Origin of the sequence: Acinetobacter sp. 826659, assembly GCF_000588515.1 — a bacterium.
GTDB classification, from domain to species: domain Bacteria; phylum Pseudomonadota; class Gammaproteobacteria; order Pseudomonadales; family Moraxellaceae; genus Acinetobacter; species Acinetobacter pittii.
On record NZ_JFYD01000002.1, the window covers coordinates 461,373 to 511,232 of the forward strand.

Sequence of the window (49,860 nt, forward strand, 5' to 3'; positions counted from 1 at the left end):
ACAAGCTTTAACCTATGCGTATGACTTTGAATGGCAAAATAAAGCTTTGTTTTATGGACAATATCAGCGCCTACAAAGTTATTTTGAAAATAGTGAATTAGCAGCAACGGGTCGACCTTCAAAAACTGAATTAGAGTTGTTAAAACCGTTATTGCCTAAGTTATCTCCACTCATGCAACAAGGTGTTTTAGCAGACTGGAAATATCCTGTGTCAGATGCAAGTGGGTTCAACCGTCAGCACTTGTTAACTGCGCGGCAATTACTGATACAGGCTGGCTATAAAGTTAAAGAAGGGCAGCTATTTACACCAGAAGGAAAAAAAGTTCAGCTTGAGTTCTTAATTCAGCAAGATGGTAAACAACGAACACTTTTACCTTTTATTCGTAACCTAAAAAAGTTAGGCATTGCAGTTAATTTGCGTCAGGTCGATGCTCCGCAATATTTAGAAAGGACTCGTCGTTACGATTTTGATATGACCACAATGAATCTGCCGCAATCTCTCAACCCGGGCAATGAACAAACTCAGTTTTGGGGAAGTATCGCCGCAGCGCAGGATGGGAATTATAATTATGCAGGTATTCGCAACCCAGTAATTGATCAAGTGATTTCAAAACTCGTTGCAAGTAAAAGCCGTGAACAACAGATTATTTATACTCGCATTCTCGATCGATTGCTTAGAGCTGGTTATTATCAAATTCCGACCTATGGTAAAGGTGAAAACTGGTATGCTTATTGGAATATGTATCAACAACCTAAAGTTAAACCAGCACTTTCTTCTGGAATAGAATATTGGTGGAGTGATGCAAACAAAGCCAAAACAGTTGCCAAATATTTACATCAACAATAAAAAGCCCCTGCCATAAAGGAAATCCTGTTATATGGGTTCATATATTCTCAAGCGACTTCTTTTAATGATTCCCACATTGTTTGTCATTTTATTGATTAACTTTGTGGTTGTGCAAATTGCACCGGGTGGGCCAGTTGAACAAGCAATACATCAGGCACAAAGTGATTTGGGAATTGGTCGTGCATTGAGTGCAGAAACTTATTATCAAGGTGCTCAAGGTTTAAGCCCTGAAATGGTTGAGCAAATTAAGGCTCAGTACGGCTTTGATCGTTCTGCCCCTGAAAGATTTTTTCTAATGTTAAAAGGCTATTTAACTTTAGATTTTGGGCAAAGTTTCTTTAAAGATAAACCAGTCGTGCAATTGTTGTGGGAAAAAATACCTGTTTCGATTTCACTTGGACTGGTGAGCACTTTTCTGATTTATTTAATTTCTATTCCGCTGGGAATTAAGAAAGCAAAACAGCAAGGCTCATGGTTTGATCGGTCCACCTCGTTAGTTCTTGTAGTGGGATATGCTGTACCAAGTTTTGTATTTGCCATTTTGTTAGTTGTTTTTTTTGCAGGTGGCTCTTATTTTCAATGGTTTCCCTTACAAAATTTAGTATCAGATAACTTTCATCAACTTAGTCTTTGGGGCAAAGTTACCGATTATTTATGGCATATGACTTTGCCACTGATTACGATGGTATTAGGCGGTTTTGCCAGTTTAACCTATTTAACTAAATACTCATTTTTAGAAGAACTCAATAAACCTTACGTTTTGGCAGCCTATGCAAAAGGTTTGAACAGCCAACAGGTCTTATATAAGCATGTTTTTCGTAATGCCATTTTAGTTGTGCTCGCAGGCTTGCCAGAAGTGTTAGCGGGCATTTTCTTTGTGGGTAATCTGTTTGTAGAAATTATTTTCCATTTAGATGGGGTGGGTTTGTTGGGCTTTGAAGCAATTGTCCAGCGTGACTATCCTGTTATTTTTGGGGTTTTATTTTTCTTTACTTTATTTAGCCTAATTTTACGTCTCATATGTGATGTGTTGTACCAATGGATTGATCCACGAATTCATTTTAATGCGCAAGGAGGCAAATAATGTCCTTGATTGTGCGGACACGATTACAGCGTTTTAGACAGCATAAATTGGGCTGGGCCAGCTTCATTTTATTTAGTCTGATTTTGATTTTGTCATTAGCGGCGGAGTTGATTGCTAACGATAAACCGCTGTTAGTGAAGTATGAAGATTCTTACTATTTACCCGTGTTAAAAACTTATCCTGAAACTGCGTTTGGTGGGGTGTTTGAAACAGAAGCTGATTATAAAGCCCCCGCCGTACAAGCGCTTATTGAGGCTAAAGGATGGGCAGTTTGGCCCCTCATTCAATTTTCATATCAAACGCCCAATTTAGATTTGACAGTTCCTGTGCCATCACCACCTTCCAAGCAAAACTGGTTGGGAACAGATGATCAAGGAAGGGATGTTCTTGCCCGTATTCTTTATGGCTTAAGAGTATCGTTGCTTTTTGGCTTAGCCTTAACCTTTTGTTCTGCTTTATTTGGAATTACGGTAGGCGCTATTCAAGGCTATTATGGCGGCTGGGGCGATTTTTTGGGGCAACGTTTAGTTGAAGTCTGGAATGGCTTACCCATGCTTTTTATGGTCATGATTTTAGTCAGTATGTTTGTTCCAAATGTATATTGGCTATTTTTCATTATGTTGTTTTTCGGCTGGACTGTTTTGGTGGGCATCGTTAGAGCAGAATTTTTGAAAGCTCGCCAGCTTGATTATGTTCGTGCAGCCCAAATTTTGGGAGTGACTGATCGCGCGATTATTTTTAGGCATATTTTGCCAAATGCGATCAGTTCGAGTTTGTCTCAGTTACCTTTTATTTTAACAACTAATATTAGCGCTTTAACTGCTCTTGATTTTTTAGGATATGGACTGCCACCTGATGCTGCCTCTTTAGGTGAATTATTGCTTCAAGGTAAAAATAATTTAGATGCGCCATGGCTAGCAATTTCAGGCTTTTTTAGTCTAGCGATTGTTCTTTCACTTTTAATCTATATTGGGGAGGCGGCTCGCGATGCTTTTGACCCAAGAAAATAATTTAAATCCCACTTCAACATTATTAAAAGTAGAGCATCTTTCGGTTCAAACCAAAAATCAAAGAGTTTTATTAGATGACCTGAATTTTTACTTAAGTGAAGGGGAAACACTGGCTGTTGTGGGCGAAAGTGGTTCAGGTAAATCGATGAGCTGCTTAGCAATAATGGGGTTGCTACAAGATAAATTAGAAATAACGGGACAGGTCTGGATTGGTCCACAAAATATGCTTGAGCTAGATGAAAGAGCTCAATCAAATTTACGTAGTCGACAAATCGCTATGATTTTTCAAGAGCCTGCTGCTGTATTAAATCCGCTCCATCGGGTTGAAAAAATTATAGGGGAAAATCTTCTTTTATCTGGTTTTTCAAAACTTGAAGTTCGACAGCAAATAGTTGAATTACTAAAAGATGTTGGAATTGTTGAACCAGAACAAATATTAAAACGTTATCCTCATGAGCTTTCTGGTGGGCAAAGACAACGTGTCATGATCGCGATGACATTGGTGCTTCGGCCTAAAATTTTGATTGCTGATGAACCTACTACTGCGTTGGATGTGGTTTTACAGATACAGATTTTAGAGCTATTAAAATCTTTGCAAGCAAAATATGGAATGGCACTTATTTTAATTAGCCATGACCTCAATTTAGTGCACCGCTATGCTGAGAAACTTATTGTATTGCAAAGAGGGCGTGTAGTAGAGCAAGGTGAACTGAGCCAAATCTTTGCAAATCCTAAAACAAGTTATACAGCAGAATTATTAGATCATGATTTTGGAAAAGTAGAATCTAGACCGGCTCAACAGAATGTTTTATCAGTTCGACAGCTCAGCGTGCAGTTTCCTATAAGAAAAGGAATTTTAAATCGCATTCAAGGGTATTTCACCGCAATAGAAGATTTGAGTTTTGATCTTGCTCAAGGTGAATCGCTTGGGGTAGTTGGTGAAAGTGGTGCTGGTAAGTCATCTTTAGCCCTTGCTTTGGTCCGACTTATTAAAAGTGAAGGGCAGATTGTTTTTTTAGGGCAAGATTTGAATCAGCTACAGCTCAAAGCCCTACGTTTGATGAGATCAGATTTTCAACTTGTATTCCAAGACCCAGTTGGAAGTTTAAACTCGCGTATGACAGTAGGGCAGATTATTGCTGAAGGATTGAAAGTGAAAGCAGTAGCTGATAACGAGATCAAAAAGCAAGTAGAATCTGTATTGGTAAAAGTTGAATTGGCTGAAGATTTTCAACATCGTTACCCTCATGAACTTTCAGGCGGACAACGTCAACGTGTCGCCTTAGCCAGAGCTTTAGTGGTTCGGCCTAAACTTTTAATTCTGGATGAACCTACGTCGGCCCTAGATAGGACCACGCAAAAAGCCATGATCAAGCTGTTGAGACAATTACAGCAAACTGAGCAGTTAAGTTATATTTTCATTAGTCATGATCTCAATATAGTAAAAGCACTATGCCATAAAGTGATGGTATTACGTCATGCAAAAGTTGTTGAATATCAGGAAACTGAACTCTTATTTTCTAAGCCTAACAGTGAATATACGAAACAGTTAATTAAAGCATCCTTTTAAAAATATTTATTAATTGATTGTTTTATATAAATAAATTTTGGTTAAACTTCTAATGCAAAAAGTTGCATATTTTTATTTTTTTTAAAATTGACATGTGCTATTGTCAATTATCGATTATGACTTGACATGCCCAATAACTCATTTAAATTAGAGTAATTGCTCTAAAATTCAAAGAACAGAGGTTAACCATGAACCAGATTGCTCAACCCATCACAATTCGCAATACCACCTTTAAAAACCGAATTATTAAAGGTGCAATGAGTGAAGCACTTGCAAATTATGAAGGCCAACCAAATGACTTGCATTTGGGTTTATATGGTGCATGGGCAAAAGGTGAGCTTGGCTGTGCAATTACTGGTAATGTCATGGTAAATGCCAGCGCAAAAAATGAACCGGGTGTTGTTGTTATTGAAACTGAACGCGACCTAGAGCGCTTAAAAGAGTGGGCGGAATTAGGTAAAAAATATGGCATGGTGCAGTTAATTCAATTGTCACACCCAGGTCGTCAGTGTCCAAAAGGCTTAAATAAAGAAACTGTAGCGCCTTCAGCCGTACCTTTTAGCACAGCTTTAGCAACCATGTTTGGAACGCCACGTGAACTTACTCATGACGAAATTCTAGATATTATTAAACGTTTTGCGACAGCAGCTCACATTTGTGAAAAAGCAGGTTTTGAAGGGGTGCAATTACATGGTGCACATGGCTATTTAATTAGTCAGTTTTTATCGCCATTAACCAATAAACGTACAGATCAGTGGGGCGGTTCAGTTGAAAATCGTACTCGTTTTTTACTAGAGGTTTATAAAGCGGTACGTGAAGCGACTTCAGATAATTTTATCATTTCAGTGAAGCTTAACTCGGCTGACTTCCAGCGTGGCGGTATTAGCGAAGAAGATGTAATTTCAGTATTTAAAGCAGTGGATGAAGCTGGTATCGATTTAATTGAAATTTCAGGCGGTACTTACGAAGCACCAGCAATGGCTGGAGCTAAGGCCGACAAACGTAAAGCAAGTACGATTGCACGCGAAGCATACTTTTTAGATTTTGCAGAGAAAATCCGCCAGCATGTTAAGTGTAAACTCATGGTGACAGGCGGTTTCCGTACTGTAGAAGGCATGAATGCCGCACTTGAAAGTGGTGCATGTGACTTTATTGGTATTGCTCGTCCATTTGCAGTAGAAACTGATTTAACTGAGCGTTTAATTGCAGGGCAAGATGTTCGCTATGCAGTAAAACCAATTAAAACAGGCTTACCATTTGTTGATAAGATGGCAATTATGGAAATTATTTGGTATGCAGCTCAATTTAAAACGATTGGCAAAGGTAAAAAGCCAAATCCAAAACTTTCACCACTGGTAGTGTTTTTAAATTACGCCAAAGGCAATATTAAAGCGGTGATTCAAGGACAAGTTAATTCACGTAAGTCTGCATAAATTTGATGCGCCATTTCAATAACTGAAATGGCGTATTTGTTTTAGAACGTATAGCTCATACCTAATTGAACAGTACGTGATTCACCCGGATATGCATATAGATTGAAAGCACTTTCATCATAAACTTTGTCAAAAAGATTTTTCAGATCTAAGTTAATACGAAGTTTTGGTGTTGCCTGATAATAAGAAACTAAATCTGTAACAGCATAACCTTTCATTGTGTAAGTACTATTGGCTGTTTGACCTGCACGCTTATCAATATATTTTTGATTAATGCCCAGACCTAGGCCTTGTAAAGGGCCATCTTGAAATTCATAGATATTTAAGAGATTAAAACTATTCTTTGGAATATTGGCTAAAGCGATTCCTTTTTGCAAAGTATTGTCTTTAGTTACTTCCGCATCTGTATAGGCATATCCACCAATAATTTTCCAAGCTGGAGTAATTTGTCCTGCAACGTTTAGCTCAATGCCTTGGCTACGAACTTTACCTGCAGCAACTTTATAAGCTGAATCTACAGGATCTAGTGTTAAGACATTTTCTTTTTTTGCATAGAAAATCGCAGAGTCAACCGATAGCATATTGTCGAGTGCTTGCCATTTAAAGCCTAACTCGTAAGCCATACCTTCTTCTGGGTCAAAACCTTCTCCATTACGGCTAGCACCAGTGTTAGGTTTAAAAGATTTTGCAGCATTGCTATAGATTGAAAGGTCATCACGCGCTTTAAAAACTAAACCTAAACGCGGAATAAATGCATCATGACTGGTATTCCAGTTTGCCGTATTCGGTAATAGGTTTTTGTAATCATGTTCGTAGTGCTCAAAACGCAAACCCAGCAGTGCACTTAAACGCTCATTTAAATCGATTTGGTCCTGTACAAAAAGGGCTGTTGTTTTTAAATTTTCGCGGTCATGGGTCGTAACATTTTTAAGCTCAGGGAGAGGTTGGCCTAAAACTGGATCATAAATATTAATCGGGTAGTTATTTGACTTAGCATCTGAACGAATAATATATGACTTATAATCATAATTTTCATATTCAAGCCCTGTCACTAAAGTATGAGCTAGACCTAAAAGTTGGAAATTACCTGTTAGATTAATTTGGGCATCGGTATCTTGCCATTTTAATTCGCGATAGTTGTAATTTCGGTTTAAAGTTTCTCCCTCATCTTGAATGCCATTTGCCTCTACTGCATAGCCATGCAATTTACCATTTAAATATTGCACACCAGCATTCAGCTTCCAGTCATTACCAAGGTCGTGTTCGACTCGTAATTGAGTCATGTTGTTATCATTGTAGAGTCGGTTGTTGTATTTACCTGTTTCCCATAAATAGGTTTCGGGTGAACTATTAAAAGACTTCTGGCCTGTATAACGTGTTTGGCCACGATCAAGTGGATGTTGATTTCGTAAAATATCCGCTTCAAAAGTAACTTTTGTTGCGTCAGAAGCTTGCCATTGAATGACTGGTGCAATTCCATATCGTTTGGACTCGACATGATCGCGATAACTATCACCGCCTTCTGCAATCACATTTAGGCGATAACCAATATTTTCTGTATTAGGGATAGTACCTGTGGTATCTACCGTAGTGCGATATAAACCTTCACTACTGAGCTGAGCACCTAAAGTGGTTTGTTGCTCAGACTTCGGTGTTTTAGAAATTAAGTTAAACGTACCACCTGGGTCACCACGGCCATATAAGCTAGAAGAGGGGCCACGTAAAACGTCTACACGTTCAATAGTGTTACTATCTGGAGCATTTGGATAACCACGGTTAATTGGGAATCCATTACGATAAAATTCACCGCTAGTGAAACCACGAAGATTAAAGCCTGTTAGACCTTGACCACCAAAGTTATTAGCACGAGTAACACCGCCAGCTAAATCAAGCGCTTCAATCAAACGTGTTGCGCCAATATCTTCAATTACTTTTTGAGTCACTACACTGACAGATTGTGGCGTATCTTTTAATGCGATTTCACTACGTGTTGCGCTATTTGAACTATCGACTTTATAAGCTTGGTCGGCAGCTTGTTGGGCTTTAATCTTAATGGTAGCGAGCGTTGTTGATGAACTATTGGTTTCTGCAAAAGTAGTTGATATACAGCAGAGTTGAGCGATGGTCAGGGAGAGGAGTCGAAGCTTAAGATCCATTTAAAACCTTATTGATAATAAATATCAGTATAAAAATAAGAATTATTATATTGTAAATCTATGTAAAGGAAATACTGGATCGGTGATATATATGTACAAGTGTATTTTATTTGGAAATACAGAAAATTAGAAATATAAAAATAAAATAGAAAGGAATTTTATAAGAAGAGAATATGGCGTCCCTACGGGGATTCGAACCCCGGTTACCGCCGTGAAAGGGCGATGTCCTAGGCCTCTAGACGATAGGGACGTTGAGGATGGCGGTATCTTAAGAAGCCGCCACCAAACTGTCAAGGAGGTAAGGTGACAGTTTGTTCAAAATATAGCAAAACAATTCAGCAGTCTTCTGAGTATCGTACAAAGCAGAGTGTGCTTCTTTGCCATCGAACTCAATTCCAGCTTGAATACACGCTTTCGCAAGCACGGTTTGTCCAAACATAACAGCACTCAAAGTAACCGTATCCATCACAGAAAAGCTATGAAATGGGTTTTGGTTTTTTGTACTTGTACGCGCAATTGCTGCTTGTACAAAACCAAGGTCAAAATGCGCATTGTGGCCCACTAAGACTGCATGTGTACAGTGTTGCTGTTTACGGACTTCATTCACCGATTTAAAAATACGGCGTAATGCAGTGCGCTCATCTTCAGCCATTGCAATACGCATTGGATTGAATGGATCAATACCAATAAAGTCCAGCGAACGACGATCGAGATTAGCCCCTTCAAACGGGTTAATATGTGCATGAAATGCTGGACCAGGGACAAATTGTCCCTGAGCATCATACACAATTGGAATGCACGCAATTTCTAGCAATGCATCTGTCTGGGCATTAAACCCTGCCGTTTCAACGTCAACAACAACAGGTAAGAAGCCACGAAAACGTTGGCCAATGACCGGGACAGAGGTTTCTTGTGTCACACTTTTCTCCATTGCAGCGTTTTCCCGGCATGCAGCGGGATAATTTTTTGATCATCTAAATAATCAAAAGATTCTGGAACGAGGTTATCTTCTTTTACCAAAGTAATGGTAGAAGTATTACGTGGTAGGCCGTAGAAGTCTGCACCAAAGTGGCTAGCAAAACCTTCTAAACGTTCTAGTTTACCTACTTGATCAAATGCTTGAGCATAAAGTTCAATTGCATTAGGCGCACTATAACAGCCCGCACAGCCACACGCATTTTCTTTTGCATTTTGCGAGTGAGGAGCACTATCTGTACCCAAGAAAAATTTAGGGTTACCGCTCGTTGCAACTTCAAGCAAAGTAGTCTGGTGAGTTTGTCGTTTTAAAATTGGTAAGCAATAGAAATGCGGTTTAATACCACCAACCAACATATCATTACGGTTAAATAATAAATGCTGAGGTGTAATCGTTGCAGCCACATTGCGATCTTGTTCTAAAACAAAGTGTGCAGCATCGCTTGTTGTGATGTGTTCAAGTACCACTTTAAGTTTTGGAAACTGTTTTAATAACGGTGATAAAACTTCGTCTAAGAAGCGTTTTTCACGGTCAAAAATATCAACGTGGTTATGAGTCACTTCACCATGAAGTAATAACGGAACTTGATGCTCTTCTAGTTGCTCAATGACTGCATAAACTTTACGAATGTCACTTACACCGTTATCAGAGTTGGTGGTCGCACCTGCTGGGTAAAGTTTAATGGCATTTACATGTCCAGATTCTTTAATTTTACGAACTTCATCTGGTGAGGTGAAATCAGTAAAATAAAGCACCATACGTGGGTCAAAGTTAAGACCCTCTGGAACATGAGCAAGAATACGTTCACGGTAAGCCAATGCTTCTTCCACAGTTTTTACAGGTGGAACAAGGTTTGGCATACAGATCGCACGAGCAAATTGTTTGGCCAAATCAGGTACAGTACGTTTTAATGCTAAACCATCACGTAAATGTGCATGCCAGTCATCTGGCTGGAGCAGGGTAATAGAGTCCAAGGCAGTTCAAACTTCGAAATAAAACAAATGATAATCGATAAAGTGTGAAAATGGTAACGAGAATTACGGACAAATGGCAAAATAAAGCGCCAGAGGCCTTAAAAAATAATGTTATATTTTGTTAATGTGTGAGAGGCAGGAATCAAGTAGTGGCAAATAGGGGAAATGTACATGAATTACTCAAAGCAAAAGAAGAAATAGAATATTTAGTAACTCTACATACCCATCGTTATGCCAATATACCTCTGCCACATCAATTAGAAAAAAAATTCTGGTGTCTAAATCTTGAGCGAACTAAACAGAATATCTCAAAGTTTTTAGCAAGTGGCGTTTTAACCTATCTCATTTTTATATTGCTGGCTCTACCTACAGACTATTTGGTCATAGGGGTGCCTTATATTACTTGGGACTTCATCTATTGCTTACTGAGTGCAATTAATATTGCTTGTGCGCTACTGTTATTTTGGGTTTTTGCAAAGTTTAAAAAACTCACTGAATATTTTTATATCGCTGCATGTGGCATTGTATTTTTGACCATCATTATCAATGCAATGTTGCTCCTTAGCGTAGGAAATGTCGCTCTTAAAAACCAGTCGATGTTACTACTTTCCTTCTTATATATGCTGGGGTTTATTTTAAGCGGAATAAAGCCTCTACATATGCTTTATGTAGGTTTAACAGCAGCCTTTTGTGTTTTTTCCCTACTGATTTTATGGCAAGCGAATTGTGATTTTATTGCTTTGGGAAGAGCGCTGTTTGGAAGTTGTATTTTAGGTTTTTCAATTAGTACGATGCTTACCTCAAGAGAAAGAAGCCTTTTTTTAAATAATCAGCTTGCTGAGCTTAACGAACAGATTTTACGTATTGAGGCATCTGAATTGCTTCATTTAAGCCAGCAAGATGCACTGACGAATATCTCAAATCGACGTACTTTTGATGAGATGTTCGACTTTTTTTACTATCGTGCAAAGCAAGAAAAACGCCCATTGGCTGTTTTGTTTATTGATATCGATTTTTTTAAAAATTATAACGATTTTTATGGACACCAAATGGGGGATAAAGTCATCTCATCTATTGCCGCTGCAATTAAAAATTCGATTCGGCATGTTGATTTTGTTGCCCGTTATGGTGGAGAAGAGTTCGTTGTACTTTTACCGAAAACACCTGCTCAAGGCGCCTATGCCGTCGCTGCAAATATTTATAAAGCGATTGAGCGACAAGCGATTCCTCATGCAGCATCTTTAGTCTCTAAGCATGTCACGATTAGTTTAGGTTTTACTGTTTATACAGAAGGTTTTAAAGTAAATCAGGAAAAATTAATTCATGCTGCGGATCAAGCTTTGTATCGGGCTAAGCAGCTTGGACGTAACCAGATTTATTATCAACCCTTGGAAGCGGCAGAACTTGCTTAAACTCTAGTTGCTTGAAATAAAAAAGCCACCTGTGTCGGTGGCTTTTTTATTAATTAAGAAAATTATTTTTTCTTGCTATCGAGCTGTGGCACAGCAGAACCTTGGCCGATTGAAAGCAAACCAGCATCTGTATAGATACCAAGTTTTGCACGTGTATCGGTAATGTCGAGGTTACGCATAGTCAACTGACCAATACGGTCCATTGGCGTAAACATTGAATCGCCTTTTTCCATTGTTAAACGTTCAGCTTCGTACGTTAAGTTTGGAGATTCAGTGTTCATGATGGTGTAGTCATTACCACGACGAAGTTCAAGAGTCACTTCGCCAGTAATCGCTTTAGCAACCCAACGCTGTGCAGTTTCACGCAACATAAGTGCTTGAGAGTCAAACCAGCGGCCTTGGTAAAGTAAACGACCTAAACGTAAACCGTTAATGCGGTATTGTTCGATCGTATCTTCGTTATGAATACCAGTAACCAAACGCTCATAAGCAATATGAAGAAGGGCCATACCCGGTGCTTCATAAATACCACGAGATTTTGCTTCGATAATACGGTTTTCGATTTGGTCAGACATACCTAAACCATGACGGCCACCAATACGGTTTGCTTCAAGAATAAGCTCAACCGGATTGTCAAAAGTTTGACCGTTTAAGGCAACAGGTACACCTTCTTCAAAACGTACAGTCACTTCTTCTGGAGTAATTTCAACTTCATCTTTCCAGAAAGCAACGCCCATAATTGGGTCAACGATTTTGATACCAGCATTTAAGTATTCAAGATCTTTTGCTTCGTGAGTTGCACCCAACATATTTGAGTCAGTCGAGTACGCTTTTTCTTTTGACATTTTATAGTCAAAGCCATTGTCGATCAGGAACTGTGACATTTCAGCACGGCCACCGAGCTCGTCGATGAAGTTTTGATCTAACCAAGGCTTATAAATTTTAAGATTCGGGTTAGTCAACAAACCATAACGATAGAAACGTTCAATATCGTTACCTTTATAAGTTGAACCGTCACCCCAGATGTTTACGTCATCTTCTTTCATTGCGGTAACTAGCATTGTGCCTGTTACTGCACGACCGAGTGGAGTCGTATTGAAATAAGGAACACCACCTGTACTGATATGGAATGCACCACACTGAATCGCAGCAATACCTTCAAGCGCAAGTTGTAAGCGGCAGTCAATTAAGCGAGCTTTTACAGCGCCGTATTGTTCTGCTTTCTTTGGAATTGCATCGTAGTCATCTTCATCAGGCTGACCTAAGTTTGCAGTATATGCATAAGGTTCTGCGCCTTTTTGTTTCATCCACAATAAGGCAGCTGAAGTGTCTAGGCCTCCGGAGAAGGCAATCCCAACTTTTTTGCCTACTGGTACATGCTGCAAGATAGTTGCATTATCAGTCATTGCTAATCCTAACATTTATGAAAAAGACCCCATATAGGCGGTCTTGAGAATTCTGAATGGCGGCTATTGTAGCACTATTCATGGTGCTTTTTTTCGCAAAAAAAGCATTAATTCACTTGTTCTGATTCGAAGTTTTAATTTGATAAAAAATATAAGGCTATTTATAGAATAAGAAGAAGTGAATGAAGTATTGTTCTTAAATAAATGGATTGACCATAAGCTCCGATAAATTTCTTTGTGTGGTCATCCAAAATTATCAAAAAAGTATTAAAGTACTATGCAACAAGTTGCAAAAAATTATTGGGACGCAGCATGACAAGTTACGCCAATTTATTAAAACCATTACATTTAGGCTTTACCACCATTAAAAACCGTGTGGTGATGGGATCCATGCATACGGGGCTTGAAGATCGTTTTTACAATTATCCAAAACTGGCAGCTTATTTTGAAGAGCGTGCAAAAGGTGGGGTTGGCCTGATTGTGACTGGGGGGATTTCTCCAAACCGTCAAGGTTGGCTACTACCCATGGGTGGAACCATGAATGGTTTAACCGATATTCCACAGCACCGTCTGGTTACACATGCTGTGCATAAGCATGGTTCAAAAATTTTAATGCAAATTTTGCATGCTGGCCGTTATGGTTATCAACCTTTTGCAGTGTCTTCTAGTCCGATCAAATCGCCAATTTCACCATTTAAACCGCGTCAGCTTTCTGAAAAAAATATTTTAAGTACGATTGATGACTATGCACATTGCGCTGACATTGCCAAAAAAGCGGGCTATGACGGCGTTGAAATTATGGGCTCTGAAGGTTATCTCATTAACCAGTTTTTAAGCAGCCATGTGAACCAGCGTACTGACCGTTGGGGCGGTGATATTGAAAACCGTATGCGCTTTCCGGTCGAAGTCGTAAAGGCGATTCGTGCAAAAGTTGGTGAAAAATTTATTATCTGTTTCCGCTTGTCGTTGCTCGATTTAGTTCATGACGGTAACACCATGCAAGAGGTGGTGACTGTAGCCAAAGCTTTAGAAAAAGCAGGTGTAACTTTATTAAATACTGGCATTGGCTGGCATGAAGCTCGTGTGCCGACCATTGTCACGTCTGTGCCTCGTGCAGCTTTTGTCGACTATACTGCTCATGTAAAACAACATATTTCTATTCCGATTATTGCATCAAACCGCATTAACATGCCTGAAACTGCCGAAGAAATTTTGGCAACTGGCAAAGCAGATATGGTTCAAATGGCGCGTCCTTTATTGGCCGATGCATTTTGGGTAAATAAAACTGCGACTAACCGTGTTGATGAAATTAATACCTGTATTGCATGTAACCAAGCTTGTTTAGACCATGCTTTTAAAAATAAGCGTGTGTCTTGTTTGGTTAATCCACGTGCAGGCCATGAAACTGAACTGGTTTATTTAAAAACTAAACAGCCTAAACGGATTGCAGTTGTGGGCGGTGGAGTAGCGGGTATGTCCGCGGCAACTGTTGCGGCAAGCCGTGGCCACGCGGTCACTTTATTTGAAGCAACGGCGGAAGTAGGTGGTCAATTTAACTTTGCCAAAGTTGTACCGGGCAAAGAAGAATTTCACGAAACAATTCGCTACTTTAAAGTCCAACTGGAAAAAACAGGGGTGGATGTACGTTTAAATACTCGCGTAAATCGTGAGCAGCTTGAACGTGAAGGTTTTGATGAAGTGATTGTTGCAACAGGTGTAATCCCTCGTGCATTAAAAATTGAAGGAAGTGACGCGCCACAAGTCCTTTCTTATGCTCAAGTTTTGAAAGGGGCAGAAGTCGGACAAAAGGTTGCAGTGATTGGTGCGGGTGGTATTGGTTTTGACGTGTCAGAATTTTTACTTAAACCGCCACATCAACCACAGCCTCAACCTTTGGCAGATTGGCAACGTGAATGGGGTGTAGACCCAGATCCAAACTATATTTCTGAAGGTGGTATGCAGCCGCCAGAAGTTGAACCAGCAATCCGTGAAATTTATTTACTACAACGTAAAACCACACCACTTGGTATTGGTCTTGGCAAAACTTCAGGTTGGGTCCATCGTGCACAGCTTAAAAAGCATGGCGTACGTATGCTGCGTGGTGTGCAATATAAAGCAGTCACTGATGAAGGGCTTTGGGTTGAGCACAATGGGCAAGATCAACTTTTACGTGTAGATACGGTTGTGGTGTGTGCAGGTCAAGAGTCGGTAAAAGACTTGATGCCAAAAGAAGGTGAGTCGACTATAGCGAACTACCATATTATTGGTGGTGCAAAGCTTGCAGCAGAGCTAGATGCGAAGCGTGCGATCAAAGAAGGAGCAGAATTGGCTGCTCAACTGTAAAATTGATGAAACAATATGCACTTGAACACAAAGCGATGATATTTTTCTTGAATAAAATGAATAAGCTTTGTATTCTTACGCACATGGAAGCGTGGCAGAGCGGTTTAATGCACCGGTCTTGAAAACCGACGAGGGTGTGAGTCCTCCGTGAGTTCGAATCTCACCGCTTCCGCCAAATTCGAAAAGCCCCTGTTAATAGCAGGGGCTTTTTTTATATCTATTATTTTACCCCCTCATTCTAACCTACATAAAAATTTGGATTGAGTTAGACAGATTTTGATTTCAGTTTAATTTTATATTGTGTAGTTAATGCACCATCATAATGGTCAATATCTTGTAATTGTTTGATGAATTCTTTCGGGACGACTATTGCTGCTATATGTATAATTATGGGTAGAATAGCTCCTTATAATACTAAGCCCTTTGCATCACTAACTTGCAAATTAAAATCGCCTGATATGTACCGAATTTCAATTAATAGGTATGGATAGTTCATGAATCTAATAAATCACTGTAGTAAGTTATTTCTTGCAATTTTTCTTATGATAAATCTTTCAAATACGTATGCAGCAAAGATACAAGCTGTAGATGCTGAAGTACAGGAGAGTGCTGTAGATGTAATGGAAGCTGCTGGAGCAGAAGCTGTAGGTGGGCAAGAGGATATATGCCGTGCTGACGAGGCTTGTGACGTTGCATCTCCTGTTTCTGAGGATGAAATGTACGGTGGTATTCAACAGGAATATGTCGTAAAAGGCTGTAAGGTAACAATCTACAATGATGGGCCTGTGAAAATGGTCAATGTAAAGACGGATCAACCATGTGATGCTCCACTTCCTAAAGACCATAAATTTTCTAGATAGACTCTGTGTACCTATAAATTATTTTATGCACCTTTCTGTTTTTTCTCAAAATCATGAACCATTCGAATACGCTCTTCGGTTGCAGGATGTGAGGATAAAGCATCAAGAACAGCTGTAGATAGTTTATTAGCTGAAGATTCTTCTTGAGAAGTTGGTGGGGTGGACTGATTTTTCTTATCGAGACCTTCTTCCGTTGTATCGCTTAAACGTTGTAAGAAATTTGCGAAGTGGGAGACTTCGATATGCTTCCTATCCATCAGCTGTAAAGCATATAGATCGGCTTCGGACTCAAATTTACGTGAATAATTTGCACCAATCATAGCGGCAGGGAAGGACGTAAATAAGTCTGAATTATCTCCTGTCATTGCAATGTATAATATACTTAGACCTAAACTCGTTAACCCTTGTTGCAAACTATGGCGATAAACCAAATGGCCTTGTTCATGGGCTAATACGCTTAAGATTTCCTGATTCGTATGTGCCAATTTGATTAGTTCATCTGTGATAATAATCGTATTATTGGGTAGCGCTACAGCATTAGCCCCTAACTGATCGCCTTTACGGAAGACTAATTTGGCTGGTTTGTTTTCAGCAACAGTATTCAAATACTGTTTAGTAATTTGGTCTTTTTGAGTTTGTGCTAATTGGCTGGGTGCAGTCCAATTATTTAATACATAATTCTCGGCTTCATCACCTAGTTTCTTTAAAGTATTCTCAGGTAATTGAAAAGCAAGATAATGGGACGTTGCTGGAACCCCCCATTTGACTAGACTGATCGCAAAAGTAATCACAAAAATTACACTAAAAAGAATAAGACCCGGAGAGCGTTCAAATTTCCAGATCGAATGTTGAACCTTTTTAGTTGAGTAATTAAACCATTCAGGTAATGCACTATGAAATTCAATCCGTGCATCATCAGATAATTCAATTACTGGGTGTAACTGTCCCAGCGCACCAATCAATTTCATATCAGTATATTGATAATGGCGCTGAAGTTCTAATTGCTCACCATACCGAATTAGAACTTCAGATTCAGATTGAGCTGAAATCTGAGCACGGTATGGTTTAGACACTAGGCCATCATAGAAAGTGATATCTACTGCGTGGGACATAAATTATTAAACTCAGATTATTATAAAGAGATGTCGATATCAAAAATATCACTGATTTCTTCAGCTAAAGCACTTTGCTCTTGTTGAGCTAGATTCATCATTTGATCTGGATCATCTAATAAAATTAAACTCATCGATTCAATCTGGTATTTATGAATACGAACTGCAGCCCAAGCAGACATTAAACCTATGGATAAGATTTTTACAATCCAGTTTGATGCTACAATCCATGCGAAACGCCATTGATTACAGTCTGTTTTAAATTGACTGTTTCCAACTGTAGTATTGTTCCATGTCGTAATAAAAATACGTGCAGCGATTAATGGATAAATAAATAATCCAATAAATGCATATACCGTAAATATTCCGAAGAATATAGCGTTTGGTGAGAACCCAGAAATTGTTCCTGCCATAGCAAAGTAAATGATTGAAAAAATAGCAATTATACCAAATGCAATAAAAAGGGGTATATAAACTGCAGCCATATATGCAGACCATTTTGCGTTTAATTTAAAATTTAATTGTCCAGCATATAAGTTGTTAAGATAATATTTTTTATATAGCCAAATAGCTACAGGTGTAAAGATTCCTAAAGTGAAAATATATACCAATATACTCAAAAGAAAGACTTTATAAGATTCTTTTATCGTTCCACCAAAATAAAAACGTGCGTTGCCGAACTTACTATTTCTTGCAGTAAAACGCAAAGTAGCGCGAATTAGCCAAGGTACTGCTGCATATAATGCAACTAGTCCAACCACAGTCGCAATCATTGAATATTGTGATGAAATTGCAAATACGACGTAAATTCCTAATGCAATTAAACGTCCAATCAAAATCTTGGTTGGAATGCCTGTAAAATCAAAGCGGCGTTCAAAAAATTCTGTATTACCATAGAAATAGCGTAAGCGACGAACTTTAGCCCAAGGCGCATATAAGCTTAAAGTAATAATAGTCAAAAGAATATTAACGATCCAGATTCCAAAATATTCTGAGGCATTCCCATGAAACTTAAAATGACGAATTCCTGAGTGTGAAATTGGTGGAGTTGTAATATTTTGATCCTCATTTACATCTTGAGGAAGAGAGGTTAAAGCTTGGTCTTGCATTTTATTCTCTTTATTGAAAATATATGATCTTGATTGAATGTAATAGATAATTAGAAAACTATTGAGAATATTATATGTTTTTTATAAATTGAAATAAATAGAATGAAAAGCAAACAACTATTTTTACCATTATATTTTTATTGAGTTGTTTTGAGCAGAAAGCTTATCGCGTGAAATATGCTTATTAGGTTTGATGTGGTATTGGTACTTTATTGCAGTTTTAAATTTAGTAGTAAATCTAATTTGAACCAAAATTTTTCTGAATCACTCATTTCATACTATTCACTTTACTGAGCATTAATAGAATATGCCGTTATGCAAAGGGTCTTCCATAAATAGATTATTTCAGAAATATAAATTTTCTTAGCGAAAATTTATTGATTCCAATAAGTATTAAACGTTTCTTTAATGCCAATGTCATCCTCCATGTACATATCAGGAGATATCTTTAATCCAACACCACTCAAATATATTACCGCTTTCCAAAGAAGTTCCTCTTTAATTGGAGGATCAAAAATTAAGTCTTGGTTATCCAGTGCATGCATTCTTTTTCTTGCCCACTCTTCAGCATCCTCTCGGCTAATTTTATGGTTTAACAGATCATTGAATACTTGTTGTAGATCTAATAAAGATATTTTCATTTCATCATTTACCATTTTTTATATTCTAATCTTACCTGTTAAAACTAATATATCTATATAAAATTCAATCCCGTTATAAACCCCACTTTAACAATAACTCATTCATTATTTATCCTTACTTTTTAATGATCTAATTTAAAACAAATGTCATTTTGTGTGCTTGACTGTAAGAGCGTTGAATACTATTCTTCGCATGCTGGCCACATTGCCAGTCGGTTGTCGCAGACCGGGAAAACAAAGTCGATATGCAAAATTCTTATTTTGTGTGTCGGGAACTCGTTCGCCCCCTTTTTCTCTACGGTAGGGCGGAAGGGGGACACCTTCGGGTGTGCTGGTTCCTTTGTTTCCAGTCTGCGAACCCCCTTTCGTTCTGCCACCATAATTTTAATGATTTGACAGAACTCCCAGTAAAAAAGGAGTTGGCTTTGCACATTCATTATTTCTTGGCAGCCTTTGTCAAAGTCTATATCGACACAACTTAAAAATTTAAAGCAGCTTGAACGCCATAAGGTTTTCAGGCTTTAAGTCATATTTACTTAAAACTTAGCAAAACAAAACTTGAGATGTGCCAAGCACCGTCTTACGGCATTGCTGCGCCTTTTTTTCTCCCAGAAAGGGCACAGGCTTTTTATCTCATTTAGACACAACAAGAATTTATAACGGTAAAACGATGCCAACTTTAGAAATATCTTCCAAAAAATTACAGGTTGTTCAAACTGCTATCCAACTTTTTACCTCGCATGGATTTCATAATGCAGGCGTAGACCTGATTATTAAAAAATCTAAAATTCAAAAAGCCACGTTTTATAACTACTTTCACTCGAAAGAACGCCTTGTTGAAATATGCTTAATCTTTCAAAAAAGCCGACTCAAAGAAGAAGTTCTGGCAATTGTCTATTCACATCGCTACCCAACCGCAGCCGATAAACTTAAAGAAATTGTCCGCTTACATGTCGATTTAAACAGTTTTTACTTTTTGCTATTTAAGGCCATTTTTGAATTAAAACTGCTTTATCCTCGAGCTTACCGCATGGCGATTGAATATAGAAAATGGCTACTTAAAGAGCTTTTTGACCTAATTTTTAGTTTGGAAACTCGTGCCTTAAAACCTGATGCAAACATGATTTTATTTATGATTGATGGCGCAATCATCCAACTTTTAGATCCTAATAAAGCGGAGGAAAGGGAGAAGTTGTTGGATTACTTTTTAAATGCTTTGGAACGAAGTTTGGTGACTGTATGAATAGGAGTATAAAAATTATATTAGTTATATTAATAATATATTCTATATCAATAATTATATTATTTAACTTTTATTAATTTGTGCTTAAGCTCTTGTAATTGTAGTGATTTATTTTTACTTTTTTATGGAATGGCATTTTATAAGATATTGATTTTTAATTTTATTACATACATTCTAGGAAGTTATTATTTGTAAAAGGGTAGATTTGAAAATAGACAAATCTGTCTATTTTTTATAAAATATAGTAGTTTATAACTCAGATTTATAAAAAAGTGATGTTTAATAATATCTTTCAAATTTTAGAGAATTTTGGTTTTCTCTCAAAACATCGTTCGGTATACCTTCAATTTTCAGATGCATCCCTGAATAGTCAAGTTTTTTTACAACGTATAGATGGGCAACATTATCTTAATCAGGGCATAACTGCAGATTTGATTTGTTTATCAACCAATGCTCACCTTCCACTTAAAAAATTTATAGGTGTACAGGTTGCTGTTGATCAGGTGACAGATCAAGGACAATTATTTCGTACTACAGGTATTATTACTGGAGCATCACAGGGGCAAAGTGATGGTGCTCTAACTTTATATAAGCTCACAATAAGTGATTCAACTTATCTTTGGCATAAACGCAGAAATAGCCGTGTGTTTATGAACAAGAGTGTGAAAGAAATTAGTGAAATTCTTTTTCAAGAATGGCAAGGGAAAAGCCCATTATTTGCTGCTAGCCTTACACTAGATTTGAGTGGGTTAAAACAGCAATATGATACTCGTCCTTTCGTTATGCAGTTGAACGAAACTGACTATGACTTTCTAACTCGTTTATGGCGAAGTGAAGGTATTAATTGGCTGATTGATGAAGCGGAACTGATTGTACCGAATAATACAGATCATATTCAGGCACAAAAATTACGTCTCATTGATGATAATAACCAATTTCAAGCGCTGACAAGAAGAACGGTTCGTTACCATCGAAGTCATGCAACTGAACAGTTTGATAGCATGACTAGTCTAATCGCTGGTCGTAGTTTACAGCCGACTTCTGTGTATGTGCAGCGTTGGCAGTCAGATGTATTACAACAAACAGATGGGGCTGGCAATGTACAAAGTAAACATCAACATAGCAGTAATTATGACAATCAGAGTTTAAGTCTTGAAGATGCTTGGCATTTTAGCCCAGCATGGATGCAAGATTTGAAAGGTGAAGATGGTGCAACACCAGCAAGTGGTCAGCAGCTAGAAAAGTTCAATCAAAACTTAAGTGCTTATCATGATGCTCAATCTAAGCAGTTTGTTGCTCAAACTACTGTACGGGATACACAAGTCGGCTATTGGTTTGAACTTAATGAGCATCCGGAAATTGATCTACATAGTGGAGCAGACAAAGAGTTCTTAATTATTGGTAAGAGTTACTACAATCAGAACAATTTACCCAAAGATTTAAATCAGCAAATTCAAGCTTTGGTTCAACAAAGCGATTGGCAGATGGGTAACACAGAAGAACGTCAGGGTAATGAACTGATTTTACTACGCCGCAATATTAAAATTGTGCCTGAATATCAACCATTACAAAATCGGCCTAAAGCTTCTCCTCAACGTGCGCGTGTCGTTGGTCCAGCGGGTGAAGAGATTTATGTTGATCAATGGGGACGTATTAAAGTTCGTTTCTTGTTTACCAGAAGTGATGACCATAACCACGATGGTGGAGCGGGAAGTAATGACAATGACACTGATTCAGCTTGGATCGATGTTTTAACCCCTTGGGCTGGAAAGGGGTATGGTGTACGTTTCTTGCCACGTGTTGGAGAAATCGTTGCTATTAATTTCTTTGATGGTAATGTCGATCGCCCATTTGTAGTTGGACGCATTCACGAGGCCGAACGTCATCCAACCCGGTTTGACCAGAAAGGACAGTTACCCGATACCAAAAAACTAAGTGGGATTCGTTCAGAAGAGGTGGGTGGAAAAGGCTTTAACCAGTTACGACTTGATGATACGACTGGGCAAATTAGTGCACAGTTACAAAGTAGCCATGCTACTAGTCAGTTAAACCTTGGTAATTTGAGCCATCCTAAAGAAAGTGCGACAAGTGAAGGTCGTGGTGAGGGGTTTGAACTCAGAACAGATCAATGGGGGGCTATTCGAGCTGGTAGTGGTTTACTCATTACTACTCATAAACAAGATCAAGCCCAAGGTGTACACCTTGATGCAAATAATGCCGAACAACAAATAGAGGGTAGCCTCAACAATGCCAAAGCACTTAGTGAAGTTGCTAAAAATCAGCAAACCGATCCACTAGAAGTGCTTGAAAATCTAAAAACTTTTTTAGAGCAAATTGAACAGCAAGATAAAGATAAAGCAGCTGTATTTAAGCAAGCTATTATGGTGTTAAGTGCACCAAATAGCGTGGCTATAGCAAGTAACGAAGATATACATCTAAGTGCAGATGGCCAATTAAGCCAAAGTGCTGGAGATAGTATTAATTTAAGCACTCAAAAGAACATAATTGCACACGCACAAAATAAGATCAGTCTTTTTGCAGCCCAACAGGGAGCTAGGCTCTATGCGGGTAAAGGGAAAGTTGAGATACAAGCCCAAGCTGACGGAGCAGACTTAATTGCACGTAAAGGCGTTCAGATTATTTCTACGGAAGACCGCATTGAAATTACTGCCTCTAAAGAAGTTGTAATCACATCTGGTGGTTCCCAAATTAAGATCAATAGTTCGGGAATTTTCCCCGTCACAGGCGGGAAGTTTGAGGTGAAAGCTGGGCAGCATTTATTTACTTCTGGAGCAAGTGTGAGTGCAAATACTCCACAGTTACCTAAAGCTAAATCAATGCAAGGAGCTTTGGAGTTATTGCGGAGTTATGGTGGAGAAAATTTCTTCAAGCAAAATAGCTATAAAGTTATTGATTCATTAGGTAAGCAAATCACAGGCAAACTCGATGGAAATGGTTTCGCACAAGTAACAGGTATTGCGCCTGGACCGACTAAAGTAGTTTTTGAGAAGGATAATACCAGTGCTTGGCTACAAAGCAGTGATTTTAATCGTAAATACACTTGGGCTGAGCCAGTCAAAAGTGTTCAAGGTTTAATGAAAAATACCCTAGGAGCAGTGGGACAAAATGCTATGTCTCAGTTGCAAAATAATCTTTTTTCAGCTGATAAAAATAGTTTCAAAAACTTTGGCAAGAATACTTTAGATAATTTAGTTGGACAAACAGTAGGTCAGATTAAAAATCAGGTAACCAATACTGCCCTCAATACTGTTTCAAAACAACTTAATCACAATTTATCTGCCGATCAAATGAAAAGTCTTGGTCAAATGGCGTTAAACCCAAGCCAGTCTCTTGAAATGCTTAAAGAGCAGAGTGAAGGTTTTCTCAGTAATCAAATGGCTGCAAAATTATCTAAGTCCATAAATCAAGATTCACCTATTCAGCAGAGTGCTGTAGATACTTTTGTGCAGTCAAAAAAGTAGATTAGATGAATAGAGCGATTCAACATAGAAAAATATTGCTGTAATTGAATGAATTAAAGGTTTTATATTGATGGCTAAAGAGAATACACAACAGAAAGAAATTAAAAAACAACCTGCTGTTGAACTTGCTGTTTTTAACTTAAATAGCGTTACGGATGTAGCGGACTTGCAAATGATTGCAAGTCAGGTTCAGCGTTATTTACAAGTGTGTGGGAACACGACACTAGAACAAATAAAAAGTAAGGCCAATATAACCACGGTTGCTAATATCTTTGCATTAACGGGTAGTGTATTAGACCTAATGCTCTATGCTACAGATAAGAAAACTGGTGATGTTGCTGTACAACGTGGGGCATTACTTGCGGCAAATTTAATAGGCTTATTTTCAGAACCAAGTAATGAAGCTCATGCGCGCATGGCTTTACGTCCGATGTTTGGTTTAATGGCAGAGTGCTTATATCGAGAAAATGGAAAAATTACAGAAACGGATATTAAGCGGTTAGGTTTACATCTCAATGCGATGATCGCTGGAGATTTAGAGAACTTTTTAAAAGAGACTCAAGCGAAGTTAAGCACTCTACTTGCCAGTGCTACAGCGTTGGGTGTAACTATATTACAAAGCATGGCGACCCCAGCAACAGGTATAAATGTAGGAATAACTACTGCGGCAGGTGCAAGTGCAGAGAAACGAGATCCAAAACTCAAATTTACAAATTGGGCCATTCCACTCATTGATTTATTAGGGAAGCCTACCCAGGCAAATTTAACCCCTAAAATACAACCAACTATAACAAGTCTTTTACAACAAGAAGCAACTCAAGCTATTGTGGCTTTAAGTCAAACTTTACAACAGCAAGCGAATGCAAGCCAAAAATATACGTTGGCATGGCTATTACAAGAAACGCTGAAAGCTATACAAGCATTAGAAAATAAAGGTAATGCAAATGTGCCAATCAACCAGACGGGCGAGTATGAACGGCATACGAAAGGAGACACTTTAGAGTTTGTAAGTTTACAGGCAGATGCTTTAAATGCTCCGCCATGTGAAGGTGCTGATTCACAATCTGGAAAAAGTATTAGCTATTCAATTGGTGCTGAACGGGTTCAACATGCAGACTTCTATTTACCGAAAATAGGTTTTTCTTTTATACGGCAATATAACTCACAAATGGATGAGTTTGATCAAAGCATGATTGGTGCACGTTGGATGATGCCATTTTCCAATATGATTCAACAAAATGCTCAAGGCTATCTATTTATTGATAGTAAAGGGCGAAAGCATCAACTACCAGCTTCCATTACATTTGAAACTTATGAAGTACCGTATGAAGGAATAATAGTACAACCTCTTAAAAGTGGAGATCTGGTTCTAAACTTTGGGGGAGACTGGTCTTTTCAATTTCATCAGTTTTCAGTTGGACAGCCTTATCAATTGATTCAACAATTCAATGAAAAAACACTAGAAAAGATTGATTTAAGTTACCTTATTTTTGAAAAGGTTGCTTATCTTCAATATGTTGATTTTCAATTAGAGCATGCCAAACACCAATTAAAATTTGCTTTTAATGAGCAAGTTAAAATTATGGCGGTGTTTTTAGATGATAAAGCCGAACCATTAGCACGTTATGAATACGATACCCAAGGGAACTTAATTAAAGCTACTGATCAGAATGGCCATATAAGAACTTATGAATATAATCACTTTCATCAACTAACACGTTATACAGACCGTACAGGGCGTGGACAAAATATTCGCTATGAATCAATAGACGCTAAAGCTAAAGCGATAGAAGAATGGGCCGATGATGGTAGTTTCCATACCAAATTAAAATGGCATCCACGTTTACGTCAAGTGGCGGTTTATGACGCTTATGATGTTCCAACTTACTATTACTTTGACCTCAATGGATTTACTTACCGCACACGTTTAGCCGATGGACGTGAATCATGGTACAGCCGTGATGGACAAAAGCGGATTACTCGTCAAATTGATTTTGAAGGGCAAGAGACTCAACAAGAATATAATGATCAAGATCAACTTGTTAAAATTGTCCAGCCAAACGGCGGAGTAATTCGTTTTGCATATGATGAACAGGGTAATTTAGTTGAAATTAAAGACCCAGAGGGCAGTATTTGGAAACGCGAATATGATAAAAATGGTAACCTTAGTAAAGAAATCAATCCATTAGGGCATATCACACAGTACAAATATAACAATAATAATCAATTGGTTGAAGTCATTGATGCAAAAGGTGGTGCTAAGAAAATTCGATACAATGAATTTGGGCAGATGATTTCATATACCGATTGCTCAGGTAAGAGTAGTACATGGGAATATGATGAAGATGGTGCACTGACTGCTGAACAAACCGCAAATAATAAAGTTGTACAGTATTTTTACAGTACCAAGGGTCAAGATAAAGGGCAGCTACAAAGTATTATTTATCCTGATGGGTTAAAAGAATACTTTGAACATGATGAAGAAGGACGTTTACTTAAGCATATAGATACTAAAGGTTTAGTAACGGAATATAAGTACAATCGAGTTGGCTTGTTAGAACAGCGTATTGATGCCAATCGACATAGCATAGCTTATCAATGGGACAAACAAGGCCGTATCCAAAAGCTGATTAACCAGAATCAAGCCGAATATTTGTTTGGATATAATCAATATGGATATTTGATACGTGAACAAGCCTTTGATGGAGAGGAAAAGCACTATAGTTACAATGAGAACGGAAGGTTATTTCAAATCCGTCAACCAAATATACTGACCCAATTTGAATATTATGCAGATGGACAAATTGCTTCGAAAAGCTTTACCCATTTACATACAGGGCAGAAACAAACAGAACAATTTGACTATAACCTGAATAGCCAACTGAGCAGAGCCAGTAATGAGGTTAGCCAAATTGATTTCTATCGCAATGCACTTGGACAGTTGGTTAGAGAGCATCAGCATTATAAAATTCCAGAACTGAAACCGCTCACAGCAGTATTACGTTATGAATATGATGAGCTTGGAAATTTAATTAAAACAATTCGACCTGATGGACAAACATTGAACCATCTTGTTTATGGTTCAGGGCATATTTATGCGATTGGTTTAAATAATCAAGAGGTTATTTCATTTCAGCGTGATGATTTGCATAGAGAAACAACACGATTATTAGCAAATGGACTCATTCAAACCAAACAATATAATGATGTTGGATTATTGAGTTCACAGTTCATTCAACCTGAGCAAGAAACTCAAGACTATTTACAATATCAAGCACATAGATACTATCAATACGATCAAAACTATTTGCTTAGTCAAGTCGAAGATAGCCGTCTGGGTAAGCTCAATTATCAATATGATCTAATTGGGCATTTAATCGCAGCGCAAAGTCTACATAAAGCAGAAAGCTTTAGCTTTGACCCAGCTGGTAACTTAATTGACACTGACTCGGTATTAAGTCCAGCACAAATTAAAAATAACCTTATTAAAAGTTATAAAGGTAAACACTACCAATATGACGCTCAAGGTAATGTGACAGAGATTACTCAAGCAGGTAAAAACCTTAAACTGACTTGGGACAATCAAAACAGACTTATTCGAAGCGATAATAATGGTCTAGTTACAGAATATGGTTACGATGTATTTGGTCGTCGACTCTACAAAAAAACAGCCAGAGTATTAACTTTATTTGGTTGGGATGGAGATTTAATGATATGGGAGTCTTTTAAATCTGCACAGACCAATTATACAAAGCACTATATTTATGAACCTGATAGCTTTGTTCCACTATTACAAGCAGGTTATAAGGATTTCATTCAACTCATAGAAACTCCTGATTATCAGGAATATCAAACAAAACCTTATTCTATTTATAAAGACCCAGTATGGAATAGTAATACTCGGAAAAAGCGTACTGATTTAGAGCAAATTACATTCTACCACTGTGATCAGGTGGGAACACCACAAATCATGACCAATACCCGAGGAGAATGTGTTTGGGAAATTCTCCACGACACATGGGGAACGGCATTGGAAATTACAGCGGTAAACCAAGATAATCCATTTGAACAAAATAATTTACGTTTTCAAGGACAATATTACGATCTGGAAACAGAACTGCACTATAACCGTTATCGTTATTATGAACCTCATAGTGCAAGATATGTAAGTAAAGACCCTATTGGGTTGGAAGGAGGTTTAAATATAATGAATTATGTTATTAATCCGAACCAATTGATTGACCCGATGGGACTATATGTTGTATTAGACTTTTATAAGCATAAGAATATAATAATTGCTAGAGATATCGAGAAAGATACAAAATTAATAATACAAAATGTATATACTGGGGGGCAAATTAACGATATTGGTTTTACTTCTAACGGTACAGCATTACCTAATGGGAAATATTTTTTGGTACCTGATGATAGACATCCTGATTGGTATGCTTTATATGGGGATGACGGTTGGATTGATGATTTCTCAATTGATGGTAAGAGAAGTGGATTCCGGTTGCATCCTGGAAGAGTAAGTTTAGGCTGTGTTACAGTTAAGTCCACAGTAGATAATCAACAGTGGAATAAGTTAAATGAGATGATTTCTAGTACTAAAGTTAGGAAAAAATATGTCTGGAAAGGAGGACGTTCAGACAATTGGATGAATTTTGGTTGGAAAAGAAAAGAGGTTACAAACTGGGGAGAAATAAATGTTAAATAATATTAGCAAAAAATTATTGTTAATTGGAGTATTAACTCTTATTGGATGTTCATCAATAGAAAAAAAATCTTGCATTAATAATTTTAATAAGAGAGTTTCTGTTTTAACGGAAGATAAGCAAGTGATTAAATCAATTAATTTAATTGATAAAAATATCTTTTGTGGAGATCAAGCATATAATGAATTTTATAATAATATAAATATATTTTTATTGGGATTGGATGACACTCAGAAAAAAAAATTTTATACAACTTTGTTTTTTACTGAATTTCACAGAAATGAAAATGGTGGTGAGTTTGTTGAATTTTTATTAAAAAATAAGATAAATATTTTTGATCAATATATGGAAATTTTAAATAATAATAATTTAATATCTAAAATGGACTATACAGATGAAGAATTATTGAATGTTAAGGAATTGGGGAAATTAATGAAAAATAGGTAAATAAACCGAATTAAAATTTTAGCTTTTAATGAGAAATAATTTTATTGACAGGCTTGTAGAGGTATTATTTATTTTTTATGATTATTTACATCTGTGATCTATAAATTCAATATAACTGATGACTAAGGAGAGAAAAGCTGCTAAAAATATAGAAATTATAAAAAAGAATGTGGGTGTTAAGAAAATGAGAGGGTCTGAGTGAGGATAAATAACATCTAAGCTCAGGATGAACTATAAAATAATATTTTAATTTTAGTATGGATTGGTTTTTATATATTAACTACTTAGTCAGATAAGAATTATACTTTTAGGTTAATTTTATATTTAAATAGATATTAATTTAACTTGAATAATTCTTGAGCTGCATATGAGTTTCCTACTTCAGCAGACTTTTCAAACCAAGTACGGGCTAAGGATAAGTTCTTATCCACTCCTAGCCCGTCTTTATATATTTTCCCGAGATGATACTGTGCATTGCTTTCGCCTTGATTTGCAGCTGCCAAAAACCATTTTTGTGCTTGAGAATAATCTTGTTTTATACCATCTCCGAGTAAGTACATAAGCCCTAAATTATATTGAGCATCAATGTCTCCTTGGGTGGCAGCTTTCAAATACCATTGAGAAGCTTCTAACTTATTTTGAGTTACTCCTCTGCCATGTAAAAACATGGTGGCAAGATTTATTTGAGCATCTGAATCACCTGCATTCGCAGCATCTAAGTAGTATTTAATAGCCTTTTGATAGTCCTGCTTAATACCTAAGCCTTTACTGTAGAAATTTCCAAGTTCATTTAAGGATGCAATGTCACCTTGTGTTGCGGCTTTCTCATACCAATATTTTGCTTTGACATAATCTGGCTTAATATACTCATTTCCCATGTATAATAAACCTAAATTATATTGAGCATTAACATAACCCTGATTTGCAGATAAAGTGTACCATTCAATAGCTTTTAGAATATCGGGTTGAATGTCTTTATATCCTTCTGCATACATTACACCTAAATTGTACTGTGTTTCAGGATCTCCTTTTTCAGCTTTTGATCGGATATCAGTTAAATCAATATTGTTTTTTATATTAGTATTAGTCTGACTAGATTGCTGTTGTTTAGTATTGTCATTTGTTTGTTTTATAGGTTTTGCCCATCCTGAACTCAGGATGCTTAAGAGACAAATAGTTAGAAAAATTCTTTTTGGTAACATCTTTTATCCTCTATACATATTTTACTTTGGTTCTTATTTTCAGAGTTTAATTTTGACTTATTGGGACTCATCTAAATCACGTTCGCGGCATGATAATTCATAGTAATTACCTTTTGGCAGAGAACTAATTTTAAACCCATAGTAAGTGCTATTGGTTTCTGTCGGGGCGATATTACATTGATTCTTTTTTGCAAATTTTTCAATTAATTTTAAATTGGTGGTTTGTTTAAGTACAGCTCCCCAACCTTCGCTCACACAACAGCCCACATATTCAGACATATATTCATCTGAAATAAGTACAACGTTTTGTCCCATAAATTCATAAGGTTTTTTGAGTTTGTATATATCGTTATAGTCTGCTCTTGAAATATTAGGTTTTTTGGCTAAGAAACCTTTTTGTTTAAGAACTTCAAACTTTAAAAAATCTTCAGGACCAGTACCAAGTCCCCGATAAATCGAGCTATTGTCCTCTGCAAAACTATATGAGCTGAAAATGCTAACTAAGCTTAAAAGTAATAATTTTTTCATTTTAAATTTCAAAAGTTATCAGAGGTCGCAATTCTTTCATATCTTATGAATAGCGTAAAGTAAATGACTGATTTTTATAGTCTACCCATAAAATATAGTATCGGTAATAGTTAGTTATTAGATTATTTTTTTCTTTGAATAAGATGAGATAAAAGAGGGAGGAAAGCAACCTCAATAGTGGCTTTCCTATCTTTTAAAGTCATGAACGTGCTTTAAAAATAAGCTTAATGAAATAGGGTTATTTCTTCTGTTTAAAACGGTATTTACATTTTAAGCAGCGGTAGTCTTGAAAGATATTTTTATCGATCATTACACCTGCTTTTTTACCAAAAATATTACCAACTACACCGCCAGTAATTCCTGCACTAATGGCACCAACAAAAGTCCCTACTGTTCCGCCAACAATTACACCTAAAGGACCAGCAACAGTACCAATAGCTGCTCCAACAGTAGCGCCAGTTGCAGCACCACCTACAGTGCCTGCTGTTGTGCCGGCAGCTGTAAGTAAAACACCGCCAGTTGTTCTAAGTAATTTGTCATGGTCACGTGCTTCAATTTCTGTAGAACCACACTTAGGACATTGCAGAGCTTTTTCCATAAAATTTCCTGTCTTTCATCATTGAGTGACACAGTTGAGGGCTAAATCAGTGCAGTGGATAAAGAACCTGTCTTGCGATGCAGTATCTTTTGCCTATTGAGTGATCGTAACGATAAACTGGTCTGTTTTGATTTTAGCTGAACATTGACACAAATATTTATAGATCATGTAAACACTTGTACTTTAATAATTATCTCATTAAATACCAATGTTTAGAATGACTAAGGCTTACATATCGATGTGTCTAGCAGAGAGCAATTTAATAATGATGAATAGAATGTGAATGGTTTTTTGAGTAGATTTTCTGAAGTTGCTTAGGGTGGCGAGCTGTTAAATGATAAAAGGCTTATTCTGTTTGAATAAGCCTTCTTTGAAGATTAGAGTGATTTTTTCCAACTCAAAAATTTATATAATCCAAACATGAATGCAATCCAAATTGGAATTAAAATCACAGATTTTTCAAACCCTTGAGTCCACATGATGTATAAAATCATGCCAATAAAAATCAAAACAATATAGTTACTTAAAGGTGAAAATAGAGCAGGGAATTTAACAACTTTATCTTCAAGTTTCATGGCGCGTTTAAACTTTAAATGAGTAAAGCTAATAATTGCCCAGTTTAAAACTAGTGCAGCCACGGCCATGTACATGAGATAGCTTAAAGCTTGTTCTGGAATAAAATAGTTCAGTAATACACAACCAAAAATCAGAATAGAAGAAAAGATAACAGCAGGTGTTGGAACCCCCTGTTTGCTGACTTTTGTAAAAATTTTGGATGCATGGCCTTGTACTGCGAGTCCATATAACATCCGACTGTTTGCGTACATACCGCTGTTATAAACAGAAAGTGCGGCTGTTAAAATAATAAAGTTAAGCAAATGCGCTGCCCAACCAATCCCAAGCTGGCTAAAAATCATCACAAATGGACTTTTATCTAAACCACCGAGGTCAAGCTGATTCCACGGAATAAGCGACATGATGATAGCAAGCGAAGCCACATAGAAAACCAAGATTCGAAAGATGACTTGGTTAATGGCTTGTGGAATGCTTTTTTCTGGATTTTCGGCTTCAGCGGCAGTCATCCCAATCAGTTCAATACCGCCAAATGCAAACATTAAAAAGGCAAGCATATAAAATAGGCCTGAGAACCCATGCGGGAAAAATCCGCCATGCTGCCATAAGTTTGCAAAGCTAGCGATAGAGTCACTACCCGCGGTAAGCAATAAATATAAGCCAAACACGATCATGGCAATGACCGCCGCAACTTTAATAATAGCTAACCAAAACTCAGATTCGCCATAAAATTTAACGTTGCCTAAGTTCAAACATGTGACCAAAACAAAGAAAAATAAGGCTGATATCCAAGCAGGAATGTGGGGCCACCAGTAATGCACATATTTAGCAACGGCTGTCAGTTCGGTCATCGCGACCAGAATATAAACAACCCAATAGTTCCAGCCCGATAAAAAACCGGGGAATTTCCCCCAATATTTTTGTGCAAAGTAACTAAAGGAACCGACCACAGGTTCTTCTACGATCATTTCACCCATTTGGCGCATAATTAAAAATGCGACCAAACCGACAATGGCATAACCTAAAATAATAGAAGGACCAGCAGACTGGATGACTTGTGCAGAGCCTAAAAATAAACCTGTCCCGACAGCACCACCCATAGCGATTAACTGGATATGGCGATTTTTAAGTCCGCGTTTTAATTGGGAAGATGAGTTGCTCAAAATATATGCGCTGAATAAAAAAGCTGGCGCTATTGTAATAGATTGGTTAGGGATAACCTAGTTTGAAAAGGATTTTACTCAGCTAAATAAAAAGGATCCGTACAAAGCTATACGAATCCCTTTTTGAAAATTGGTTATTTTATAAATTAGAAAGACACCATTTTGCCCGGATTAATCATTGCGCCGATGCCATACATGCTTTTAGCGAGTGGAATAACAACGGGAGCAAGGGTACGACCAAAGATAATATTTTGATGATCAATTTTAGATAACATTTCGAAGTCGTTAGATTGCCCAACAAAGTCATTTGCAATGGCTTTACCAATACGTACCGTCTGTGCAACGCCGTGACCACTCCAGCCATGAACAGCATAAATCGGGAATTTATTGCCAAATTTACGGCTATCGACTGCACCATTTACGGTTAAATCGGTCGTACCACTCCAGACAAAATCCATCTCTAAATTTTTAATCTGAGGGAAAACTGTATGAATTCGATGCTCTAAATAATTTAAAGTTTTTTCTGGTCCCCAGCATGTTCCTGTACCTTGGCCACCAAACAATAAGCGGTTGTTAAACACGGGACGGTAGTAATCAATTTGGAACTGTGTGTCATAAACTGGATGCCCAAACGGTAAAATCTCTTTCGTATCAAACTCGAGCGGGGCTGTTGTTGCAACATAAGTATAGAACGGAATAGTAGTATTGTTTTGCTCTGATAAAAGTTTAAAAGAAGCATGGTGTACGGCTAACACCACAGACTTTTTAGCTTTCACGACAGCATTTGCAGTTTGAACATAAATACCATCTGCTTTTTCTTCTATTGAAAGAACTTCTGTTTGTTCATAAACAGTACCGCCATTTTGGCAAAAGCCATAAATTAAGCCACGGTTTAAAGCTAAAGGATGAATTTGTCCCCCTAACTCATCAATTAAACCACCTGTGTAATAATCAGACTTAATAAAGTCCATGAGTTCGTGTTTACCTACAATACGCGTATGGTCTTCACCTAAGTATTTTCGTGCATCGGCGCCTTGTGTTAAACCAACTAAATGTCCTTCATGAACGGCAGCAGTAATATGACCATATTTTCGGTCAAAGTTGAGTTGGTATTTTTCCGAGATGTCATCAATGAGTTGCATCGCTTCCGTAGAGGTAAAATGCCAGAGTTTTTTAGCATCTTCATAGCTCAAGCGATCGGCCATTTCTTGAGCTTCCCAGCGAGCTAAACCAGGGGTAAGTTGTCCGCCATTGCGTCCAGAAGCTGCGCTACCTACACGGTTTTTTTCTAATAAAACAATCTCTACGCCTTGTTCAGCTAAATGTAAGGCCGTAGATGAACCCAATAAACCACCGCCAATAACTACCACATCACATTCAATATCAGCTTTTAAACTGTCAAAAGTATGCCAATCAGAAAGTGAGCTTTCATAATAGTTTGCAGGGTTATCTACCGAGGTACCATTAACTGTGGATGTATCAAATTTTGCATGTTTTGGATTTAACCAGCTCCACTCTTTACCTACTTGTAGAGATTTACTCGGTTTATATTCCACGTCTTTTAAAAGTTGAGGTTTAGAAATAATTTTCATAATAAAGTTCCTTAAAAATTAATAAGCATTACTAATAGCAATACTTTGTTTTTTAATCGTTTTATAGATAAATAGGAGAATACCCAAAGCTAACCAGAAACAACCAAACATGAGTGAAGATGAATCGAGATTAAGCCAGAGGCAAATAATGCTAAAGACTGATATAAGCGGTAAAAACAGGTTTAGAAATTTATTTTTAAACCCTGAACGCTGTTTATCTTTAATATAAAACTTCATAAAAACTGAGAAATTTACGGCTGTAAAAGCGACTAGAGCACCAAAGCTGATTAGGCTGACGACTTGGGCTAAATCTAGAAAAACCGCTGACATTGAAATAAGACCAACAAACAAAACCGAGAAAAACGGTGTACCTAATGAAATATGAATTGTCCCAAAATACTTTTTAGGGAAAATATTATCGGTGCCCATTATATACAGTAAACGTGAAGCGCTGGCATGTGAGGCAAGGCCAGAGGCGACTGTGTTCATAATTTGCCCGCATAAGAATACGGATTGGAAAAAAGCACCACCAACGTAAAGCACAATTTCAGGCAACGCTTCTGAAGGGTGTTGAAAGCGTAGATTATTTGGAAAATAAAGCTGAATAAACCAAGCGGCTGTGAAAAAAATAAGCCCGCCAGCGAGAGTCGTTAACATGACTGCACGAGGAATATTTTTGGTGGGTTGTTTGGTTTCATTAGAAAGCGTGGTAACCGCGTCGAAACCTAAAAATGAAAAGCACAAAACTGAGGCACCCGCAACGAGGGGGAGTAAAGATTGGTGCTCATGCCAGAGTGGGGCCAATGTAAGCACATGCTCGTAACCTTGAGTCGAGCCAATACCCTTAATCACTAAATAAACAAAAATGACCATGAGTATGATCGGTGCAAACACAAACAATAGACTCAAATTGGCGAGTAACCGAATGCGGAAACAATTCACTAAAGTGACTAGGCTTGCCGACACAATGACCCAGAACCAGTAAGGCAGACTTGGGATAAGGGCTGTGAGATAAATTGCAGCTAGCAAAACATTAATGAGGGGTAATAACAAATAGTCGAGTAGTGAACACCAACCGACAAAAAAACCACTTTTAGGCCCTAAACTTTCAGCGGTATAACTATATGCTGAACCTGATTTTTCTGAATTTTGACTAAATCTTGCATAGCTCCAAGCGGTGAGTAGCATGGCGCCAAGTGCGAGTAAATATGCCAGTGGTACATGTCCATTGGTAATTCCAGAGACAATACCGAAAGTGTCAAACACCGTCATGGGAGTCATGTAGGCAATACCAATAATCGTGACTTGCCAAAGTGACAGTTTTTTTAAGGAAGACGTTTTATTTTCCATGTCATTTCAACCTCAAATTCGTTGTTTTGCTTTTCATCCGGAAAAGCGATGCTATTTTTGAGCCAAAACTTCCCCTAGACTTGAATAAACATGTCTATTTGGAGAAAGTTTGTACAAAAGTGGGTGGCTGTTTCGCCTTGGTGACGCCCTAAAGCAAGATCAAATACTTATATCTTTGATATAACTCTAGATCACGACCAATTGAAAAGATTGACACGGTCGTGACAGAAACTGCTCGGGGCTTTGGCCTTTAAATAATGTGCCTGTTCTGATGGTGATATCATTTGAAGTAATCACTCGAGAAGAGTCGTTAATCACAATTGCTTTTTGTTTAATGTTTTTAAGCTTCGGCATAAGAATTTTTTCGAGTGCGGAAACTAAAATATCGGTGGCAATCACACCGATAAATTGATCACGAATCATGACTGGATGGGCAAGAGTGATGGTGTATGCACCATTGCAAATGTAGTCGACATATGGCCCATGAATGCACGGACTTTTGTTTTGAGCAGGTTTATGGAACCATTCAAAAGAGCGAAAATCTAAAAAGCGCTGAGCATTTTGATAGTTTTCAAGTTTGGCTTGTTGCAACTGATCTTCTTTTTTATACCACCATTCGAGTGTCCAATAATCTTGTTCTTCTTGCGTTGCAGGGCTATAACTTGCAAAACCAATACCCTGACTGTAATGGCTTTCCTGTAAGGCCTTTTTAATTTCTTTTTGCAAAGCTGAACGCTCTAAGCCTGAAAGCTTAACGTCTTTGGTTTTTTCAGGTTCATGTTTTGAAAGAATTTTGCTCGCTTTAGTTGCCAGCTTTTCTGTAATGGTTGTCGTTTCTTCAACCACCGTCTTTAACAAATTTTGAAGCTCTTCTATATCTAAATGTTGGGTCATTCCTATAACTCCTAAAATTCCGTATTTCTCACTCGATATTTTATAAGTGCTCTACTTTATTGTTTTTATTCAATAGATAACTTATATCGAAGCATTTGGTCTGTTAGCATCGAAATGATTTTTCGCGCTTGAATAACAGCATCATCTTCATTGCCTTGAACAAAAGATGATAAAAGTTGGTGGTATTGAGCGACGACCAGTTGATGGAATTGATCATCTTGATAAAGCACAGCAATGAGCGGTGCCCATTCGGCTTGTATGGTTAACTCTTGATTTGCCAAGCGAGCTGATTGAGCAAAAGAGGTGAGTGTTAACAAGCAACGTAAATCAAGTTGGGCACGTGTGTCTGCTTCAACGGCCTGTTCAAATTGATCAATAAGTTCTTTAATTTTGCCTAATTCATATTCAGTGGTTCTCTGTGCTGCCAAATATGCGCCATGGCTTAAAATTGCACTGTGAAATTCGCCTAAATCAGCTAGATATTCATTGGACGCTTGGCGAAGAGGGTGTTTGTTTAAGAGTAAATCGGAAGGTAACTCGCAAACAAAGCTTCCGCCGTTTCGTCCACGTCGTGTATCAATCAGACCTTTTACGCGTAAAGTATTTAAAGCTTCACGGACTGTAATGGGTGACACTCCCATTAAGCGAGCTAGATCCGCCTCGTTAGGAAGCTGTTCATTGCTTTTGAGCAATCCAGAGATAATTGCATTTTCCAAGCGTTCCACAACTTGTTCCGATCGAGTTGCCTGAGCGATAGGTGCAAAAATTATCGTATATGCTGACATGGCGAATTCTCTAAAAGCTAAGTCGGAGACTTAGCTTAATGAAACGGATAAATGATTAAAATACGCCATATTGATGGACGGCCTGTTCATCTTCAGGCACAGCTGGTATTGCATCCCAAAGTTCAACAATTTTGCCATTATCGACTCGCCATAATTCAAAATAGGCATGTCGATTTCCGGCAATACTTCCTTCGGAATGTGTCAAGACAAATTGACCATCAGCAATGGAGCGATGCGTTTTGGAGTATACCAAACCTTGTCCTTCATTACGGATATTGTTCAAAAAATCAATGACTGCTTTAACACCATCGCCAATGTCTGGACTATGTTGAATGAACTGATCGTCGTGAGTGTATTCTTTAAATGCCTCATAATTGCCATCAATTAATGACTTCTTAAAGAACGAGGTCACAATCTCACGATTTTTCTCTGGATCATGGTGAGTGACGATTTCAGTCGGACCATCTAATTGTGTTCTACCACTCACATTCGGTGCAGCTTCTGCTACCAGTCCATCCCAATGTTCCACAATTTTGCCATCTTTCACTCGGTAAATATCAAAACCGACTAAAGGGTTTTCATCTAATCCTTGAAAGCGGCCATGAATTGCAACCAAGTCACCATCTGCCAATACACGCACAGCTTCATGTTGCATGTCGGGGCAGTCTTCTACCAATTGGCGAAGGCCTGAAATGCCATTTGCAACGAGTGGTGAGTGCTCTATAAAGTCTTCAGAAAAATAACGGTCCAGAGCAGTGGTGTCGTGCAAATTAAATAGCTCATGATGGGCTTTAGTCACCAAGTCTTTCATTTCTTGTTTATTCATTTTGATCTCCTTTCAAAACTCATTGTTATTATTCGTTTGAACTCATCACATGTTTAACGCGAGTATATTCTTCAAAACCGTAGCCAGATAAATCTTTACCATAACCTGATTTTTTGAAACCGCCGTGTGGCATTTCTGCGGTTAAAGGAATATGGGTGTTAATCCAAACTGTACCGAAATCAAGTTCACGAGAAAGACGAGTGGCACGGGCATGGTCTTTAGTCCAAACACTTGAAGCTAGGCCATATTCAACATCGTTGGCTTTTTCAATCGCATCATTTTCATCTGTAAATTTTTGAACGGTAATCACTGGTCCAAAAATTTCATTTTGAATGGCTTCGTCGTGTTGTTTTAAGCCACTAATAACGGTTGGTTCAAAATAGAAGCCTGGACGGTCTGCTTGTTTTCCACCTGTTTCAACTTTGGCGTGAGCAGGTAAGTTGTCAATAAAGGCTTTAACATTTTTCAATTGGTTGGCATTGTTGAGTGGGCCATAAAGCGCGTCTTGATCATCTGGTTCACCAAAACGGGTATTTTTTGCAGCTTCAACTAACTTGCTTAAAAATTCATCATGAACAGATTCTGCCACAATCACACGCGTTGCCGCCGTACAGTCTTGGCCTGCGTTGAAATAGCCCGTTAATGCAATCATTTCAACTGCTTTGTCGAGGTCAGCATCTTCAAAAACCACTACAGGTGCTTTACCACCAAGCTCAAGATGTGCCTTGGCTAGATTTGCTGCGGCAGAAGCTGCAACTTGTAATCCCGCACGAACTGAACCTGTAATCGAAACGAGTGCAGGGGTCTTATGTGATACAACTTTTGAACCCACCTGAGCTTGGCCTAACACCACGTTAAATGCACCTTTAGGGAAAAATGGTGCAGCAATTTCAGCAAGTAAAAGCGTACTTTCCGGCGTCGTATCACTTGGTTTAAGTACCACGGTATTACCTGCGGCTAAAGCTGGAGCAATTTTCCAAACAGCCATCATGAGTGGATAGTTCCAAGGTGTAACTTGTCCAACTACACCGACAGGTTCGCGGCGAATAGAAGAGGTTAAACCTTCTAAATATTCACCTGAAGCAGTGCCATTGAGTAGGCGGGCAGCACCTGCAAAGAAACGAACCTGATCTGCCGATGCACCCACTTCTTCAGATGCAATTAAGTGTTTTAACTGACCCGTATTACGACTTTGTGCCTCAATTAAACGCTCCGCATTTGCTTCAATAGCATCTGCTAAATTCAGTAATGCTTTTTGACGAGTCGAAGGTGTACTGCGTCCCCAAATTTTAAATGCTTCTTTTGCAGCGGCATAAGCAGCATCAACTTCTGCCTCGGTTGCATTCGGTGATTGTGCATAAACTTCACCAGTCACTGGGCTTACCAAGTCGAAATAATCATTTCCTTTGCTAGCAACATATTCGCCGTTAATAAAGTGTTGTAGTTGAGTTTTAGCCATTTTTTATACCTTGTCCTTAGGTTTTAACATATAACATATAATACTATATGTATTATGTTTTAAATTTTCTGTCAAATGCTTTGATGAGGGGAGTGAGTGAAAAAAGTTGGAATTTAAATCAAATTAGATTTTAAGTTTTTGATTTGATTATTTAAAAAATATTAAAAATTTATTGAAGATTTTTAGGAGAGGTTGATTGTCGTCGTAGATCAGAAGATTTGAGGAAAGATAAGAGCAAAATTTTTCTAATCAAAAGCAGCTTGATGAGCCAGATCTTGTGCTTAGCTCATCAATTTTTTGATCTTATAATTTGAAATTAAAGTAAATGATTAGGTTTTATGACTTGCAAGCAGAATGCTAGTTTCACTGTTATAAATACCTGAAATATTCCTGATTCTTTCTAAAACTTTGTCGAAGTTTTCTAAAGTATCAGAGCGTAGCTCGACCAAAATGTCCCATTTGCCATTGGTTTTATGTAGACATTCCACGGCACTTTCTAGGCGTAATTCTTTAATCACAGACTGCGCTTTGGTCCCTTCAACCATAATGCTCATCCATGCGCGGATGACGTTGCGTTCAGCATTGGGTTTAAACCGTACTGTATATCCTGTAATGATCCCCGAAGACTCAAGATACTCCATTCTTTTTTTAATAGTTGCTCTTGAAACGTGAACTTTTTCGGCTAACTCGGTAACAGACATCCGTGCGTTATCTTTAAGTAAACCTAAAATAATTTGATCAATGTTATCCATATTGTAATTGTCAATTATCAAATTGGTAAAAAATAATTCATTTTTGACTGAATTACAAATTTTGTGAATCAATTTGATTTTGAATAATAGGGTCATCAACTAACCCTCATAATTTTAATTTAATGGACTAGATAAAATGAATAATTTTGCAGTTTTACGTAGTGACTTTAACGAGTGGATGGTTCCAGTTTTTGCACCGGCAAATTTCATTCTGGTACGTGGCGAAGGTTCACGTATTTGGGATCAAGAAAATAAAGAATATATCGATTTTGCAGGTGGGATTGCAGTAAACGCATTAGGTCATGCGCATCCAGTGGCAGTAAATGCTTTAACAGAACAAGCAACAAAACTTTGGCATGTAGGCAATGGTTATACAAATGAACCCGTTCTACGTCTTGCAAAACAACTTACCGAAAATACATTTGCAGACAAGGTTTTCTTCTGTAACTCAGGTGCAGAAGCGAACGAAGCAGCATTAAAACTGGCGCGTAAAGTTGGACTAGACAGCGGCGTTGCTGGCAAAAGTGGCATTGTGGCATTTAATAATGCTTTCCATGGCCGTACCTTATTTACCGTTTCAGCGGGTGGTCAACCTAAATATTCACAAGACTTTGCACCACTTCCAAATGGTATTAACCATGTTGCCTTTAATGATTTAGAAGCTGCAAAAGCGGTGATTAATGAGCAAACATGTGCAGTCATTGTTGAACCGATCCAAGGTGAAGGCGGCGTTATTCCTGCTGACATCGAATTTTTAAAAGGTTTACGTGCACTGTGTGATGAGTTTGGTGCCTTACTTATTTTTGATGAAGTGCAAACAGGTGTTGGTCGTACAGGTGCACTTTATGCCTATATGAACTCTGGTGTTATTCCAGATGTGTTAACGACTGCAAAAGCACTAGGTGGCGGTTTCCCGGTCGGTGCAATGTTAACAACCGATAAGTTTGCTCCGCATTTTTCTGTCGGTACACATGGTACGACTTATGGTGGTAACCCGTTAGCAAGTGCGGTAGCAGGGGCTGTATTTGAGTTTATTAATACACCTGAAGTGCTGAATGGCGTTAAAGAGCGTCATGATTATTATAAAAAAGCTTTAAATAAATTAAATGAAAAATATGAAGTCTTTAAAACGATTCGCGGTGAAGGCTTATTGCTTGGTTGTGCCTTAAAAGATGAATTCGCTGGTAAAGCAAAAGACATTAATAACCTTGCGGGCGAAGAAGGTTTACTGAGTCTTATTGCAGGTCCAAATGTTGTACGTTTTACGCCGTCTTTAATTATTCCATTTGCTGATATTGATGAAGGCCTAAAACGCTTTGAACATGCGCTTGCTCGCTTTGTTGAAATTCAAAAGGATGAACAAGCAGCATGATGATTATTCGTTACATCGAACCTAAAGATGTTAATGACCTTTACCTGTTGGCACAAAAAGCAGGTTTTGGTTTGACATCTTTGCAGCCAAATATGGAAAAGTTGGCTGCACGTATTGAACGGGCCTGTAAAACAGTTACAGGCGAACTCCCAAAGGCAGATCAGGTTTATTTATTTGTTTTAGAAGATACTGAACTCAACAAAGTTGTCGGTGTTTGCGGAATTGAAGTTGCACTTGGTTTAAAAGAGCCTTGGTATAACTTCCATGTTGGGACACAAGTGCATGCTTCTGAACCCTTAAGTGTTTATAACGCTTTACCGACTTTGTATTTGAGTAACGACCATACCAACTGTAGTGAGCTTTGTACTTTATTTTTAGACCCTGACTATCGCTTAAATAAAAATGGCAAATTTTTATCTAAAGTCCGTTTCTTATTTCTCTCAGCATTCCGTCAATATTTTGAAGAAACGATTGTTGCTGAAATGCGTGGATACTCTGATGCAAATGGACAGTCACCATTTTGGAATGCGGTAGGGCATAAGTTTTTTAATATTGAATTTACCAAAGCCGATTATTTAAGTGGAGTCGGGCAAAAGGCTTTTATTGCTGAGCTAATGCCAAGACATCCACTCTATGTCGATATGTTACCTGATGATGCGAAAGCCGCGATTGGCATTGTGCACCCGAATACTCGACCAGCCTACAACCTCTTGCTTGAAGAAGGACTGCGCTATAAAGGCTATATCGATATTTTTGATGGTGGTGCAACGCTGCAAGCAGATATCGAAAATTTACGGGCAATTAAAGAAAGTCAGTCTGTAACGGTTCAAATTGAACAACCTGAAAATATCGCTGTAGGGGATGAAGCTTACATTGTGGCTAATGATGATTATGAAAATTATCGCGCCATTCTTGTGTATAGCCAGCCTCATCAGAACATATTGCAGTTAACAAAAGAACAGGCAAACCAATTGAATGTTGAAAATGGCTCTTTAGTTCGGGTGCTCAGTGTTCACGTTAAACGGGCTTCTAGTCCAGAAGTGGTCAATAAACTCAAAGAGACTGAACATTTGCGAATGGCTGTTAATTAAGCGGAAATTACTACACATTTCACCAAATTTAAGAAGGAATACTATATTATCGCTAGCGCAAGATTGGTATATAGATAAATACAATCTTTCTCTCTGAGCTGGAATTAATTAGCCTGCTTTTTTATATAAAGGGTAAATCAATAAAATATTAATTAGTTTATATATTTTAATTGTTTATCGAAATTATATTTTGGAAAGTAGACTAATATAATAATGAAGGAAAGGATTGATGAATAATTTTTATTGTTATAGGTAATAGCTTTTAAAAAGGAATTTATAAGTTTTTAAGTGGTTTAATAATATTATTAACATGATTTAATGGACTAAATTAATAATCATATAATTTGTTTATTATTAAAGCATTTACGACGGTTGCTATAAATTGGAGTAAATATTACATGAGTAAGAATAACGGAAAGCAGTTCCTGGAAGGAGATCTTCTTGGCAGTCAACATATGACTGAGCAAGAAGAAGAGAAATTGCAGCGCTCATTGACAAATCGTCATATTCAAATGATCGCAATCGGTGGTGCAATTGGTACTGGATTATTTATGGGTTCCGGGAAAACATTAAGTGTTTCGGGTACTTCAATTGTTTTAACCTATTTAATTATTGGTTTCTTCTTTTTCTTCGTGATGCGGGCAATGGGTGAATTGTTGCTTGCCAACACGAATTTTAAAACCTTCGCCGATTTTGCAACAGCTTATCTCGGTCCATGGGCGGGGTTTTTCCTTGGTTGGTCCTACTGGTGTAACTGGATTATTACTGCGATTGCCGATGTGATTGTGATCGGAGGGTACATGCAGTTTTGGTATCCCGATTTACCCGTCTGGATTCCAGCATTTACATCATTAGCGATCTTGACCATACTCAATTTTGTGGCCGTTCGATTGTTCGGTGAACTTGAGTTTTGGTTCTCACTCATCAAAATTACTGCAATTATTCTATTTATTCTGGCTGGTATTTATTTAATTGGGACCGGATTTACTTCTCCAAATGGGGTTAAGGCCTCAATGAGCCATTTATTTGAAACAGAGTCGATGTTTCCTTATGGTGTAACTGGTTTCTTGGCAGGTTTTCAAATTGCCATATTTGCGTTTGTGGGGATTGAGCTGGTTGGTACGACTGCTGCTGAAACCAAAGACCCGCACACCTCACTTCCAAAAGCCATTAACTCTATTCCTTTACGCATTTTATTATTTTACGTGGGAGCATTGGTTTGTATTATTGCCGTCACATCTTGGGCTAAGGTTTCACCAGAAAAAAGCCCGTTTGTAGAAATGTTTACTTTAGTTGGGTTACCAATTGCGGCAGGTTTAATCAACTTTGTTGTTGCGACTTCGGCTTTATCTTCTGCAAACAGTGGAATCTTTGCGACCAGTCGTATGTTATATGGTCTAGCATTAGATAACGATGCACCTAAAAGCTTTAGTAAGCTCTCAAAAAGAAAAGTTCCAATTCGCGGACTCGTATTTTCAATGGCGTGCGTAACGGTTGGAACATCTATTTTATTTATTGTGCCTAATGTCATGACAGCATTTACGATTATTTCAGCACTGACTTCAATTTTATGTATTTTTACATTCATGTTGATTGTACTTTCATATATTTATTATCGTAAGAAAAGCCCTGAACTACACATCCAATCAAAATATAAAATGCCGGGTGGTTTATTTATGGCATGGATGACTATGTTATTTTTAGTGTTTACTATCGTAATTTTGGCTTTGGACCATGATACTTTAATTGCACTGGAGTGCTCACCAATCTGGTTTATTGGTTTATTTATTGCCTATAAATATAAAAAGAAAAAGATAATGCAGCTTGATATTTTAAAAGAACAAAAGGTTGATTATATCTAAGTCGATTATAGTTGTTTTTATATTAAAGCTAGGTAGGTGCCTAGCTTTTCTTATTTTTAAGGTTAGAGAAAAGAACTAAAAAATCAGAATAAATATAGTAAATTGCTTATATTTTAAGCGAATGTTGGGTTTTTAACTGAATATATTAAAATTGTCTCTTTTTTTATTAATACCTGTATAAAATATAAAAAAATATATTAATTATATATTTAAAAAGCTTTTAAAAATCATTAGACTATGGAGCTTATATGGGGTTTAACTAAATTAGAATCAAGTTGTGATATTAATTCTTTAGAAGAACTTACATATATTAAATACTTTCTTAATTTAATACTTAAAAAATAAGAAGAGGCTGCATCATGGTTGCGATTGTATCAGGTAATGGTTTAGGTTTATTTAATAGCTCATTAAACCAGCTTGGAAAACGAGGGGTACAAGGAAATGCAAGCTTTGGGCAGTCCCGGATAGAAGATTATATTAATATTGCCGAAGGGAATCTGGTGATTCGCCAGCAGGGCTATAATCTGTCAGCCACAGGACAGGATATTCAATCCGTCCAGACCTATAATTCTAAAGGTTTATTAAATAATAATGCCCAGTGGAGCGGGGAGTGGAGCAGACGACTGAGTTTAGTCGGTAACTTAAATGAAGCGGGCAGTAAAATTATTGTCACTGCCGAAGATGGCCACGAAACAACGTTTAACTTTTCCTCTGCCAACACTTATATTTCTAAAGAAGGCGATGGGGCATACGACAAGCTTAGCATTTCAGGCACGACCTGGACCGTCACCAATGGAAAAACGCTTGCCCGAGAAATCTATACGTATGATGCGGTCAAAAAGACAGGCCGTTTGACCGGTATTCAGGATAATAATGGCACCAACCTGGTATATAGCTATGACAGCACAGACCGCCTGATTTCTATTCGGGATAATATCAGTTTAAATGAGCTGATCTATCAATATGATGGAACCAGTAACCGGATTAAAAGAATTGATACTAAAGTCGGCGGGGCGATCAGCCAGAATGTCTATTATGAATATGACACGGCCAATCGCCTGACTAAGGTCATTACTGACCTCACACCAAGTGATAACCTGATTACCGATCAAAAGGTGTATACCACTACCTATGCTTATGATGGCAGCTCTTCGCGTATTGCAAGTATCACGCAAAGTGATGGCAGTAGTGTACAGTTTGGCTATGAGCTGGATACGGCAAACAATGTTTACCGGGTCACAAGCGTTAAGGACAGCCAGGGCACCACCACCTTTAGCTATACTGCTAACAAGACCACGGTGACCAATAGCTTACAAGAGGTATGGGAATATAGTTACGATGCCAATCGGCAGTTAACCAGCATCAAGAATGCCAATGCCGAGGTATCAAGCTTTAGTTATGATGCGGATGGCAATGTACTGACCATTACGGATAATGAAAGTAATAAGCTCACTTACCGCTATGACAGTAATGGTAATTTAACCGAAGAATACGGCCCGACCGGTAAAGCCATTAAATATAGCTACACCAATAATACCCAGCTTGCCACTGTCACTGAATATCTCACGCTCGCGGTGAAAGATGCCAGCGGGAACTGGGTCTTACCAGCGACAGGTGAGACCAAGAGTACCCAGTATCTGTATGATGCCCAACGCCTACGCTTTGTGATTAGCGCTGAAGGTGCGGTCGTAGAATATATCTATAATGATAAAGGCCAGCTGGTCAGTAAAGGCGGCAATTATCAGGCCAAATATACCAGTACCATGACCTATGCGGCTGTAGATACCTGGGTAAAAAAACAGCTAAAAAAAGAGCTGAGCAGCTATGAATATGATGTGTATGGCAACTTAAAAAAAGAAATCCACTATAGCTCAATTGATGCTACTGCAGATGCTACGACAGGGGTAATCAAGAACTTGGGGATTGTGGATGATGCCGCCGAGCTGATTGACTATGTCTATGATGCGCGTGGTTTATTATTGCAGAAGATCACCCGTCGTGGTGCGGACCGAACCACTGCCGGCACAACGGCAGCATCGAGCGTACAGTCGTTTGCCTATGACGGAATGGGGCGTGTACTTTCAGAAGTGGGAAGTACAGGCACCACCAGCTATAGTTATGGGGCTAGTAAAATTACCGTCACGAACGCAGCGGGTTTAAGTACGGTTCAAAGCTTTGACAGTTATGGCCGTTTAACCAGCACTGTACAGACTGCCACCAATCTACCGGATCGTACCACCAGCTATCTGTACAATGAAGCGGGACGTCTGATTTATAGCAAGCAGCCGAGCGGTTATGAGCAATTTAATTTCTACGACAAGAAAGGCCGTTTAACCGGTGTGGTCGACAGTTCAGGTCTGTTGACTGAATATGTCTATAACAAGAATGATTTACAAACCAAGGAAATCCGTTATGCCACTGCGGTGAGCAGTGCAGGATGGCTTGCCAACGGGGTGGTGAGTAAAAAACGCGTCGAAGAGATCCGTCCTGCAGTTGCCGGTCTGGACCGGGTGGTGGAGAAGAGTTATGACAGCAGTAGCCGACTGATCAGTGTTAAACAGGCTAATGGCTTAATCACTGAATATAGCTATGACAGCTATGGCAATATTACTCAGACTAAAGCTGGCGACCGGATCAGCCGCTACTTCTATAATAAAGACAACCTGCAGGTGGCTGCCTTGGATGCCGAGGGCTATCTGGTTGAAACGATTTATAACAGTGCCGGCCAGAAAGTCCAGGTGAACCGTCACAGTAAAGTTACGACCGAGAGCTTGCGTGCGACCGGGACGTTGGCACAGCTCAAACCAACCGGTACAGATAACACGATACTGAGCAGTTTCTATTTTTACGATGCGCAAGGCCAGTTGATTGGGACAGTGGATGAAAAGAAATTCGTCACGGCCTATTTATATAACCAAAAAACCAATAGCGTAACCACACGTCAGTATGCCTTGGCCACCACCGCGACTGTGAGCAGTACCAGCGTGTGGGCAGATATTATTAAGTTACCTGCAGATAACACCTATCAAGACAGCACTAAATCTTACGATCTGCAAGGGCGTTTGATCAAAGTGGTTGATCCCCGTCAGGGAACTACCAGCTATGTCTATGATGAGGCGGGGCGTCTCATTAAGGAGACGCTGGCTGCGAACACAACCAATGAACGTGTTGCCTATACCCGCTATAACGCCTTTGGTGAAGTCACCCAGGTGTTAAGGGGGGAAGCGGCCAATCAGTTAACGAGCGGGATGACGGCTGATCAGGTTGAACAGGTCTATAACCAGTATGCGGTTAAATCCTTCTATGATGCAGCAGGCAGAAAAACCCAGGTCATGAGTGCGGCAGGGCAACTGACCACATTTTATTATGACAAAGCAGGCCGTCTGACTCATCAGATCAATGCCGAAGGCAATGTGGTTGAAACCGGTTATAGTCTGTTTGGTGAAGTTGCCAGCAGCACGCAATATAGCAAGAGCCTGGCGGCTACAGCCACCGATCTGGCTACAGGTACTACAGCCCCGAGTGCGTTGGCGAATGCGGTGGGTGTCGGCAAGAACCTCAAAGGGGGTGAGCTGACCACGACCTTTAGCAGTTTAGTGACAGCGATTAAAGATGCGACCAGGGACCGCATTGAAAAACTTGAATATGACAAGCTGGGCAAAGTCAGTAAAAAGACCGATGGGCTTTCTAATAGCATTGCATCAGTTTATAACCTGTATGGTGAGCTGGAACAACAGACCCAGCAGGTGACGTTAGGAGCCACCAAAACCACACTACAAAGCAGCTATGCCTATAGCAAACGAGGCGAGCTGACGAGTACCATTTTAGACAGCACCGGCTTAAAAAACACCACACTTAAGCAGTACGATGCCTATGGCCGTGTGATCACGGAAACCGATGCCAATGGTAATGTTACCCGCTTTGATTACAGCCAGGATCAGGGTCGTATCATCCAAGTGACCTCAGCAGATCAAGGGGTCACCAAAACCACTTATGATGCCTGGGGGCGTCAGCTTATTGTTAATCGCAACAATAACCTGACCAGTTATACCTATAATGATCAGGCGAAGACCCTAACGGTTAAAAGCCCGGAAGGTTTGCAGACCACCACTCAATATAATGAGTTTGGTGATGTGGTGCAGGTTACACAGGCCAATCAGGGTAAAAGCACTTATTTATATAATGATGATGGACAAAAGACCAAAGAGACCAATGCGGTAGCGGCGACCACCAATTATGTATATGACAAGAAAACAGGGTTATTAAGCGAAAGCACCGATGCGGTCGGAGTAAAGACCAGCTATTACTATGACAATGCCAACCGGGTCATCTCGCAGATTGTTACATTATCTGCGACCGAGAGCCAGGAAACCAGCTATAGCTATGATGGTTTAGGCCAGCGTCTTGAAGTGATAGAGGCCAAAGGCAGTGCCAATGAGCGGGTAACCCAGTATGGCTATGACAAGGCCGGGAACCTGATCTCAGTCACTCAGGATGCCAAGGGCCTTAAACTGTTGACCAGCTATAGCTATGATGAGACCGGACGTCAGGTCAAGGTAACCGATAAGGGCCTGACCACGGTGTATACTTATGATGCGCTGGGACGACGGATTTCCGAGGTGAAAGACCCGGGTGGACTGGCCTTAAAGGTTGAGTATCGTTACGATGCCAATGGTAATGTCACACGTAAGATTGATGAGGCGGGCAATAGCAGCTGGTATGTCTATAACGCGATGAACCAGCTGGTCTATACCATTAATAGCCTGGGCGTTGTCAGCGGATCGGTTTATGATCTCAATGGCAAGGTGATTGCCCAATATCAATATACCGCCTTACAAGATGTCAGTAGCTGGGCGAGCAAAGATATCGTGACTGCTGCCAATGTAACGGTCAGTAAAACCACGGCCAACCTGAGCCGCTTTGTTTACAATAAAGATGGGCTGGAAATCTACCGGGTTGATGCCGAAGGTGCAGTGACTGAAACCCAATATAA

34 protein-coding genes and 2 tRNA genes (1 of these 36 cut by a window edge) are annotated in these 49,860 nt (G+C 38.5%); 17 read left to right on the forward strand and 19 right to left on the reverse strand.

What is annotated here, in order from left to right; all coding sequences use genetic code 11:
- The 5 genes from J663_RS06735 to J663_RS06755 all read left to right on the forward strand — a co-directional run.
- A protein-coding gene (locus tag J663_RS06735; RefSeq protein ID WP_033848679.1) for an extracellular solute-binding protein crosses the window boundary here: on the forward strand, positions 1–847 show its end. It extends 989 nt beyond the left edge of the window; 847 of the gene's 1,836 nt are visible here — the last part of the coding sequence; its start codon lies beyond the left edge, outside the window; the stop codon is at positions 845–847.
- A gap of 31 nt (positions 848–878) precedes the next feature.
- Complete coding sequence (locus tag J663_RS06740; RefSeq protein ID WP_033848680.1) at positions 879–1,931, forward strand: microcin C ABC transporter permease YejB; 1,053 nt, start codon at positions 879–881, stop codon at positions 1,929–1,931.
- Entirely contained in the window at positions 1,931–2,941 is a 1,011-nt protein-coding gene (locus J663_RS06745) for an ABC transporter permease (protein WP_033848681.1), read from the forward strand. Before J663_RS06740 ends, J663_RS06745 begins: the two co-directional genes overlap by 1 nt.
- A complete protein-coding gene (locus tag J663_RS06750) occupies positions 2,919–4,511 on the forward strand; it encodes an ABC transporter ATP-binding protein (protein ID WP_033848682.1) in 1,593 nt (530 codons plus the stop codon). Before J663_RS06745 ends, J663_RS06750 begins: the two co-directional genes overlap by 23 nt.
- Positions 4,512–4,699: 188 nt before the next feature.
- Positions 4,700–5,944 (forward strand): NADH:flavin oxidoreductase/NADH oxidase family protein, encoded by a 1,245-nt coding sequence (locus J663_RS06755; RefSeq protein WP_033848684.1) that lies wholly within the window; start codon positions 4,700–4,702, stop codon positions 5,942–5,944.
- Positions 5,945–5,985: 41 nt separating this feature from the next.
- Here J663_RS06755 and J663_RS06760 read toward each other — a convergent pair whose 3' ends face one another.
- From J663_RS06760 to pyrC, 4 genes are all read right to left on the reverse strand, one after another.
- Positions 5,986–8,100, reverse strand: a complete 2,115-nt coding sequence (locus tag J663_RS06760; RefSeq protein WP_033848686.1) for a TonB-dependent siderophore receptor — start codon at positions 8,098–8,100, stop codon at positions 5,986–5,988.
- A 174-nt stretch (positions 8,101–8,274) separates the two neighbouring features.
- Positions 8,275–8,350, reverse strand: a tRNA-Glu gene (locus J663_RS06765).
- An 18-nt stretch (positions 8,351–8,368) separates the two neighbouring features.
- Positions 8,369–9,031: a ribonuclease T gene (rnt, locus tag J663_RS06770; protein ID WP_002117536.1), complete on the reverse strand. Its 663-nt coding sequence runs from the start codon at positions 9,029–9,031 to the stop codon at positions 8,369–8,371.
- On the reverse strand, positions 9,016–10,050 hold the full coding sequence (pyrC, locus tag J663_RS06775; RefSeq protein ID WP_005070491.1) for a dihydroorotase: 1,035 nt from the start codon (positions 10,048–10,050) through the stop codon (positions 9,016–9,018). Before pyrC ends, rnt begins: the two co-directional genes overlap by 16 nt.
- A gap of 149 nt (positions 10,051–10,199) precedes the next feature.
- Here pyrC and J663_RS06780 point away from each other — a divergent pair, with 149 nt between their 5' ends.
- Complete coding sequence (locus J663_RS06780; RefSeq protein WP_033848689.1) at positions 10,200–11,462, forward strand: GGDEF domain-containing protein; 1,263 nt, start codon at positions 10,200–10,202, stop codon at positions 11,460–11,462.
- A gap of 62 nt (positions 11,463–11,524) precedes the next feature.
- On the opposite strand, the gene argG is transcribed toward J663_RS06780, so the two are convergent.
- A complete protein-coding gene (argG, locus tag J663_RS06785; protein ID WP_014206117.1) occupies positions 11,525–12,883 on the reverse strand; it encodes an argininosuccinate synthase in 1,359 nt (452 codons plus the stop codon).
- Positions 12,884–13,180: 297 nt separating this feature from the next.
- Between argG and J663_RS06790 the strand changes: the two genes are divergently transcribed.
- From J663_RS06790 to J663_RS06800, 3 genes are all read left to right on the forward strand, one after another.
- Positions 13,181–15,211 (forward strand): NADPH-dependent 2,4-dienoyl-CoA reductase, encoded by a 2,031-nt coding sequence (locus J663_RS06790; RefSeq protein ID WP_033848690.1) that lies wholly within the window; start codon positions 13,181–13,183, stop codon positions 15,209–15,211.
- Between the two features lie 85 nt (positions 15,212–15,296).
- Positions 15,297–15,386: transfer RNA gene (locus J663_RS06795), tRNA-Ser, on the forward strand.
- Positions 15,387–15,753: 367 nt separating this feature from the next.
- Complete coding sequence (locus J663_RS06800) at positions 15,754–16,071, forward strand: hypothetical protein (RefSeq protein ID WP_014206119.1); 318 nt, start codon at positions 15,754–15,756, stop codon at positions 16,069–16,071.
- A gap of 23 nt (positions 16,072–16,094) precedes the next feature.
- Here J663_RS06800 and J663_RS06805 read toward each other — a convergent pair whose 3' ends face one another.
- The 3 genes from J663_RS06805 to J663_RS06815 form a co-directional block, all read right to left on the reverse strand.
- Complete coding sequence (locus J663_RS06805) at positions 16,095–17,183, reverse strand: M48 family metallopeptidase (protein ID WP_033848692.1); 1,089 nt, start codon at positions 17,181–17,183, stop codon at positions 16,095–16,097.
- Between the two features lie 20 nt (positions 17,184–17,203).
- Positions 17,204–18,292: a YjgN family protein gene (locus J663_RS06810; protein WP_033848694.1), complete on the reverse strand. Its 1,089-nt coding sequence runs from the start codon at positions 18,290–18,292 to the stop codon at positions 17,204–17,206.
- Positions 18,293–18,666: 374 nt separating this feature from the next.
- A complete protein-coding gene (locus J663_RS06815; protein ID WP_033848746.1) occupies positions 18,667–18,933 on the reverse strand; it encodes a hypothetical protein in 267 nt (88 codons plus the stop codon).
- 670 nt (positions 18,934–19,603) lie between these two features.
- Between J663_RS06815 and J663_RS06825 the strand changes: the two genes are divergently transcribed.
- From J663_RS06825 to J663_RS06840, 4 genes are all read left to right on the forward strand, one after another.
- A complete protein-coding gene (locus J663_RS06825; RefSeq protein WP_033848696.1) occupies positions 19,604–20,176 on the forward strand; it encodes a TetR/AcrR family transcriptional regulator in 573 nt (190 codons plus the stop codon).
- Between the two features lie 275 nt (positions 20,177–20,451).
- Positions 20,452–23,658: a type VI secretion system Vgr family protein gene (locus J663_RS06830; protein ID WP_033848699.1), complete on the forward strand. Its 3,207-nt coding sequence runs from the start codon at positions 20,452–20,454 to the stop codon at positions 23,656–23,658.
- A gap of 70 nt (positions 23,659–23,728) precedes the next feature.
- Entirely contained in the window at positions 23,729–28,375 is a 4,647-nt protein-coding gene (locus J663_RS06835) for an RHS repeat-associated core domain-containing protein (protein WP_171073657.1), read from the forward strand.
- Complete coding sequence (locus tag J663_RS06840; protein WP_033848701.1) at positions 28,365–28,820, forward strand: hypothetical protein; 456 nt, start codon at positions 28,365–28,367, stop codon at positions 28,818–28,820. The genes J663_RS06835 and J663_RS06840 overlap by 11 nt, the downstream gene beginning before the upstream one ends.
- A gap of 335 nt (positions 28,821–29,155) precedes the next feature.
- Here J663_RS06840 and J663_RS06845 read toward each other — a convergent pair whose 3' ends face one another.
- The 11 genes from J663_RS06845 to J663_RS06895 all read right to left on the reverse strand — a co-directional run bounded on the left by J663_RS06845 (position 29,156) and on the right by J663_RS06895 (position 40,542).
- Positions 29,156–30,022, reverse strand: coding sequence for a tetratricopeptide repeat protein (locus tag J663_RS06845; RefSeq protein WP_033848703.1), 867 nt, complete (start codon positions 30,020–30,022; stop codon positions 29,156–29,158).
- Positions 30,023–30,079: 57 nt separating this feature from the next.
- Positions 30,080–30,550 carry a hypothetical protein gene (locus J663_RS06850; protein ID WP_033848705.1) on the reverse strand — a complete coding sequence of 157 codons (471 nt, stop codon included), beginning with the start codon at positions 30,548–30,550 and terminating at the stop codon, positions 30,080–30,082.
- A 238-nt stretch (positions 30,551–30,788) separates the two neighbouring features.
- Positions 30,789–31,148 carry a hypothetical protein gene (locus J663_RS06855; RefSeq protein ID WP_016141827.1) on the reverse strand — a complete coding sequence of 120 codons (360 nt, stop codon included), beginning with the start codon at positions 31,146–31,148 and terminating at the stop codon, positions 30,789–30,791.
- A 377-nt stretch (positions 31,149–31,525) separates the two neighbouring features.
- Complete coding sequence (locus tag J663_RS06860) at positions 31,526–32,884, reverse strand: amino acid permease (RefSeq protein WP_081404641.1); 1,359 nt, start codon at positions 32,882–32,884, stop codon at positions 31,526–31,528.
- A 146-nt stretch (positions 32,885–33,030) separates the two neighbouring features.
- Positions 33,031–34,476 (reverse strand): NAD(P)/FAD-dependent oxidoreductase, encoded by a 1,446-nt coding sequence (locus J663_RS06865; protein WP_033848710.1) that lies wholly within the window; start codon positions 34,474–34,476, stop codon positions 33,031–33,033.
- A gap of 18 nt (positions 34,477–34,494) precedes the next feature.
- Positions 34,495–35,826 carry an APC family permease gene (locus J663_RS06870; RefSeq protein WP_033848711.1) on the reverse strand — a complete coding sequence of 444 codons (1,332 nt, stop codon included), beginning with the start codon at positions 35,824–35,826 and terminating at the stop codon, positions 34,495–34,497.
- 186 nt (positions 35,827–36,012) lie between these two features.
- A complete protein-coding gene (locus J663_RS06875) occupies positions 36,013–36,720 on the reverse strand; it encodes a cache domain-containing protein (protein ID WP_033848712.1) in 708 nt (235 codons plus the stop codon).
- A 65-nt stretch (positions 36,721–36,785) separates the two neighbouring features.
- A complete protein-coding gene (locus tag J663_RS06880) occupies positions 36,786–37,505 on the reverse strand; it encodes a FadR/GntR family transcriptional regulator (RefSeq protein WP_014206133.1) in 720 nt (239 codons plus the stop codon).
- A gap of 55 nt (positions 37,506–37,560) precedes the next feature.
- A complete protein-coding gene (locus J663_RS06885) occupies positions 37,561–38,331 on the reverse strand; it encodes a nuclear transport factor 2 family protein (RefSeq protein ID WP_016802970.1) in 771 nt (256 codons plus the stop codon).
- 28 nt (positions 38,332–38,359) lie between these two features.
- Positions 38,360–39,790 carry a gamma-aminobutyraldehyde dehydrogenase gene (locus tag J663_RS06890; protein WP_033848716.1) on the reverse strand — a complete coding sequence of 477 codons (1,431 nt, stop codon included), beginning with the start codon at positions 39,788–39,790 and terminating at the stop codon, positions 38,360–38,362.
- 329 nt (positions 39,791–40,119) lie between these two features.
- Entirely contained in the window at positions 40,120–40,542 is a 423-nt protein-coding gene (locus tag J663_RS06895) for an Lrp/AsnC family transcriptional regulator (RefSeq protein ID WP_002001056.1), read from the reverse strand.
- 136 nt (positions 40,543–40,678) lie between these two features.
- On the opposite strand from J663_RS06895, the gene J663_RS06900 reads away from it, so the two are divergent.
- The 4 genes from J663_RS06900 to J663_RS06915 all read left to right on the forward strand — a co-directional run.
- On the forward strand, positions 40,679–41,914 hold the full coding sequence (locus J663_RS06900) for an aspartate aminotransferase family protein (RefSeq protein ID WP_033848718.1): 1,236 nt from the start codon (positions 40,679–40,681) through the stop codon (positions 41,912–41,914).
- A complete protein-coding gene (gene astA / locus J663_RS06905) occupies positions 41,911–43,005 on the forward strand; it encodes an arginine N-succinyltransferase (RefSeq protein WP_033848720.1) in 1,095 nt (364 codons plus the stop codon). The genes J663_RS06900 and astA overlap by 4 nt, the downstream gene beginning before the upstream one ends.
- A gap of 398 nt (positions 43,006–43,403) precedes the next feature.
- The gene (locus tag J663_RS06910; protein ID WP_033848721.1) at positions 43,404–44,867 is read left to right on the forward strand and encodes an amino acid permease; all 1,464 of its coding nucleotides are present in this window, start codon (positions 43,404–43,406) and stop codon (positions 44,865–44,867) included.
- 359 nt (positions 44,868–45,226) lie between these two features.
- Positions 45,227–49,860, forward strand: a 4,634-nt coding sequence (locus tag J663_RS06915) for an RHS repeat protein (protein ID WP_033848724.1), incomplete at its 3' end; no start/stop codon positions are given.

Coding starts and splice junctions, on each gene's coding strand:
- J663_RS06855 (WP_016141827.1), bottom strand. CDS start 31,148: ATGGAAAAAGCTCTGCAATGTCCTAAGTGTGGTTCTACAGAAATTGAA.
- J663_RS06760 (WP_033848686.1), bottom strand. CDS start 8,100: ATGGATCTTAAGCTTCGACTCCTCTCCCTGACCATCGCTCAACTCTGC.
- J663_RS06910 (WP_033848721.1), top strand. CDS start 43,404: ATGAGTAAGAATAACGGAAAGCAGTTCCTGGAAGGAGATCTTCTTGGC.
- J663_RS06810 (WP_033848694.1), bottom strand. CDS start 18,292: ATGCAAGACCAAGCTTTAACCTCTCTTCCTCAAGATGTAAATGAGGAT.
- J663_RS06895 (WP_002001056.1), bottom strand. CDS start 40,542: ATGGATAACATTGATCAAATTATTTTAGGTTTACTTAAAGATAACGCA.
- J663_RS06790 (WP_033848690.1), top strand. CDS start 13,181: ATGACAAGTTACGCCAATTTATTAAAACCATTACATTTAGGCTTTACC.
- J663_RS06870 (WP_033848711.1), bottom strand. CDS start 35,826: ATGGAAAATAAAACGTCTTCCTTAAAAAAACTGTCACTTTGGCAAGTC.
- J663_RS06835 (WP_171073657.1), top strand. CDS start 23,729: ATGGCTAAAGAGAATACACAACAGAAAGAAATTAAAAAACAACCTGCT.
- J663_RS06850 (WP_033848705.1), bottom strand. CDS start 30,550: ATGAAAAAATTATTACTTTTAAGCTTAGTTAGCATTTTCAGCTCATAT.
- J663_RS06900 (WP_033848718.1), top strand. CDS start 40,679: ATGAATAATTTTGCAGTTTTACGTAGTGACTTTAACGAGTGGATGGTT.
- J663_RS06815 (WP_033848746.1), bottom strand. CDS start 18,933: ATGAAAATATCTTTATTAGATCTACAACAAGTATTCAATGATCTGTTA.
- J663_RS06750 (WP_033848682.1), top strand. CDS start 2,919: ATGCTTTTGACCCAAGAAAATAATTTAAATCCCACTTCAACATTATTA.
- J663_RS06825 (WP_033848696.1), top strand. CDS start 19,604: ATGCCAACTTTAGAAATATCTTCCAAAAAATTACAGGTTGTTCAAACT.
- J663_RS06800 (WP_014206119.1), top strand. CDS start 15,754: ATGATAAATCTTTCAAATACGTATGCAGCAAAGATACAAGCTGTAGAT.
- J663_RS06740 (WP_033848680.1), top strand. CDS start 879: ATGGGTTCATATATTCTCAAGCGACTTCTTTTAATGATTCCCACATTG.
- J663_RS06845 (WP_033848703.1), bottom strand. CDS start 30,022: ATGTTACCAAAAAGAATTTTTCTAACTATTTGTCTCTTAAGCATCCTG.
- J663_RS06755 (WP_033848684.1), top strand. CDS start 4,700: ATGAACCAGATTGCTCAACCCATCACAATTCGCAATACCACCTTTAAA.
- J663_RS06745 (WP_033848681.1), top strand. CDS start 1,931: ATGTCCTTGATTGTGCGGACACGATTACAGCGTTTTAGACAGCATAAA.
- J663_RS06880 (WP_014206133.1), bottom strand. CDS start 37,505: ATGTCAGCATATACGATAATTTTTGCACCTATCGCTCAGGCAACTCGA.
- argG (WP_014206117.1), bottom strand. CDS start 12,883: ATGTTAGGATTAGCAATGACTGATAATGCAACTATCTTGCAGCATGTA.
- J663_RS06840 (WP_033848701.1), top strand. CDS start 28,365: ATGTTAAATAATATTAGCAAAAAATTATTGTTAATTGGAGTATTAACT.
- J663_RS06865 (WP_033848710.1), bottom strand. CDS start 34,476: ATGAAAATTATTTCTAAACCTCAACTTTTAAAAGACGTGGAATATAAA.
- astA (WP_033848720.1), top strand. CDS start 41,911: ATGATGATTATTCGTTACATCGAACCTAAAGATGTTAATGACCTTTAC.
- J663_RS06885 (WP_016802970.1), bottom strand. CDS start 38,331: ATGAATAAACAAGAAATGAAAGACTTGGTGACTAAAGCCCATCATGAG.
- J663_RS06830 (WP_033848699.1), top strand. CDS start 20,452: ATGTTTAATAATATCTTTCAAATTTTAGAGAATTTTGGTTTTCTCTCA.
- rnt (WP_002117536.1), bottom strand. CDS start 9,031: ATGGAGAAAAGTGTGACACAAGAAACCTCTGTCCCGGTCATTGGCCAA.
- J663_RS06805 (WP_033848692.1), bottom strand. CDS start 17,183: ATGTCCCACGCAGTAGATATCACTTTCTATGATGGCCTAGTGTCTAAA.
- J663_RS06875 (WP_033848712.1), bottom strand. CDS start 36,720: ATGACCCAACATTTAGATATAGAAGAGCTTCAAAATTTGTTAAAGACG.
- J663_RS06890 (WP_033848716.1), bottom strand. CDS start 39,790: ATGGCTAAAACTCAACTACAACACTTTATTAACGGCGAATATGTTGCT.